Genomic DNA, 55,924 nt, shown 5'->3' with positions numbered 1-55,924 from the left:
CCAAGCCGCGCGCGCGATCCTGCCCAACGCGACCGAAACCAGGTTCGTCGTCACCGGAAACTACCGCGCGTGGCGCGGGTTCATCGCCTCACGGGCGTCCGAGCACGCGGACGTGGAGATCCGCACGCTCGCCGTCGAGTGCCTGGAGCTGCTGCGCGGTCAGGCACCAGTGTTGTTCAGTGACTTTTTGATCAGCGAGCTTGCCGACGGCACGCGGATGGCCACCAGCCCCTACGTGCGGTAGGGGCGGGGTTGCAGAGGGGCGTCGATAAGCACTTGCGTTGACGAAGAGGGTAGTCTGTGTGCTCATGGGCACATCTATGAAAGCTAACCTCGGTGCAGAAGTCTTTGGCACCGTCTGCGTCGCAATGGTCACGCCGTTCGATTCCAACGGAGAACTTGACTGTGACGCGGGCCGAAAGTTGGCAGCCCACCTTGTAGATCATGGAATCGACTCGCTTGTCCTCGCAGGCACAACCGGCGAATCCCCGACCACCACGGTGGAGGAGAAGCTGGCCCTGCTCAAGGCGGTCAAGGAAGAGGTGGGTGACTCCGCAACGCTGATTGCGGGAGCCGGCACAAACAACACGAAAACCTCGATCGCGCTGGCGCAGGCCTCGCGCGATGCCGGGGCGGACGCACTGCTGGTAGTCACCCCGTACTACTCCAAGCCCTCCCAAGCAGGCGTAAAGGCCCACTTCACCGCCGTGGCCAAAGCGACCGACCTGCCGATCTGCCTGTACGACATTCCCGGCCGCTCCGGAATCCCCATTGCTGGGGAGACCATTGCTGAGCTGGCTGAACTCGAGACAGTGCAGGCGGTAAAGGACGCGAAAGGCAACTTCTTTGAGGCCGCTCCGCTCATTCAGAGCACGGGCCTGGCCTGGTACTCCGGGGACGACCCGCTCAACCTGCCCTGGCTGTCCGTTGGCGCGACCGGAATGATCTCCGTCGTGGCGCACGCGGCTCCGCAGGCAATGCGTGACATGGTGACAAGCTTCGAGGAAGGCGACCTCGCCCGCGCGCGGGAAATCAACGCCAACACCCTGACCGTGCTTGCTCGACAGCAAGCAGCGCTCGGCGGTGCAACATTTGCAAAGGCAGCCCTGCGACTGCAGGGCATCAACGTAGGGGCGCCGCGCCTGCCGGTGGTTGACGCAACCCCGGCGCAGCTTGAGGCGCTCCGTGAAGATATGGAAAAGGCTGGAGTTCTCTAAGTATGAACGAACCCCGTAATCGCTCCCGCAAGGTGACCCGCAAGGCGGGCCCGCCGGAGCCTGCTGAGCAGCAGCCCGCGTTCAAGGCGCCGTCCCAGCAGACCCCCAACAACGAGTCCCACGGCGACGGCCACAACGACGCCGACCACGGAAGCGGCAACGGCAAGAACGGCGGTGGCCGCAACGGTGGCCACGCCAAGAACGGCGGCAATGGCAACGGCAATGGCAACCAGGGCAACGGCCGTGGCGGCAACGGCCGCGGCAGGCGCCGTCGCGGCCGCGGTGGTGGCGGTGGCGGTGGCCGCCGCAACCCGGTGAAGTCCATGCAGGGCGCGGACCTGACGAAGCGTCTGCCCGCCCCGCCGAAGCCGGCGAAGGATACGCTGCGCATCTACGCGCTTGGCGGCATTTCTGAGATCGGCCGCAACATGACGGTCTTTGAGTACAACGGCAAGCTGCTCATCGTGGACTGTGGCGTGCTCTTCCCCAATTCCGGCGAACCGGGTGTGGACCTGGTCCTGCCGGACTTCGGCCCCATTGAGAACAAGCTGGACAAGGTTGAGGGCCTCGTGGTCACGCACGGGCACGAGGACCACATCGGCGCCATCCCGTGGCTGCTCAAACTGCGCCCGGACATCCCGATCTACTCCTCGCGCTTTACCAACGCGCTCATCGCCGCGAAGACGAAGGAGCACCGCCAGCGCCCGAAGCTGCACGAGGTGAACAAGGACTCCGAGGTGACCCTCGGCCAGTTCCGCCTCCGGTTCTGGCACGTCGGCCACTCCATCCCGGAGTGCCTGGGCGTGTCCATCAAGACCGGCGCCGGCCACGTCGTCATGACCGGCGACGTCAAAGTGGACCAGACCCCGTACGACGGCAAGCCCACCGACATCCCCGCGCTGTCGAGGCTTGGCGACGAAGGCGTGGACCTCTTCCTCTGCGACTCCACCAACGCCACGATCCCGGGTATCTCCGCTTCGGAGGCCGGCATCGAGGACACCCTGACCCGCCTCGTTGCGCAGGCGAAGCAGCGCGTGGTCATCGCGTCTTTCGCGTCCAACGTGTCGCGCGTGCAGATGGCGGTCAATGCCGCCGTGGCGAACAACCGCAAGGTCGCGTTCAACGGCCGCTCCATGCTGCGCAACATGGAGATCGCGGAGAAGATGAGCCTGCTCAAGGCCCCGAAGGGGACCATCATCCCGATCGAAGAGGCCGCCAAGATGGCGCCGCACAAGACGGTGCTCATCACCACCGGCACGCAGGGCGAACCGATGGCTGCCCTGTCGCGCATGTCGCGCCGCGAGCACCGCCAGATCACGGTTCGCGACGGCGACACAATTATCCTGTCCTCCTCTCTGATCCCGGGCAACGAGGAAGCCGTGTTTGCCGTGATCAACAACCTTGCGCAGATTGGCGCGAAGGTGATCACCAACAGCGAGGCGCACGTCCACGCGTCCGGTCACGGCTACGCCGGTGAGCTCCTGCAGCTCTACAATGCGGCGCGGCCGAAGAACGCGATGCCGGTGCACGGCGAGTGGCGCCACATGCGCGCAAACAAGGAACTCGCGATCTCCACCGGTGTCCGCCCGGAGCACACCGCGCTCGCGCAGAACGGCGTGGTGGTGGACATGCACGCTGGCAAGATCAAGGTGGTCGGCCAGTACCAGGTCGGTCAGCTCTACGTTGACGGCGAGACCATGGGCGACGTCGACCCGGACGTGCTGGCAGACCGCAGCTCGCTCGCATCCGGCGGCGTTGTGTCCATCACCTGTGTCATCGACGACCGCACCGGCCAGCTGCTGGAGGCCCCGCGCGTGTCCACCACCGGTTTCTCCGACGACGACCGAGACTTCAACAAGAAGCTCGTCGAGCGCGTCGAGGGCGTGATGGGCGACCTCGCCGCAGAGGGCGAGAACGACCCGTACCGCATGGTGCAGCAGCTGCGTCGCAAGGTCTCCCGCGCGATTGAGCAGAAGTACAAGCGCGAGCCGGTCATTCTGCCGACGGTCGTGCCGATGGCTGCGGATAACCTGCCGGTTGAGGACGACGACATCGAGCTCACCCGCGAATCGCTGTAGCCGCATTTCGCTTGGCGACGCCAACCCCCTCGGCCTACAAGTTTCGGACCGAGGGGGTTGCGACGTTCATGACAGGTGTGTATAAAAATGGTCTATGATGGACTGCACAAAGACCACCGCCTCAATGATCGCCGCCACAATTCTGCTCGCGCCCGCTGCCCACGCCGATGACGCTGACGCCGACACCGACTGGACCGGCGGACACCCGCTGCCCGAGGGCACTGAGGTGCCGCACGAGCCGGGGTATGGCTCGGCCTGGAGGATGTACGACGTGATCAAGTTCGGGGACCCGAATTTCCGCAACAGCGAGGTCCGAGGAGTGCGCGTCATCGGTGACTTTGATGCGGACCAGCTGCTGTGCTCTATGAACTTCAAAGGTGGTGTGGGTACCTGCTACGTCGACGGCCAGCAGGTGACCGACCTGGGCTGGGCCAAGGGTGGCAAGCTCGTCACCGCTGACGCTAAAGTCGCGCCGTTCGCACCCATCATTCGGGCGTTCTTCAGCCTGGAACACAGGCTCTCCAGTTCTGCGAGCTAAAAGAACGCTAGGGTGGGCACCATGTCTTTAGCTTCTCGTGAACGTGAAAATCTTGGTGCCCTCCTTCTGCAGTTGGGGCCAGACGCCCCGACGCTGCTCGATGGCTGGACCACCCGCGACCTTGCTGCGCACCTGTACGTGCGTGAGCACCGCCTTCCGTGGGGGCTTGGCAACTTCTTCTCGCCGTTGGCCAAGAGGCTGGGCAAGGAGATGGACAAGGCTCGGAACCGTCCGTACGAGGACAACATTCAGGATTGGCTCGCCGGTCCGAGCAAATTCGCCGCGCCCCTTTTTGCGCCGCTGAACACGGGCGAAAACTTTGTCCACCACGAGGACGTCCGCCGCGCGCAGGGCACCGATGTGCAACCGAGGGAGCTCAGCGCCGCCGCGCAGGAGCGCCTGCTCAAGTCCGCGACCAGCTACGGCAAGGTGACGCTGCGCAAGGCGCCGGTCCCGGTGATTCTCACGCCGGAGCACCTGCCGCCCGTCACGCTTGGCGACAAGTCCGGTGTCTCGGACCAGGGCGATCGTGTCGTCCGCGTCTTCGGTGACCCGAGCGAGCTACTGCTGTGGGTCGTCGGCCGTGCCGCAGTGGCAAAGGTGCGGGTGGACAACGAGGAACTGCTCGAGGGCTACGAGATGTCCGTCGGATAGTCGGTTTCTTAAGGGGCCAATGGGGGAGTGGCTCCCCTCGATGCGGCGAGGTTTTTCCGCGCCACCCCGAGTTGCCTATGGGAAGTATGTGACTCGAGGTATTAGAGTGACAGCCATGTCTGTCAAAAATTCCGCACCACGCTCAACGCGTCCCCGCTCGAGCGGGTCGTCGACGCGGCGCAATGGCCCCGTGTCGCTGACGCACCCGCCGACATCATCAATGGTGGCCGCGGAAACTGCCGACGAGCGCGTCGGCTCGGCCACCAGCGTGGTCGGTCGCTCCATCGGCGCGGCAGCAAGCTCTGCGGCGCGCGGGGTGAGGGGCGTGTTCGGGGGCCTGTCCCGTCGCGTCAGCGGTGGCCGTGATGGTCGCGGTGGCCGCGGTGGCCGGTACGCCACCGACGAAGAACTCGACGACAGCTTTGACCCGTTTGATGATGAAGAGGAGCACGTGCAACAACGCACCCGTACGAGGAGCGCAAAGCGATCCGCCCGCCGCGGCGACGACCATAACAACTACGCCGACCACAACGACTACGACGATTATGACGATCGTGGCGAGCAGGCCGAACTCGGCGACGACGGCAGGGGCCTCCCGCGGCGCGGTCGTGACAGCATAGCCGAGCACGCGGATGCGTGGGGACTACTCCTTATTGGCCTCGCCGCAGTCATCGGTGCATCGGTGTGGCTGGACATTGCCGGTCCGATCGGCGAGCTCATCGCCACAGTGACCCACTGGGTAATCGGCGCTGGCGCGCTCATCCTGCCGGTCCTCCTCGTCGGGATCGCCATCGCGTTGATGCTCAATGTGCGCACGCCGCGGGACGTCCGCAACCGGGTCTCGCTGGGCCTGGGCATTATCGCGGTGGCCATGCTCGGACTCGTCCACGTCTTCGCCGGCAACCCCGCAGATTGGGAGACGCGCCGCATCGCCGGAGGTGTCATCGGCGCATACACCGGCGGCCTTTTGGCCAAGGGCTTCTCCTCGTACGTTGCGATCCCGCTCCTCGCACTCGTGATCGTGTACGGCGCGCTGAAAACCACCGGTATTACCGTGCGCCAGGCGTACGACTACGTCGTCGCGCGCATTTCCGAGCTTTTCGACGCCACCAGAAACCCAAGCGATGACGACGTTGACGATGAGGACGCTGACGGCTTGGACGACGATTTGTACGGCCACGTCGAACGGGACCTGGACGACATCGCCGAAGGACGCGAGCGCCGCTACAACCGTCGGCCCGCGCAGCGACGGGAACGCCCCGCCCGATCTGACCGCGCTGACCGGTCCGACCGCGAGGAGGCGCGCCGAGAGCGTCTGCGCCGAACCCGCCCGCGCCGCCGCACGCCGATGGACAACTACCCGACGGACGAGCAGCACTCCGATCCGACCGAGGCGTTCGACCGACAGCGGGTGGACGACTTCGGCGAACCGGTCACGGAGGCCTTCGACGCTCCTGCCGAGCCCGAGGTGCACGACGATCCTTCCCCGGCGTCTTCGAAGCGTGGCACCACCCGCGCACGCAAACACAGTGACGACGGGGAGACCAAGGTCCTGAAGCGCACCGCGGAAGCTGCGGGCAGCGTTGCAGGCGCTGCAGCCGGGGCCGCAGGCGCGGCGAAGGCTGCAGGGGCCGCAGGTTCCACTGCGGCGGCGGGCGCTGCTGCTGGCGCGGGCGCTTCCGTGGCGGGTGCCGCCGCTGAGGCAGCCGGTGACGCAGTGAGCAACTCCCGCGAAGCCGTGCGCAAGGCGATCGTCGCCCGCTCCGGTGTCGACGCGTCCGCAGTTCCGGCCTCGACCCCGAAGTCCGAGGTGGAGGTAGCAAGCGTCGACCCGGCGCAGCAGCGTGCGCGCAAGATTCAGCGCAACTCGGACTATGCGCTGCCGTCGACAGACTTGCTCATCCAGGGCAGCGCTCCGAAGACGCGGACCGAGGCGAATGACCGCATGATTGAGGCGATTACGGACGTCTTCGAGGAGTTCAAGGTCAACGCCCAGGTCACCGGATTTTCGCGCGGCCCGACAGTGACGCGCTACGAGGTCGAGCTCGGCCCAGGCGTGAAGGTGTCAAAGATTACCAACCTGCAGTCCAACCTTGCGTACGCCGTGGCCACGGACAACGTACGCCTCCTCACCCCGATCCCGGGCAAGTCCGCCGTGGGCATCGAGGTGCCGAACCGCGACCGCGAGATGGTCCGATTGCGCGACGTGCTCGACGCGCCGAAGGTGGCTACCGACGAGGACCCGATGCTTATCGGCCTGGGCAAGGACATCGAGGGCGACTTCATCGCGTCCTCGGTGCAGAAGATGCCGCACCTGCTGGTGGCCGGCTCGACCGGTTCCGGTAAGTCCGCCTTCGTCAACTCGATGCTGGTGTCGCTGCTCACCCGCGCGACCCCGGAGGACGTCCGCCTGATCCTCGTGGATCCCAAGATGGTCGAGCTGACTCCGTACGAGGGCATCCCGCACCTGATCACCCCGATCATTACGCAGCCGAAGAAGGCCGCGGCCGCCCTCCAGTGGCTGGTCGAGGAGATGGAGCAGCGCTACCTGGACATGAAGCAGGCGCGCGTGCGCCACATCAAGGACTTCAACCGGAAGGTCCGCAGCGGCGACATCCAGGCACCGCCCGGATCGGAGCGCGAGATGCGCCCGTACCCGTTCATCGTGTGCGTGGTCGACGAGCTCGCCGACCTGATGATGACCGCACCGAAGGAGATCGAGGAGTCGATCGTGCGCATCACGCAGAAGGCGCGTGCAGCCGGCATCCACCTGGTGCTCGCGACGCAGCGCCCCTCCGTGGACGTCGTCACCGGCCTGATCAAGACCAACGTGCCTTCGCGCCTCGCGTTCGCTACCTCCTCGCTGACTGACTCCCGCGTCATCCTGGATCAGGGCGGCGCCGAGAAACTCATCGGTATGGGCGACGGCCTGTTCATCCCGCAGGGTGCCGGCAAGCCGCAGCGCATGCAGGGCGCCTTCGTCACCGACGAGGAAATTCAGGCTGTGGTCGACGCCGCCAAGTCTCAGGACGAGCCCGACTACGTCGAGGGTGTCACCGAGGAGAAGCAGGCAGAGAAGAAGGTCATCGACGACGACATCGGCAAGGATCTCGATGACCTCCTGGAGGCCGTCGAACTAGTCGTCACCTCCCAGCTCGGCTCGACGTCAATGCTGCAGCGCAAGCTGCGCATCGGCTTCGCCAAGGCGGGCCGACTCATGGACCTCATGGAGTCCCGCGGCGTCGTCGGCCCGTCCGAGGGCTCGAAGGCCCGCGAAGTGTTGGTCAAGCCCGAGGAATTGGAGACCATCATCTGGATGATCAAGGGTGCGGACCCCGCGGAGGCGCCCAAGGAGCAGTCGCTTGACGACGCCGCGTCGTCGCCAAGCGACGCCCCGGACGCATCGGGTGACGACACCCGCACGGTGGAGGCGACCTACAACCCGACTGGCGGGGCGTTCTAGATGTCGCACCGTAGCTCGAGGAGATTCTCGATCGTCCTGTTTGAGGAATTCGAACTCCTCGACGTGGCTGGGCCGTTGGAGATATTGTCCAAGGTTGAAGGGTGGGACACCGAGCTACTCTCGCCGGATGGGAGACCGGTGGGCGCGTCCCAGGGTGTGCGATTCGAGGTCGATGGCTCCTACGCGCAGAAAAGCGGCGACGTGCTCCTTATCCCCGGAGGGCTCGGGACGCGAACGCTTGCCCGTGACGAGGAATTTCTTCGAAATCTCACCTCGATGGCGAACGGCGCGAGCGTCGTCATGTCGGTGTGTACGGGCTCGGCCTTGCTCGCCGCAGCGGGACTCCTTGAGGGATATGCGGCAACCAGCAACAAGCGGGCATTTGCATGGGCCACTGGCTTCGGGCACGAAATCGACTGGCGCAAATCTGCCCGGTGGGTGCATGACCGCGACCGATGGACGTCTTCTGGAGTGTCGGCCGGGACGGATATGGCGGCGGCATTCGTCGCAGCCGAGTGTGGAGTGGATGTGGCGCGCGAGGTTGCTTCCGCTATCGAGCTCCGCCTGAACCTTGACGCTGACGAGGACCCGTTCGCGGTGTAGCCGTGACTCGCGCGGCGCACAGGGTGGTGTATTGTTGGACGAGCTTGGAGGGGAGTACCCCGTAAGCGCCTGGACCGTCAACACGGAAGCGTCGGTAAGCGATTGCCCCGGTCTGGGCCGCCCCGCGCTGGGTGGGGGAGACCTCCGGTCATCTTTGTTCGAACTCTGACCGGAGGATATGTCTATGCATGTGCCCCTGTATATCTGGCTCATCACCTCAGCGGTGATTCTCGGCTTCTTCGTCTTTGACTTCGTCTCGCACGTGCGAAATGCGCACGAGCCCACGATGAAAGAGTCCGGAGGTTGGGCCGCCTTCTACATGACGATGGCCGCAATCTTTGGCGGCATCGTTTGGTGGCTCTGGGACGCCGAGCACGGCGTACAGTTCTTCACGGGCTACATCACCGAGCTTTCACTGTCGGTGGATAACCTGTTCGTGTTCGCCTTGATTATGGGCGCGTTTAAAATCCCTCGGGCCTACCAGCAAAAGGTGCTGCTGATCGGCATCGTCATGGCGCTGGTCTTCCGCCTCCTGTTCATCCTGCTGGGCGCGGTGATCATCGAGGCCTGGTCGGACGTGTTCTACCTGTTCGCAGCTTTCCTGATCTACACGGCGATCAAGCTCGTTTACGACGAGGCGACAGACCAGCCCGACGAAGACCCGAATGACATGTTCGTGGTGAAGACGCTGCGCAAGGTCATTCCGGTGACCAAGTCCTACCACCGTGACCGACTCGTGTCGAAGACTGAGGCGGGGAAGAAGGCAGTGACCCCACTGTTTGTGGCGCTGCTGTCCATCGGTTTTATCGACGTGATGTTCGCGTTCGACTCCATTCCGGCTATCTTCGGTATCACTCAGGAGTCGTTCCTGGTCTTCACCGCAAACGCCTTCGCGCTGCTGGGCCTGCGTCAGCTGTACTTCCTGCTCAACGGCTTGCTGGACAAGCTCGTGTACCTGCCGTACGGGCTCGCGATCATCCTGGGCTTCATCGGTGCAAAGCTGCTCCTGCATGCACTGCACGAGAACAACCTGCCGTTCATTAACGGGGGCGAGGGCCTGGCCGTACCGGAGGTTGGCACTGTGGCCTCGCTGGTGGTGATTGTGGGCGTGCTCGCGGTCACTGCGGTGGCTTCAATCCTCAAAGATCGGGCCGACGTAAAGGCCGGCAAGGTGGATCCGAACGAGATGAGCTACCACATCGACTACGATGACCACGGCAACCGCCGCAAGGTGGACAAGCACGGTCACCACATCGAGTGGGTCGATGATCCGGCTACCTCCGGCAAGGGCGATCACACCGCCACCGGTTCGCGGGAGACGGATCACCTGCACGTCGCCCGCGGCGGTAAGAAGTAGGGACGAGGGCGTCCCGAGCGGAAACGCCGGCTTACTTCCCGGCGAAGATATTGCTCACCGGGTTCCACTCGTGGACCTCGCGGGACGCGAGCGCGGACTTCTCGGTGTAGGGGTCCGCGTCCATAATTTCCTCGGCGTCCGCGACCGTGGCGGTGTCCGGCAGCTGCAGGATGATGAGTGCCTGCTCGTCGCCCGCGTACGGGCCGGAGCCGACGATCCGCCCCAGCGACAGCTGGCTGGCGATGAATTCTCGGTGGGCGGGGCGGGTGGCGTCGACAAGCGCCGTGTCCTCGCCGTAGGTATAGGTAAACGCAAAATACTTCATGGGTGGCAGTCTAGGCCACGGCGAATGGGTAGGTAGGCTGGTTTTTGTGAAGACTCAGTCCAATTGGAATCTGCCGAACGCTCTGACGTCGCTGCGAATTCTGTTTATCCCCGTGTTTGCGTGGCTTGTGCTCACGCAGCACTGGTGGTGGGCCTTTTGCCTGTTCGTGGCGCTCATGATCACGGACAAGCTCGACGGTGACATCGCCCGCGCGCGCAATATTGTCACCGACTTTGGCAAGATCGCGGACCCGATCGCGGACAAGGCGCTGATGATCACCGCGCTGGTGACGCTCAACATCGCCAGCTCCTTGCCCGTCTGGATCACGGTGGTCATCATCGTCCGCGAGCTTGGCATCACGTTCTGGCGCATGTGGATGCTGCGCCAGGGCCACGTCGTTCCAGCTTCCAAGGGCGGCAAGCTCAAGACGGTGCTGCAGACCGTCGGCGTGGGCATGTACCTGTGCCCGCTGCCCGGATGGATGGACATCCCGACGCTTACGGTCATGCTCATCGCCGTTGTGGTTACCGTGGTCACGGGCGTGCAGTACCTCGTGGACGCGCGAAAGGCCAACAATGGAGCGTGAGCTCGTCGCATTGCTTATCGACGCCCCCGCCACCCTCGCCTTCTGCGAATCCCTCACCGCAGGCCTCGCGGCCGCGACCGTGGCGCAGGTGCCGGGCGCTTCCGCAGTGCTGCGGGGTGGCCTGGTCACCTACGCGACGGACCTGAAGGAGTCGCTGGCTGGGGTACCGCACGCGGTGCTGGAAGCGAACGGCCCCGTTAGCCCCGTCACGGCGCGCGCCATGGCCGAAGGCGCGCGCCGAGTCTGTGGTTCGGACTACGGCGTCGCGCTGACTGGCGTTGCCGGACCCAACCCGCAGGACGGGCACCCGGTTGGCGAGGTGTGGGTCGGCATCGCGGGTCCGCGTCGGAGCTTCGCCCTGGCCGCGGGTGGCACCGAGCAGCTTCGCGGTTCACGCCAGGAAATCCGCGAGGCGGCGGTGGGCGCGGCGCTGTCGGCCCTGTACAACGAAGTCCGGGAACAAACACAAGGGGAGGACCGTTAGTACTCGTGATGGCAACTACAACTCTCGTACATGAATCACCGATGATCCGGCCCGCCGCGCTCGACGGCGCGGCTGGGCGCTCCCTCGCCCCGGAGGTGCAGGAGCGCGAGCCGCTGCTGCGCGAGGCCCTCGGCATGTCGCTGCGCGCCTACCGCGCCGATAAGGGCGTGACGCTGCGCGAGCTGGCAAAGCAGGCGCGTGTGTCCTCTGGCTACCTCTCCGAGCTGGAGCGCGGCCGCAAGGAGGTCTCTTCTGAGCTGCTCGCGGCCATCTGCACCGCGCTGGATACATCGGTGGCGGAGCTGCTGATGGAGGTCGTGGCGAACATGTCGCTGCACTCCATTCAGGAGGAATTGGCAACAACTTCACCGGCCGCAGCGGAAGCATAACTCGGCCCAGCGCACTAGAGTGTTGGATTATTAGTGTGAATGACTGGTAACGAAAGGTTCTTTAAGTATCATGGCTAACCCGTTTGCGAAGTTCTGGAACTACCTCATGGCGCTCTTTGACAACAAGATCGAGGAGAACGCCGATCCGAAGGTGCAGATCGAGCAGGCCATCGGTGAGGCACAGCGCCAGCACCAGGCGCTTTCGCAGCAGGCTGCGGCGGTGATTGGTAACCAGCGCCAGATCGAGATGCAGCTGAACCGCCGCCTGGAAGAGGTGGAGAAGCTGCAGGCGAACACCAAGCAGGCGCTGCAGCTGGCGGACAAGGCCCGCGAGGGCGGAGACGCCCAGAAGGCGCAGGAGTACGAGAACGCCGCCGAGGCCTTCGCAGCCCAGCTGGTCACCGCTGAGCAGAGCATTGAGGAGACGAAGCAGCTGCACGACCAGGCGCTGCAGCAGGCCACCCAGGCCAAGCAGGCCGTTGAGCGCAACGCTGCGCACCTGCAGCAGCAGGTGGCAGAGCGCTCCAAACTGCTCAGCCAGCTGGAGCAGGCGAAGATGCAGGAGAAGGTCTCGGAGACCATGCAGTCCATGAACTCCATCACCGCCTCCGGCCCGAACCTGGATCAGGTGCGCGACAAGATCGAGCGCCGCTATGCAAAGGCACTCGGCTCCGCCGAGCTGGCAGAGAACTCCGTCCAGGGCCGTATGGCCGAGGTCGAGCGCGCCGGCATCCAGATGGCGGGTCACGGCCGCCTCGAGCAGATCCGCGCGGAGATGTCCGGCGAACTGTCTTCCGGCTCCAAGCCTGCCATCGAGCAGAACGCGCAGGGGGCAGCCGGCAATGCGCAGGGCGGAGCAGGCAACGGCGCGAACGTCAGCGACGACGCTGTCGCGCAGCGCATGCGTGAGCTTCGCGGCGAGAACTAAGGAGGGCGCCGGCGCGAGAGCGTGGCGCAAACGTCCCCATTGATGGCCCGGGCGCGGTTAATCTACCGCGCCGCGGGCCATCAGTGCTTCTCCGATCATGCGCGCTCGCAAGACGGCACGAATCACCAGAGGAATGCCAAACGCGGTGACGGAGAGCCCGAGCCCACGCGCCTTGCGCGCTTCCAGAACCTCATTGGCTGTTGCCAGCATGAGTGGGACGAGCCTGATCGTCAAGGCGATGGCGAGGCTGATTGTGTTTACGGGAACCCCGAAACGCTGGAGTGGCGCAAGGTTGCGATCAAGCGCGTCTAAAAGCGCCTCCACCGTGGTGGTGAGCGTGAGTAGATTCGCTGCGGCGATTGTGGACAAGAGCCCGAAGAACGTGGCGGCAGCTGAGGCGAGACCGTTTTGCCACCAGAGAAACGCGGAGAGGAACGCCAACAGGGGGAGCACTGGCAGCGCCTGCTCCGCTGCAATGCGCGGCGGGATGGCCGCCACGGCGTAGAGGGCGACCACAAGCCCGAGCGCGGCGAGTGCGTGCCACGGGCGCGTGGGGAGCAATGTGACGGAGATGATGAAGACCAGCAGCGTGACGAACTTCGCCGTCGGATGCGCGCGGTGCAGCACCGAGTCGCCGGGGACGTAGACGCCGAGGGGGAGCGTACGGATCACGATGTCTGCTCCATGAGCTCGGTGTAGAAAGCGATCGCTTCGTCGGGGTTCCCGTCGTACGCCAGCTCGCCGTCATTTATGCAGATGACTCGGTCGAAGCCGCGCAGCATGTCCAGGTCGTGGGTGATGACGATCAGCTGCTGGTCCAGCGCGTCAAGCTCCCTGATGATGCGGCGTCGGTTCCGCAGGTCCAGGAGGGTCGTTGGCTCGTCGGCGATGATCGTCTCCGGGTGGATTACCAAGACCGAGGCCAGTGCGAGAAGCTGTTTTTCGCCGCCGGAAAGTGTGTGCGGGGACGACTCAGCCTTGTCACTTAGACCGAATCGTTTGAGCGCTGCGTCGACGCGGTCGCGCACTTCTTGCCGGGGAAGTTTGAAGCGGCGAAGGGAAAATGCGACGTCGTCGCGCACACGAGGCATGACGATCTGCGACTCCGCGTCGGAGAACACAAAGCCCACGCGTTTGCGAATGGTTTTGCCGTCGGTGGAGGGTGACATGGCGTCGAAAAGCACCTGCCCCTCGGACGGCGTGATAAGGCCGTTGATGAGGCGGACGGTAGTGGATTTGCCGGATCCGTTGGAGCCAATGATGCCGATGCGGCGTTCCGTGAGCGTGAGGTTGAGGGGCGCGAGCACTGTGCGGCCGTCGTAGGAGACGGCGGCGCCGCGGAATTCGATGGTGGGCATTAGCGGCGGCGCATGTCGGGGAAGGCGGCGTGGACGGCGAGCGCGATGATGACCATGACGGCGATCTTCGCGGCATCGGCGGGCAAGAAGGGGACCTGGGCGAGCCATGCGGCACCGAAGGAAAGGTCGGCGCGGAGCATGAGTCCGAAGACGCCGAAGAGGTACTGCAGGGCGAGCCCGAGGTAGCCGGCGACGAGGAAGAGGATGACTCGTCCGGCTTTGGACGAGCGGAGCGCGGAGTAGGCGATCGCCCCGGCGACGGCCGCGGAGATGATGTAGCCGACGAGGTAGCCTGCGGTGGGGGATCCGAGCGCGTAGAGGGTGGTGCGACCTCCCGCGAGGACCGGGAACGCGAGCCCGATGAGCAGGATGAGGACGACGGAGGCGGTGCCGCGGCGAGCGCCGAGGACCAGGCCGGTGAGGATTGCGGCGGCGTTTTGCAAGACGATTGGCACGCCTGCGGTGCCGACGGGAATGGAGACAAAACCGAGGATCCAGAAAATGGCCGCGAACACGGCGATGTAGGCAATGTCGACGGCGGTGATACCGGGCTTGGACCCCGCAGTTGCTGCAGGGGTGGTGTGTGTACTCATGGGTGAAATCTTAGTGAACGCTGTTCAACTCGTTCGATGCGGGGAGAAAGCGGTGCGCGTGTAGGTTAGACGGCATGCGCTTGACGGAATTTCGGCAGTTGGTGGAAGACGAATTCGGCTCGGATCGCGCGGGTTGGATTATCCAATCCCAGGTGCTTTCCGCGGAGGGTGAGACGGCTGCAGAGATGATCGAAAGCGGGGTCGATCCCAAGGTGGCGTGGGAACGACTGTGTGACTCCTTTGACGTGCCGCAGGAGCGCCGCCTGGGCGTGGACCGGCCTGGGACGTAGCGCGTGGCCCGTTGTCGGCGGTGCGCCGTGGAGGGGGTGGACCCACTTGGGCGTCGCGACGTGTGCTCGAACACCTATGCGTGTATAGTCGTTGCGTGTCCGCGCCCTGCCGTAGAGTGCCAATCAGCGCCACAGGAGAAAAAGATTGGTGGCAGAGGGAACCGCACCCCTATGGTCGTGCGTCTAATAGATAAAGGGCGGCCACGGTGCCGCGTGCGAACCTACGAAAGACATAAAGGAGAACAACATGGCTGCGAAGAAGAAGGCTGCCGCGAATAGCGGCAACGAACGTCAAAACGCGCTCGATGCGGCGATGGCTCGGATTGAGAAGGACTTTGGCAAGGGCGCGATTATGCGTCTTGGAGACGATAACCGTCCGCCAATCCAGTCCATTTCTTCGGGCAATACTGCGATTGACGTCGCCCTCGGCATCGGAGGCTGGCCCCGCGGCCGTGTCGTAGAGATCTACGGGCCGGAATCCTCCGGTAAGACGACGGTGGCGCTGCACGCAATCGCGTCCGCCCAGCGCGCCGGCGGTATTGCCGCGTTCATTGACGCGGAGCACGCGCTCGACCCGGAGTACGCGCGCAAGCTCGGCGTGGACACCGATAACCTGCTGGTGTCCCAACCGGATACCGGTGAGCAGGCCCTGGAGATTGCGGACATGCTGGTGCGCTCCGGCGCCATCGACATCATCGTGATAGACTCCGTCGCGGCGCTGACGCCGAAGGCGGAAATCGAGGGCGAGATGGGCGACTCCCACGTCGGCCTCCAGGCCCGCCTGATGTCACAGGCGCTGCGTAAGATGACCGGTGCGCTGTACAACTCCGGCACCACCGCGATCTTTATTAACCAGCTGCGCGAGAAGATCGGTGTGATGTTCGGCTCGCCGGAGACCACTACCGGCGGTAAGGCGCTGAAGTTCTACGCCTCCGTGCGTTGTGACGTGCGTCGAATCCAGACCCTGAAGGACGGCCAGGATTCCATTGGTAACCGCACCAAGATGAAGATTGTGAAGAACAAGGTCTCGCCGCCGTTCAAGATCGCCGAGTTCGACATCATGTACGGCGAGGGCATCTCCCGCGAGTCCTCCATCATTGACCTCGGCGTGGACAACGGTATCGTCAAGAAGTCCGGCTCCTGGTTTACCTATGAGGGCGACCAGCTCGGCCAGGGCAAGGAGAAGGCCCGCAACTTCCTCAAGGACAACCCGGACCTGGCCAATGAGATCGAGGACAAGATCTTCCAGGCCCTCGGCGTCGGCGCGTACGCCAAGTCCAACAACAGCGAGGGCGATGAGCTTAGCGACGATCCCGTGGATATGGTCCCCAACGTCGACTTTGACGACGACGAGGTCGGCGACGGTGCCCCGGCCGGTGCGTCCGCCGCTGACGCGAAGTAGTGGCGGGCCCACGCGATCGGGGGCCGGCCCAGCCTGACCCGGAAAAACTTGAGCAGCTCAAGGAGGCCGTCGAGGCCTACGAACGCGGCGAGGGGAGCAACCAGCTCTTCGACCGTACCCGGGAGGAGGCCCTGGCCCCAGTGCGAAAGCGGGCGCTGGGGCTGCTCGACCAGCGGGCGCGCTCCCGCGACGAGCTGCGCTCCCGCCTCCTGCGCGCGGAGTTCGAGTCAGAGCTCGTTGAGGACGTTCTTGACCAGTTACAGGGTTCCGGGCTGCTCAACGACGCCGCGTTCGCCCACGAGTGGGTGCGGCAGCGCGCGAAACGGCGCGGGAAGTCATCGCGGTTCCTGGACAGGGAGCTGCAGCAAAAGGGCGTGGCTCAGGCCGATCGTGCCGAAGCCCTAGCGCAGCTCAGTGAAGCAGACGAGGAGGCCACCGCGCGGGCGGTGGCAGAGAAGAAGGCCCGCCAGGTGAGGCACCGCCCCGACGAGCGGGCCGAGTACGACAAGGTGTTGCGACGCATCGTCGGCGCGATGGCGCGCCGTGGCTTCCCCGAGGGGATGGCGCTGCGCCTGGGCCGCGAGGTGCTTGAGCAGCGCCTCGCGGAGCTCGAGGGGGAGTGAGTGACTTGGGGCGTGGCGTCGAGAGGCGATGCCCCGCGTCTACTCGTCGGGGTTGGCAACCTTGGTGTAGTTGGGGTTGTGCCAGTCCACGTTGACGTTGTCTTTGGTTTCCAGGCCCTGATTGTGCTCCTCGGGAACCTTGGCAAAGGGGTTGCGGCGCGCGCGACCTGCGCGAAGCTGGTGCTCAACGCGTGACGCCAAGCGGGTGAGCAGGAAGTTGATGGCGATCATGATGATTGCCACGACGATGAGCGCAGGGATGTAGTTCTTGTTCGCGGACGCGACCTGGGTGCCCGAACGGACAACTTCGATGTAGCCGATCTGGTAGCCCAGTGCCGAGTCCTTCAGCGCAATGACCATCTGAGAGATGAGCGCCGGCAGCATTGCGGCGACGGACTGGGGGAGCAGGATCTGCCACATGGTCTGCCAGTGCGACATGCCCAAGGCCTGCGCTGCCTCCGACTGCCCGCGCGGGAGCGACTTGATGCCGGCGCGAAGGATCTCGGCGATGACGGCGCCGTTGTAGAGCGTCAGCGCGATGACGACGGCCCAGAACGCGAGCCCTTTCGGAGGAACGATCTTGAATACCGCGAAGAGCTGGTACAGGAAGATCATGAGCATGAGCACTGGGATGGCGCGGAAGAACTCAATGATCACGCCGCACAACCAGCGCACCACCTTGGTTTGGGCGAGTCGGCCGAGGCCGAAGATCACGCCGAAGACGATGGCGAAGACGATGGAGAGCGCAGCTGCTTTCAGTGTGCCGAGGATTCCAGGCAAGATGTAGGTGGTCCAGGTGTTGGCCTGGACAAAGGGGGTCCACTTTGCGGCCTCGAGCTGGCCGTTGCTGGCGAGCGTGCTCATCACCCACCACGCGGCCGCAGCGAGGACGGCGATGGTGACAGCGGTGTAGATGTAGTTGCGTTTGACGGCGTTGGGGCCGGGGGCGTCGTAAAGAACTGTTGCGCGTACGGACATTAGCGCTTCACCGCCAATCGGTCAGAAAGCCAGCCCAGGGCGAGGCCCATCGGCAGGGTGAGGATGAGGAACCCGGCGGCGAAGACGCCGAAGACGACGAAGAGCTCGTTGGCGTGGAACTCGATCGTGGACTTCATCAGCAGCGATGCCTCGGCGACACCAATGACTGACGCGATGGTCGTATTCTTGGTCAGCGCGATCAGCGTGTTGCCCAGTGGCACGATCGCCGCGCGGACGGCCTGCGGGAAAATAATGAGCGAGAATATTTGCCCGAAGCTCAAGCCCAATGAGCGGGCAGCTTCGGCCTGGCCGAAGTGGACGGTGTTGATGCCGCTTCGGAGCGACTCGGCGACGAAACAGCTGGTGTACAGGATGAAGCCGAGCACCGCCAGGCGGAAGTTCTGGTCCGCGATGAACGTCGAGGAGTCCCTGCTGGCCAGTTCAAGCCCGAGGTTTTGGTACAGACCGAACGAGCAGAAGAGCACAACCAGGGTGAGTGGGGTGTTTCGCACCGTTTCGATGTAGGTGGTGGCGAGCCCGCGCAACACACCGACCGGCGAGACGCGCATTGCCGTCAGCAGCGTGCCTAAGAGCATCGCGCCGATGGCCGAATAGACGGTGAGCCGGATTGTGGTGAAAAATGCGGGCCAAAGCTTTGGCAGCAGGTCGGCCCATAGGGCGTCCATAGTTGACTCCTCGGTGCAGTGCGGTGAGTAGATTGGGGGCTGGCGCGGGGCGCGCGGGCGCGTGGGAGCGCCTACTGCTCCAGGAAGGACAGGTCGCCCGGCTTGTCCTGCTCGACACCTACGCCGCCCTCGAGGTTTTCGTTGACGAACGTGTCAAAGGAGCCGTCCTCGTACATAGCCTCGAGCGCGGTATTGATGGCGTCGACGGTTTCGGTGTCGTCCTTGGTCACGCCGATGCCGTAGTGCTCGTTGGTAAACGGCTCGCCGTCCTTTTCCAGCTCCACGACCTTGAAGTCGCCCGGGGACTGGGCCGCGTAGCCGCCCAAAATAGTGTTGTCTGTGGTCAGCGCGTCGACGTTGCCGTTGCGCAGCGCCTCGACGCACGAGGAGTAAGTGTCGTACTCCTGGAGCTGCACTCCGGGGAGCGCGTCCTTGACCTTCTGCGCCGGGGTGGAGCCGGTGACGGAGCACAGGATGCGGCCGTCAAGGTCATCCAGGCTGTTGATGTCATTACCCTCGCTGCGCACGAGCAGCCCCTGGTGGGTGAGCAGGTAGGGGCCGCCGAAGCTCACGGCCTCTGCGCGAGAAGAGTTAATGGAGTAGGTTGCGCCGATGGCGGCGACCTCGCCGTTTTGGATCAGGGTTTCGCGCTGCGCTGATGGGGTTTCGCGCCAGGTGATTTCAGGGTGCTCCCAGCCGTTCGCATCGGCGATGGAATTGACCACGTAGGTCATGATTTCCACGTCCAGGCCGGTCATGGAGCCGTCTGCTTCGCGCAGGCCGAGGCCCGGCTGGTCATACTTGGTGCCCAGGGTGACGTTGCCCGCCTCAATTTGGGCGAGTAGGCCGTCGCCGCTCTCGCTCGAGGTGCCGCCGCACGCGACGAGCATGGTGGCGGTGAGCGCTGCGATGGACGTGGTTGCCAGGGCGCGGAAGATGCGGTTCATAAGTGGTCTCCTTTGGGATTGGGATGAGGGGAAGGGAAGGGCGTAGGGGGTTAATGCGGAAGGATTTTGGCCAGGAAGTCCTTGGCACGATCCGACTGCGGGTTGGTAAAGAAGGATTCTGGGTCGGAGTCCTCCACAATCTCGCCGTCAGCCATGAAGAGGATCCGGTCCGCCACTTTGCGGGCGAAGCCCATTTCGTGTGTGACTACGACCATGGTCATGCCGGATGCAGCGAGTTCGCTCATGACGTCCAGGACTTCTCCCACCATCTCGGGGTCGAGGGCGGACGTGGGTTCGTCGAAAAGCATGACCTTCGGGTCCATGGCCAGGGCACGCGCGATAGCGACGCGCTGCTGCTGACCGCCGGAAAGCTGCGCCGGGTACTTGCCTGACTGGTTGCCAATGCCAACCCGGTCGAGCAGCTCGTTCGCGCGGTTGACTGCGTCCGATTTGCTGTGCTTGCGCACCTTGATGGGGCCGAGCGTGACGTTGTCACGGATGGTCAGGTGCGGGAACAGGTTGAACTGTTGGAACACCATGCCCACGTCGGCGCGCAGCTTGGCAAGGTCTTTCCCTTCCTCAGGAAGGAGCTTGCCGTCGATGTGGATCGAGCCTTCCTCGATGGTTTCGAGGCGGTTGATCGTGCGACACAGGGTTGACTTGCCGGACCCGGATGGGCCAAGCACGACGACAACCTCGCCTCTGGGAACGGTGAGATTGATGTCAGTCAGGGCGTGGAAGTCACCGAAATACTTCTGCACGCCCTCCATGAGAATCATGGGTTCAATAGCCTGTGTCATGCATATAACATTTAGCCGATGTGAGTGATCTGTGACATGCTTTTGTGAAACTTTGAGTAAACCTCCCCCAAACTGTGGGTAACTCGAGCGGCGCGGGTGGTGGAATTCCCGGTTATGCTGCGGGCGTTGGCGGCGATACACTGTGCAACCGTGACGCAGCAACAGAATCTTCAGGGGCAAGAAGTGACCAGCGGTGGAGCCGGTCGCACCTACGAGGTGCGCACCTTCGGCTGCCAGATGAACGTGCATGACTCGGAGCGGCTTTCCGGCATGCTTGAACGCGCCGGATACGTCGCCGCGGAGCAGGAGACCGAAGCCGACCTCGTGGTCTTTAACACGTGCGCGGTGCGCGAAAACGCGGACAAGCGCCTCTATGGCACGCTCGGCCAGTTGAAGAAGACCAAGGAAGCGCACCCCGGCATGCAGATCGCCGTCGGTGGCTGCCTGGCGCAAAAGGACCGGGACACGGTCCTGGAAAAGGCCCCCTGGGTCGATGCAGTGTTTGGCACCCACAACCTGTCGGCGCTGCCCGCGCTGCTGGACCGCGCTCGTGTGGAAGACGAGGCGCAGGTGGAGATCGTCGAGTCCCTCGAGGTCTTCCCGTCCGTACTGCCGGCGAAGCGCGAGTCCTCTTACGCGGGCTGGGTGTCCGTGTCCGTCGGCTGTAACAACACGTGCACCTTCTGCATCGTGCCGAGCCTGCGTGGCAAGGAAGCGGACCGCCGGCCCGGCGACATCCTGGCAGAGGTCCAGGCGCTGGTGGACCAGGGGGTGTCCGAGATTACGCTCCTGGGCCAGAACGTGAATGCGTACGGAGTGAACTTTGTCGACCAGGACCTGGAGCGCGACCGTTCCGCGTTTTCCAAGCTCCTGCGCGCCTGCGGCGACATCGAGGGGCTCGAGCGGGTGCGCTTCACCTCTCCGCACCCAGCCGAGTTCACCTCTGATGTCATCGACGCGATGGCGGAGACGCCGAACGTGTGCCCGCAGCTGCACATGCCGCTGCAGTCCGGCTCGGACAAGGTGCTCAAGGACATGCGCCGCTCCTACCGCACCAAGAAGTTCCTCGGAATTCTCGACGAGGTGCGTGAAAAGCTCCCGCACGCGGCGATCACCACCGACATCATCGTCGGCTTCCCCGGCGAGACCGAAGAGGACTTCCAAGGCACCCTCGACGTGGTGGAGCAGGCGCGCTTCAGCTCGGCGTTTACCTTCCAGTACTCGCCGCGCCCCGGGACCCCGGCCGCGGAGATGGAGGACCAGGTGCCGAAGGAGGTCGTGCAGGACAGGTTCGAGCGCCTCGTCGCCCTGCAGGAGCGTATTAGCGAGGAGGAGAACGCGAAGCTGGTGGGCACCGACCAGGAGCTGCTCGTCCAGGCCGACGGGGGCCGCAAGAACGACCGGACCCACCGCATGTCCGGCTGTGCCCGTGACGGCCGACTCGTGCACTTCACACCCGAGGGCAACATCAATGGCGAGATCCGCCCGGGAGACATCGTCCACGTGACCGTGACTGACTCCAAGCCCCACTTCCTCATCGCGGATTCGGGTGTGCGCTCGCACCGCCGCACCAAGGCGGGCGATAACTCGGCCGCAGGTGAGGTGCCCACCACGGCGCCGGTCGGGGTGGGCTTGGGCTTGCCGACGATCGGCCGCCCCGCCACTAACGCGGACCCCGCAACCGGCACCGCCGCAGCGGGCGGCGCGTGCGGCTGCAACTAGACTCACTGCCCGAACCACTTCCACGCACACTCATTGGAGGCCACTATGGCGCAGGCACCACACCCCGAGGACAATCGGCTCGCCGAGCAGAGCGCGGCCGCCCACACCTACAAGGGCGGCGATGCCAAGCAGGCCGCACGCGCCGAGAAGGCGGCGGGCGCGACCATCCCGGTCAACGCGGGGTTCTGGGTGCTTGCTGGCTGCGTCGTGGTGTACCTCATTGCACTCTTCCTCCCGTTTGCGGGCGGGGTGAGCGGCTGGCAGTTCGTGGGGGTTACGGAGGCGTCGGCAAGCGTTCAGGCGAAGCTCACGGAGACCGTGTTCCTGTGGCTGTCGCTGGCCGGGCTGGGCGTGCTCACGACGGTGGCGCTGGCCACCCGCCGCTTCGTCTTCGCCGCGCCCGCGTGGATGCTCACGACGGTCGCACTGTTTGCGTCTGTGCTCGCGCTGTGGCTTCGCCGCACAAGCGATGCGTTTGACCAGGGATTTCACCACGGCCCGGGCAGCTACCTGGCCATCCTCGCGGTTGCAGTGGCCACGTTCGCCTTCAGCCCGGTGATCACCCGCCGCGACGCAGCCCAGCGGGCGGCCGGTGAGCGCCGCGCGCTGCTCGACGACACCGACGACGTGGCCAAGGCCCAGCAGGAAGCCACCCGCCAGGCCCAGGGATACAGCGAGAACCCGCTGCTTATCGACGATCGCCGCGCCCGGGCCGCCGAACGCCACCGCAAACACCCCACGGACTAGGTGCACTGACCGGGGCCGACCCGCGCGGAGCGGAGAATCGGTATGGTGGAGAGCCGGACTTTACCTGTTCCACGCACGGAAGGACTTGTGTATGCGTTGGGTTGTTTCGATCGGCGGCGCCGTTGTCGGTGCCCTCTTTTTCGGGTGGCTGCTGCAGATGCTGGGCATCACCGGCATCCTCTACACCATTCTGGTGCTGGTCGGCTCGGCGGCAACGTCGTCCGCCGCGAACGCACTCTACCGGCCGCGCAGCTAATCCGTCTCCTCGAGCTTTTGCCACGCTGTCGTGGCGGAGGCAGACTCGGCGGAGAGCGCCCGCATGATGGATCCCGCAGCTGCGGAACCGGCGGGGTACGAGCAGTAGGCGGTCTCCAGGTCCTCCCACACATCCCGCGCGTGCTCGAGCGTGGCGCGAATGAGCCCCGCGCCGAGGCCGCGACCGCGATGCTCGGGCAGCACGTAGACGAGCCCAAGCTCGCAGACCTTCGGGTCATCCGAAAGGTAGCGGACAACCTCGCATAGTCCGGCGATCTCGCCCGCGGCACGAACGATCCCAGTGAGCTGCACACCGCCGCGGTCGGTCAGCCTGGCACCCGCGTCAGTGATGCGCTGGAGGTCCCACTCGATGGTTTCCAGGCGCAGGTCGCCGCGCGGGTAGTCGCGTGAGGCTGCGGTAAGCAACCGGCCGAATTGCTGCGCCTCGCCCGGCGCGCCGGTGCGGTTCGTGCGGAACCCGGGGCCTTCCACGACATGGATGTCACCGGCGGGAGTGGGGAGTGCCGAGATGTGCTCGACCGGGAACGTCGCCTGATCCTCGCGGAACGCGGGCGCGTAGCCGAATTCCTCGGCGGCCGGTGGGGTAAATTCGCCCGGCGCATGGGTTACCCAGATGTGTCTGGTGGGGCGCTCGAGTTGGGTCGACAGGGCGTCGACAAGCGAGAGTGCGGCACGCCATGGTTCGTCCGGGATGGGTTCTCCTGGCAGGGGTGCGATCGCGGCGTCAAGGGTGATGTTTGCCTCGATGACGGTGAGGTCCTCGAGGAGCGGCAGGGAGACGAAGACCCACGCCTGGACGTGCTCGAGGTCGTCTGCGAACAACTCGGGGTATCCGAGGTCGGTGACGGGGCGCGGTGCACGCGCATCTGTGAGCGCGAAGAGGTACGCAGCGGACTCAGCGGACGGCTCGAGGCGTTTCGCAATGTGCGACGCGGTGACGCCTGAGGTGGCCATGCCGGTGATGTCCTGGATGGCAAGGGTGGCGGAGAACGCGTACGCCCCGACGACGGCGGCCGCCGCGTCGTGTGCCGCGTTGTCTGCGGCAGCGTGCGGAGTGTGGGCGTCGGGGCGGGGCGCGAAGAGTTGCGGGGCGAGCACTAGTTGTCGTTGACCGCCTTGGACGCCACGTCGGCGAACTCCTGCCATTGGGCGGCCTGCTCGCGCAGCTCTGTGGCCTTGTTCGCGTCACCCTGCTGCTCTGCAGCCTCAGCCTGCTTGGTCAGGTCATCTGCCTTGACCTGGAACTGGTTTGCCTTGGCCTGTGCTGCCGGGTCGGTCTTGCGCCAGCGGGATTCCTCTGCATCTGCGACGCGCTGCTCGAGCGCGCCGATCTTGTCCTCGTACTCGCGGACCTTTCCGCGGGGGACGTAGCCAATCTCATCCCACTTGTCCTGCAGCTCGCGCAGCTTCGCCTTGGCGCCGCCGAGGCCCTTCGACGGGTCAATGAGCGGCTCGTATTCTGCGATGAGCGCGTCCTTGGCCTGGGCGTTCGCTGCAAACTCGCGGTCTCGTTCGGCGTTGACGGCGTCGCGGGCGCCGAAGAACTTGTCTTGTGCCGCCCGGAACTTGGCCCACAGCTTGTCGTCGGCGTCGCGTGGGGCGCGTCCGGCCGCCTTCCACTCCTTCATGAGGTCGCGGTACGCGCGCGCGGTCTCGTTCCAATCGGTGGAGTCCTGCAGGGCCTCGGCGCGCACGACCAGCTCCTCCTTGGCGCGCTTGGCGGCGGCGCGGTTGCGGTCCAGCTCGGCGAAGTGGGAGCCGCGGCGACGGTTGAACGCGTCGCGGGCGCGCGAGTAGCGCTTCCACAGCTGGTCGTCCGTCTTGTGGTCGATGCCGCGAATGGTGCGCCACTCTTCGAGGATGGCGCGAATGCGATCGCCCGCGGCCTTCCACTCATTGGAGTTTTCGGCGAGCTCCTCCGCCTCCGCCGCGAGCGCCTCCTTCCTGGCGATGGCGTCGGCGCGGCGCTGCGCCTTCGCCTCCTGGGCCTGTTGGCCGGCGACGTACGATGCCGCGATGACCGCGTCCAGTCGCGCGTCCAGGGCGTCCAGGTCGCCGATGACCGCCTGCTCGTCCAGCGTCGACTTCAGCGCCTCGGCCCGCTGGCGAAGCTGCGCGGCGTCGTCCGGGTGGGCTGCCAGGCGGGATTCGATCAGCTCGACCTCGGTGACCAGGTCGTCGAAGCGCTGGCCGTAGTGCGCCAGGCCTTCCTCCGGTGTCCCTGCCTGCCAGGAGCCGATTTGGCGCTCCGTGCCACCGCGCGTGACAAAGACCGCGCCGTGCTCATCGATGCGACCAAACTTGGACGGGTCAGCGGTGGGCACCGCGGGCGCCTTCGGCGGGACGGGGGACGGGGTGGCAGCCTGCGGGTTTGCGGAACCAGGCACGGGACCGGGCTTGGGCGAGCGGTTCGGCATCGCGGCCGGTGAAGGTTTCACGCCCGGCTTCGGAGCGGGGGTCGCCCCGGGCTTCGGAGCTGGCTTCGGTGTCTGGTCCGAGGTGGTCATTGCAGGTCCTTTCCCTACGTTCAAAGTGCCGCGCGACGCGGCTGCCAGTGCCACGCGGCGTCCGTTGTAGGGCGCCGCGTGGCGAGTGCTTCCTCAAACTTTACAGGGGTACCGGCAGCTGCGCGGCCAAACCTTGCTCCGGGAGCGGACCTCCCACCCGGTTGCGCGCCGAGCACGCCAACTAGAGTGGTGCGGGTGAAACACAGCGCACAGGTCCTCATCATGCCGGGGTCGCCGGCCCTGGTTGACGCCCTCGCCGGGGCCCACGAACCCTCCCGGCGGGTGCTCGGCGCGATCGGCACGGCGGTTGGGCAGGCGGTAGACGCCCTCGGCGCCTCAGGTGCCCGAGAAACAGCGGCGACCATTGACATTGTCTGCCCGCGCAACCAGAAGCACTACACCGCCCATACTGGCTCCTTCGCCGCGTGGGGCGCACCACAGGTCAGCGTCGGCGAGGGAAACTACCTGCCGGAGCTCGTCGCCCGCTACGCGCTCGCGCAACCCTCGCTGGCCGGCCGGAGCACCCGCGTGCGTGAGGTGCGCAGCCACGTGGGAGCACCTGACCCAGGCGTGCTCACCATCGTCGTGGCGGACGGGTCGGCGGGCCTGACCGAGCGCGCGCCGCTCGCGCTCATCTACGGAGCTCCGGAACTGCACCGCGCAATGGAGCGTTTCGCCGACGGCGAGGACGTCGCGCTGCCCGAAAACTTGGAGGAGCTTGGCGTGCTCGAGCCGGGGCTGTGGTTCGAACTCGCCCGGCTCAACCGGGTGAGCAGCCAGTTAGTTGATTCGGACGCGTCGCTCGGCGTCGGCCGCTACGTCGCGCTGTGGGAGGTCGCATGACTCACGCACCCGAGAGCTCGGTCAGCCCGATCGCTGTCGTTGGCCCCACGGCGTCCGGAAAGTCCGACCTGGGCATCGCGCTCGCCTCGCACGTCGGCGGGGAAGTGGTCAACGTCGACTCCATGCAGCTCTACCGGGGTATGGACATCGGCACCGCCAAGCTCGGCCCCGACGAGCGCGGCGGCATCCCACACCACTTGCTGGACATCTGGCCCGTCACCAAGACCGCGTCCGTGGCCGAGTATCAGGCACTCGCCGTCGCCACCGTTGAGGAGATCATGGCGCGCGGCAAGGTCCCCGTCCTCGTCGGCGGTTCGATGCTGTACGTGCAGTCGCTTATCGACGCCTGGACGTTCCCGCCCACCGACCCCGCAGTTCGCCAAAAGTACGAGGACCGCAGGCTCGCCATCGGCACCGACGCGCTGCACGACGAGCTCGCCGCGATCGACCCCGAAGCCGCCCGCGTCATCGAGGACAAGGACCCGCGACGCACGGTGCGCGCGCTCGAGGTCATCGAGCTGACCGGGAAGCCCTTCCAGGCGTCCCAGCCGCCAAAGGACGCGCCGCCGCGCTGGGGGACACGCATCGTGGGGCTGCGCACGAACGCCGAGTGGCTCAACCCGCGTGTGGAACAACGCGCGCACCTCATGTTCGAGCGCGGCCTCATCGACGAGGTCGAATCGCTCATCGGTGACGGGCTCGTCCGCGACTCCACCGCCGGGCGCGCCATCGGCTACGCCCAGGTCCTCGACATGATGGCAGGCAAGCTTTCCCACGACGAGGCCGTCGAGCGCACGGTGACCGGCACGCGCCGCTACGTGCGCCGCCAGCGTTCGTGGTTCAACCGGGACCACCGCATCGCGTGGCTCGACGCCGCGTCGGGAGAGACGCTTGACCAGGCGCTGGGCGCGCTGCGTCTAGACTCGCAACCATGACTCAGCCGCAACAGTTCATCAAAGCCCACGCGACAGAAAATGACTTTGTCGTACTCGTAGACGTCGACAATCAGCTCGACCTCGCCCCCGAACAGGTTGCCTGGCTGTGCAACCGCCGCGCCGGGATCGGCGGCGACGGCCTGCTGCGCGTCGTGCGTATCGACGGCACCTGGTTCATGGACTACCGCAACGCCGACGGCTCGATCGCTGAGATGTGCGGCAACGGCATCCGCGCATTCGCCCACGTGCTCAAGGCCGAGGGCCTCGAACCCGCCGACGACTTTGACGTGCACACCCGCGCAGGAGTGAAGCACATCCACGTCGTGCGCTTCGACGAGCGCGACGCCGTCGTTGCCGTCGGCATGGGCACCGTGCGCGCTGGGGCTGACTCGTGGGCGACCATCGGATCGCGCACCTTCGAAGGCGTCGCCGTCGATGTGGGAAACCCGCACCTCGCTGCGGTCGTACCCGGCATGACCCCTGAGGAACTCGCAGCCATGGAGCTGTCCGCTCCCGAGTTTGACGCTGCCGTGTTCCCGGAGGGCGTCAACGTGGAGCTCCTCACCGAAGCGCGCGACGGACAATGTTCCATGCGCGTCTGGGAGCGTGGCGTAGGAGAGACCCGCTCCTGCGGGACCGGCACCGTCGCCGCCGCAACCGCCGCGCTGCGTGCCGCGGGCGAGACGGCTGGGACCGTCACCGTGCGCGTCCCCGGCGGTGCGGTGGAAGTTGCAATCAGTGAAGACTCAGCAAATTCGGAGCAAACCGCGCGCATGACGGGCCCCTCGCGTATCGTGGCACACGGAGACCTCATCCTTCCCGGTCCCGCTGCGGACGCCGTTTCTCCCTCCGGCGCGCAGTAGAAGCTCGTTGAAAGTAGCCGCAATGCACCCAGCCTCGTTCGCACGTCCGCTTCACGACGATCACCGGGACACCAAGCGACCCAGCTCCCGGCGGCTTGCCAGCGCGGCGGTCGCGCTGAGCGCAGCGGCCCCGATGGCCGCAGTGGTTGCAGTGGCCGCAGTGGCGCCACCCGCGAACGCCGCCGATGTCGGCCCGCTGGAGGACTCGGGGCTGCTGGGCGCGCAGTCTTGCTTTGTCAGCCTCACCGAAGACGAGGCCAAGGCGTATGCGTTGTATGACACCGTGGCGTTGGAGCGGCTCTTCATCGTTGCGAGTAAAACCACGCTCACGCCCGAACAACTCAAGCGCCTCGATGCGTTAGCAGCAAACGAGTCCGTGGTAGAGACCTTGATCAGCTACGAAAACTTTACCGACGTCGCCCCGGACGTCGAAGCAGCATACGAACGCGCAGTTGCGTCGCTCGAGGACGCATACGGCCCCGATACGGCTGGAACAATCACGGACATCGTCGCGGCGCAAGCCCGAACCGACGCGTACTTGCAGCGCGTGGAGTCCGGGAGGGCAAATTCGTGGGAGTTCGAGCTCTTCCCGGGAGAGACCGCAAACGCAGCGTGGGCCGAAATGGGCTACGAAGGATGGGATGAGTTCGCCCAGAACCCGGGCAAGGTTTTCTCCGCTAATGAACAGCTGGACCTGACGCAGGACCAGATCAGGAGGTTTAACGAGGAAGCACCGCGCGTCGTCGACCTCCCCGCAGCCATCGCCTACGAGCGCGCAAACGTCGCCGCGACGAAGCAGGCAGACAAGGCGTGCGCGCAGGGCGGCAACGTGACGGTCCGCTTCCCCACGGAAGCGGACGTGAACCAGCAAGGAGGCGTCGGCACGCGTCACGGCGACGGTCCTGCACCCGCAGGTGAGCCCCAGGTCGACACCGCGGCGCCCCCAGCGGCCCCGGCGAGAGCAGGAAACACGGAGCAGGCCAGCTCGGCGGGCAAGGCAGTTGCCATTGCACTTGGGGTGCTCGCCGCGCTCGGGCTCCTCGCCGGCGGCGCAGTCGCAGTCGCGCCTCGGCTGGGCATTACACTGCCGCCGCAGCTGCAGCAGTTGCTGTAGGCGGGGGAGTGCGCTCGCGGCGCTACGCGGGCCCGATCTGGCGTGCGACGCGCCGGGCGTCGTCCCACGCTTCGGAAAGCTCGAGCGCGCGCTCGTCGGCAATGCCAATGAGCTTTTCTAGCTGGAAGCGGTCAATGTCCGGGGATTCCAGGTAGCCGTCAATGCGCGCGATGAAGCGGCGCGCCGAGGAGGTGCGCAGCAGGAACTCGCTGATGGCGTGCTGCGAGACGTCGCCGTTGGCCAGCGCCGGGTAGTGCAGCGTGCGATCTGCGACGGACTGCGTGGACGTGCCGTACTTGAGGTCGTCGTAGCTTTGGAGGATCTCCTCCATGTCGTCGCGCGCGATGCGCAGCGACGCCTTCAGCGACGCGATCTCCGGATTCGTGTCGTACCGGCGGTGTATCGCGAGCGCGAGCGGGATGAGGAGCAGCGTGAGCATGAGCCCTGGGAGCCGGAGGAAGATCACCAGCAGGACCGCCACTGCGAACAACAGAGCGCCCCACAAGGCGCGGAGTAAGTCTTTTCGTGATGGATCCATGTGCGGTCACCTCCTCGATCGGCGTGTGGGGACCATGTCAACGGGGTCACCGGGGTCAACGGGGTCAACGGGGTCGCCGGGGTCAACGGGGTCGCCGGGACCGAATGTCTGTATTCCTAGTGCCCACCGCAGCCACAGGAACCGCCACAGCCGCCACACCCGCCGCCGCTCGGAGCGGGGATGGAGCCGGCGAGCACCGCGGTACCGGCGATGACGGAGTCGCGTTGCGGGAGCTCGCCGTCCGGCAGGCACACGTCGAAGGGGAAGGCGCCATCCACGGACGCGTGGATGAAGCGCTGGCCGGTCAGCTCGGAGGTGCGGTATTCCGCGTCGAGGACGCGTGCGGAAAGCTGCGCCGCTGCGTCGGGGGTGGTGGCCGCGCCGTTGCCCACGGCTTCCGCACCAGGGGAGGTCACGGCGCCGAGGACTGCACCCGGGTTGGCCGCCAGGTACGCGTCGGTGGAATCGAAACGCTGCTGGTCCAGCATCAGTGCGGTGATGCCCAGCTCCTGCCACTGGAGCGTCGGCTCGTCGACGATCAGCGGGCCCTGCGCCAGATTCACGGTAACGGAGGAAATGGTGTTACCGTGCGGATCAACAACGTCGGCCAGTGCGACGACGTCATTGAGCGGGGTGATGTGCGCAAACGTGCGCGTTTGCGACGCAAAGCCAGCGAAGGTGGCAAACGGCTCAACAGCCAGGATGTTGAGCTGCGCGCCCGACGGGTCGCCGTACTGAATCAGCTGCCCGCCACGGACCTCGCCCGTGACTTCGAGGCGGTTGGTGGCGATTGCCTGCTCGACTGCTTCCTGCCACTTGGAAAAACCGAGGCCGATCGCAGCAAGGTCCTGGTGGGCGCCGTTGCTCGCGGTGGCCGCTTGGGCTCGGGTACTCAGAGTTTCGCTCATGGAGCACAGCCTAGTCGGCGAATGCACCGGGGTGAGAACTGCGGGGTCGCGGTGGCGTCGCAAAGCACTGTGCGCACGGAATGATCCGCATGCACACGGTGTTGGAAGAAACACGTAAACTACAACGTAAGCATTCTTCGGAATGCGCTGGGCGCGCGAACCCACGCGGCCCGGAAGTTCTGACCAGAAGGACTGAATGACCTCAACGTTCTACACCCAGGGTGCTCAGGGAGCACAGGACGACCAGAGCGACCAGGATGCGGCGCGTGATGCGCTGCTCGAGCGGGCGTTCCGGCACAACTCGCCGCAGCCCGGGGCTGACGCCCCGACGACTGGCGCGCTCGACTTGGAGGAGCGCAACTCGTTCCGCAGGGTGACACAACACACCGAGATTCGGACTGACGAGCTCGAAGACGACTACGAAGTTGAGTACCGCAAGCTGCGCCTTGAGCGAGTGATCCTCGTTGGCGCGTGGCTCGAGGGCACGACTGCGGAGATGGAAGCGAACATGCGTGAGCTCGCTGCGCTGTCGGAGACGGCGGGCGCGGAAGTCGTGGAGATGATCTACCAAAAGCGCGACAAGCCCGACCCGGGCACCTACATCGGTGCCGGCAAGGTCGGGGAGCTGCGCGAGATCGTGCAGGCATCCGGCGCGGACACGGTGGTTTTTGACGGTGAGCTCTCGCCCTCGCAGATCGTGGCGCTGGAGGAGGCGCTGAAGACCAAGGTCATCGACCGCACCATGCTCATCCTGGACATCTTCGCCCAGCACGCGAAGAGCCGAGAGGGTAAGGCACAGGTCTCGCTGGCGCAGATGGAATACCTGTTCTCGCGCACCCGTGGTTGGGGCGGCAACCTGTCCCGCCAGGCGGGCGGTCGCGCCGGCTCCAACGGGGGCGTGGGCCTCCGCGGCCCTGGTGAGACTCGTATTGAGGCAGACCGTCGCCGCCTACGCGCGGACATGGCGCGCCTGCGCCACGAGCTGAAGGGGATGAAGACGGCGCGCGAGGTGAAACGCGCGCGGCGCCAGCGTTCCACCACGCCCAAGATTGCCATCGCTGGCTACACCAACGCGGGCAAGTCCTCGCTGATTAACGCGATGACGGACGCGGGCGTGCTGGTGGAGGACGCGCTGTTTGCCACCCTGGACCCCTCGACGCGGCGTGCCCAGCTGGCGGACGGCCGCAATGTTGTCCTCACCGATACCGTCGGTTTCGTGCGCCACCTGCCCACGCAACTGGTCGAGGCGTTCAAGTCCACGCTGGAAGAGGTCACGAACGCGGATCTCTTGCTGCACGTGGTGGACGGCTCGGACCCGTTCCCGCTGAAGCAGATCAAGGCGGTCAACGAGGTCCTGGCAGAGATTACGCGCGAATCCGGCGAGGAAATCCCGCCGGAGATCGTCGTGGTGAACAAGATCGACGAGGCTGATCCGCTTGTGCTTGCAGAGCTGCGCCACGCCTTCGATTCCTCCGGCCACGATGTTGTCTTCGTCTCCGCCCTTACCGGCGAAGGCATCCCCGAGCTGGAAGGCAAAGTCGAGTTGTTCCTCAACACCCTCGACGCCCACGTGGAGATGCTCGTCCCGTACACCCGCGGCGACGTCGTCTCGCACGTCCACGAGGAGGGCACCGTGCGCCGCGAGGAGTACGAGGAGCAGGGCACGCGTATCGACGTCCGTCTGCCCCAGGTGCTCGCCGACCAGTACGCGGAATTCGTAGTCGCGTAAGCGGGCGAGTGCCTGCGTAAACGATTGGGACCAGCTAGGTACACCTGCCTAGACTGCCAGGCGTGAATACTTCGTATGGTTGGTCCCTGCACGGCGACGGCCGCACCGTGAAACCCGGTGCGGTCGTCGCACCCGACGAACGGCTGAGCTGGCCGCGCACCATCGGCATCGGCATGCAACACGTCGTGGCCATGTTCGGTGCGACCCTGCTCGTGCCGACCCTGACTGGGTTCCCCGTCAACACGACACTGCTCTTTTCAGGTTTGGGCACGATCCTCTTCCTGCTGATCACCCAGAACAGGCTGCCCAGCTACCTTGGCTCCTCGTTCGCCTTCATCGCGCCGCTGTCCGCCTCCCAGCAGTACGGCATCGGCGCGCAGCTGGGCGGGGTGCTGGTGACAGGCATGCTCCTCATCGCCGTCGGCGCGGTCGTGCACGTGGCCGGCAAGCGCGTGATCGACGCGGTCATGCCGCCCACCGTCACCGGCGCTATCGTCGCCCTCATCGGCTTCAACCTCGCGCCGACCGCGGTGAGCAACGTCCAAGCACAGCCGGCCGTCGCTGGCGTGACCCTCGCGGCGATCGTGCTGATCACCGTGGCGACCCGCGGGATGATCTCGCGCCTGAGCATCCTGATCGGCGTGATCGTGGGCTGGGCCTACGCCGCAGCCACGGGCGGGCTTGCCGACGACGCCCTGGACACCATCGCCGACGCGCCCCTTATCGGCCTGCCGCAGTTCCACTCGCCGGAATTCCACCTTTCTGCCATCCTGGTCACGCTGCCCGTGATGGTGGTGCTCATCGCCGAAAACGTCGGGCACGTCAAGGCGGTCTCCGAGATGACCCACCGAAACCTGGATGACCTGCAGGGCAGGGCGCTTATCGGCGACGGCATTGCCACCACCCTCGCCGGCGGTTTCGGCGGCTCCGGAACGACCACGTACGCCGAAAACATCGGCGTGATGGCGGCGACGAAGGTGTACTCCACGGCGGCGTACTGGGTGGCAGCGTGCTTTGCCATCGCGCTGGCGTTCGTGCCCAAGTTCGGCGCCATCATCTTCACGATTCCCGTCGGCGTTCTCGGCGGCGCGTGCCTGGTCCTGTATGGGCTCATCGGCATGCTGGGCGTGCGCATCTGGCAGGACAACAACGTGGACTTCACCAACCCGGTCAATCTCACTGCCGCCGCGGTCGCGCTGATCGTGGGCATTGGCAACCTGTCCTTCACCGTCGGCTCCGTGACGCTCGAGGGGATCGCCATCGGGTCTGTGGGCATCATCGTCGGCTACCCACTCATGCGGTGGCTGTACAACGCGGTCGGGGAGGGCCAGTACCGGTAAGGAGGGGATTACGGGGGCGTCGATAAGCACGAAAGAGCCCCTGGGCCTTTACGGGGAAGGTGCCAGGGGCCTGAAGTTGTGCGATCGCGCGGAGGCTACTCCTCGTCGAGGTTCTGCTCGATCAGCGCGGCGATCTTCTCAACGGCGTCGGCGTTGTCGGAGGTGATGGTGACCTCGTCGCCGTGCTCCGCGCCCATCGCCATAATCATGAGGGAGGACGCGGCGTCAGTCTCGTCGTCCTCGTCGCCACCGACGAGGGTCAGGATGATCTCGTCATCAAACTCGCCTGCGGCGTCGGAGATGACCGTTGCCGGGCGTGCGTGCAGTCCGACGGTGGAGCCAACCTTGACGGTCTTGGAAGCCATAATGAGGTCCTTTCGAAATACTTTGGTTGAGTGCTGATTTACTGGGTACCAGTGTAGGCACCGGGTTGGTTATGCCGCTACCTGCTGCACGCCCGCCGAAGCGGTGTTTTCCTGCGTAGCCTTGTCAGCGGCGGCCTTCTGGATTTCCTTGTTGGGCCAGAAGCGCTTGATGGCGATCACGGCTAACGTGGCCACGAGTACGCCCGCGGCCAGCGCGATCACCATGCCCCACCACGGGTCGTAGGCGAAGATGACAAACACGCCACCGTGCGGTGCCTGGCATCCCACGCCCAGGCCCATGGAGACTGCGCCCGCGGTAGCGCCACCCAGCATCATCGCGGGGATGACGCGGAACGGGTCTGCGGCCGCGAACGGGATCGCGCCCTCCGAGACGAAGGACAGGCCCAGGAGCCACGCGGACTTGCCGTTCTCCTGCTCGGCCGGGGTGAACAGCTCCTTGCGCAGGAAGGTCGCGATGGACAGCGCGATTGGCGGCACCATGCCGGCGATCATGACGGTCGCCATGATCTCGAAGCTGGCGTCCGTGCCCGCGGACAGGCCCGCGGTACCGAACAGGTACGCCGCCTTGTTCACCGGGCCACCAAGGTCAAAGCACATCATCAGGCCGATGATGATGCCAAGCAGTACTGCCGACGACCCCGTCATGGACGACAGCCAGTCGGTCAGCCCCAGCATGAGCGCCTCGAGCGGGCGACCCAGCAGGAGGAACATCAACAGGCCGACGATGAGGGAGGTCAGCAGCGGGATGATCACCACCGGCATGAGCGAGCCGAGCCAGCGCGGCACCTTCCAGGTCTGGATCCAGTACGCGATTACGCCGGCGAGCAGGCCGGTGACCAGGCCGCCGATGAATCCGGCACCAACCATGACGGAGATGGCGCCGCCGATGAAGCCCGGTGCGATGCCGGGGCGCCCGGCCAAGCCGTAGCCGATGTAGCCGGAGAGGGCCGACACGACGAATTGCATGCCCATCTGTCCCGTGGCAAAGAGGACGGCGCCGAGGTAGAGGGCCCACCCGGAGCGCTCAAAGGTTGCCGTGACTCCGTCAACCGTCACCTCGTGGCCCGGCAGATCCCACGGCGTGAACTGGGTGACCAGCGCCTGCCAGCCGTTGGCCATGTCGTAGCCGCCGAGCAGGAAGCCGAGCGCGAGCAGGAGACCACCCGCGGCGACGAACGGCACCATGTAGGACACGCCGGTCATGATCGCCTGCTGCAGGCGCTTCGGCCAGCTTTCGCCGGAGGAACCGGTTGCGGAGTCCTCGCCGGCTGACTCGGAGGCAGCCGCGACGCGAGGGGCCTTCGGGTCCTTCACCGCGGCGATGGCCTCGTCGATCATCGCGTCCGGTTCGTTCACGCCGCGCTTGACCGGGGAGTCCACGACCGGCTTGCCGGCAAAGCGGCCCTTGTTTCGCACGGCCACGTCGTGGGCGAAGATGACTGCGTCGGCGCTATCAATGAAGGACTGCTCGAGCGGGTCGCCGCCGGACGACCCCTGCGGCTCCACAATGAGCTCGACGTTATCGCGCTTTTCGGCTGCCTGGGTGAGCGCGTCAGCCGCCATGTAGGTGTGGGCAATGCCGGTCGCACACGAGGTGACCGCAGCGATGCGGATGACGTCCTGCTTCGCGCCGGAAGTGCCCGCGGTACCTGCAGCGCCCGCGGTGACGGCCGTGCTGCCGGCGGCTGCGGCGCCATCGGTCGTGGCCGGTTTCGGCTTCTTCTTTTTCGGTTCGGCGTTGACGACCTCCAGCACGGCGTCGACAAGCTCCTGCTCGGTGCTGGCGTTGCGAAGCTTCTCCACAAAGTCACCGCGGACCAGCGCGCGGGCCAGCTTGGACAGGATTTTCAGGTGTTCCTTGCCGCCGCCCTCGGGGGCGCCGATGAGGAAGACCAGCTCGGCATCGCCGTCGGGGCCGGAGAAATCAACCGGATTGGACAGGCGCGCGAAGGCAAGGGTTGGCTCGTTGACCGTAGCGACGCGGCAGTGCGGGATGGCCACACGGCCGTTGACACCGGTGCCGGCCTTCGCTTCGCGGGCAGTCGCCGCTTCAGCGATGGGGCCTGCGTCGGTCGCGCGCCCGGTGGCTTCTATGAGCCCGGCAAGGTGTTGGATGACGTCCGCGGGCGAGGAGCCGAAGTCCACGTCCAGCCTGACCAGGTCAGGTGTGATGAGTGGGGAGTTCATAGGAGTTCCTACTCTGTAGCGAAGGATATGGGTATTGAATTAGTTGGAAAGACTGAAGACTTTGGTGCGCTCGACGTCCAGGTCGGACGGGGAGGGAATCCCGGTGCCTGGCATGGAGGCAGCGGCGGAGCCGTAGGCCACGGCCCGGCGGAGGCAATCCGCGGGCTCGAGGCCCTCGACTCGCGCCATCACGTAGCCGGCGAGCGAGCTGTCGCCCGCGCCGACGGTGGAGCGCACGGTGATCGGGGGAGCGGAGGCCGCCCACGCGCCGTTGGCCGTGACCAGGCACGCGCCGGCGCCACCGAGCGTGACCAGCACCTCCTGCACACCTCGTTTCACGAGGGCGCGCGCTGCGGCGATGATGGCATCGAACTCGCCGCGCTCGGCGGCGGCCTCGAGCTCGTGCCCGTCCGCGCCGGTGAGCTGGGCCAGCTCGAACGAATTCGGTTTCATGATGGTCGGTGCCGCACCGTCGAGCTTGCGCCCGAGCGCCTGCAGCGGCGCATCCGACGTGTCCACAGCAATGACAAGATCCGGCGAAGCCTTGCGCAGGGAAGCGACAAGCTCGGCGTACCAGTCCGGCGCCGCACCAGGCGGCAGCGAACCAGCCAGCACTGCAGCGTCGGCGTTTCGTGCGTGGTTGAGCAGTTGCTTTTCGACGCCACGCTGCTCCTCGCCCGACAACTCGGCACCACGCTCGTTGATCTTGGTGGTGGTGCCGTCCGGCTCGGTGAGCGCCGTGTTCGTGCGCACGTTGCCCTGGATGGGCACTGGTGCGAACGGGATGCGCGCGCGCTCGACAGCGCTGATGAATGGGTCGCGTGGTCCACACGGCGCGATCGCGAGGGCGTCCTTGCCAGCCAGCGCGACAGCGTTGGCGACGTTGATGCCTTTACCCCCGGCTTCGCGTCTGGCATCGGTGGCGCGGACCACTTCGCCGCGCGCCACGGCATCGACGTTGAGTGTGGCGTCGATGCTCGGGTTCGGCGTTAACGTGATGATCATGGATTCGCTCCCTACTGTTGATGTAGTGGGGTGAGGCACGAGAGCGCCCCTACGCAGCGAGTCTGTTGGCGATGCCGGGCACTAAGCGCCACCCCCCAAGTATGTCCGAATAGGTGTGATTTTTCAACCATTCGGAAGCGATCTCACACGAGTGAGCGGGAAAACGGGCTTACTCGGACGCGGTAATGACGTCGACGCCGTGTGCGACGAGTTCATCGATGAAGGACTTTGGCGCCTCCGAGTCGGTCACCAGCACATCGACTTCGCTCAGGCGGGCGAAGCTCACCAGGTAGTCGTTTCCGAGCTTGGTCGAGTCGCACATCGCCACCACCTTGTGCGCGTTTGTGACCATCGCCTTCTTGATCGCGGCCTCTTGGGGGTCGGCCGTGGAGAGCCCGTGATCAATGGTCAATGCGTTGGTGCCAATGAAGGCGACGTCGGCGCGCAGAATGGCGATGGAGCGAAGCGCGATGTCTCCGACGACCGCTTGGGTGATCGCACGAACGGTTCCACCCAGTAGCTGCACACTTTCCAAACCCGCGCTTGCCAGGTCGAGGGAGGTGGGCAGCGAGTTGGTCACGATGTGCCAATCTTTGGCCGAGGGGTGCTTGGCAATAATCTCGGCCAGACCATTGATGGTTGTGCCAGAGTCGAGGAAGAGAGATCGGTCCGGCCGGTCCGGGAGGAATTGGAGCGCTGCACGGGCGATCGCCATCTTGGCCGTGGACGCGGCGCGATAGCGGGCTTCAAGCGGAAACTCGGTGGTGAGAAAGGATTGGCTCGCTACGGCGCCACCGTGCACGCGGTGGACAATGCCCTCGTCATTGAGCACAGCCAGGTCGCGACGGATCGTCTCCGCGGTGACTCCAAACTTTTCGGCCAGCTCAGTGACATTGACTCGACCTTCAACCGCGGTGAGGGAGGCAATTTGTCGCCGGCGTTCTTCTGCGTACACGGCGCTCCTTCAGTATGTCGGGATGTAAGACGGGAAAACGTATACCTGTCATTGTCGCATTGATTGGTGCCCGATTGGTTGTTGTTGTGCCCGACTCCCCCGAAGCGGGGGCAGCACCCGCCACATATCCGGAAATCGTCACAGTGGTTGAAGGTGATAAGCGGAGGTGAGCTACAAACAAGAAAAACGCCCGCGCGAGGGATCGCTGCGGGCGTGTGTTCAGGGTGGAGGTGCTACATGGTGCGGAACACGGAGACGACGCGTCCCATGATTTCCGCATTGGTGCCGTCAATAGGCGAGTAGGCATCGTTGTGGGGGAGGAGCCACACGCCGCTGGAATCCTTGTGGAACTCCTTCACCGTCGCCTCGCCGTCGAGCAGGGCTGCGACGAACTCTCCCTCCTCTGCCACGGGCTGGGAGCGAACGACGACCCAGTCGCCGGGGAGGATGCCGGCATCGCGCATCGACTCGCCGACGACCTGCAACATGAACAGGTCGCCGTCGCCGAGAAGATCCTCCGGCATCGGGTAGTAGCTCGTCACGTTCTCCTCTGCGAGGATCGGCGACCCGGCGGCAATCTGGCCGACCACTGGGATGTAGCGCGGAGTCGACGCATCCTCCGGCACGTTTGTGTCCGTGCTCGGCTTCGGCTTCTTGCCGGGTGCGTCGGGGAGATGGCGCAAGTCGACCGCGCGAGGCTTGTTCGGGTCGCGGCGCAGGAAGCCCTTCTTTTCAAGCTCTTTGAGCTGGTAGGCGACGGACGAGGTGGACTGCAACCCAGCTGCGTCGCCAATCTCGCGAATGCTTGGCGGGTAGCCGCGAAGGACGACGGCGTCCCGAATTACTTCCAAAATTCGCCGCTGACGATCAGACAGCGTCGAGATGTCCAAATCCTTGGCATCAGCCTTTTTGCGGGCCATGAGGTGCTCCTTTGATGGTGACTGTGTGTGAGTTTATTCGCGCTAACTACGCACTGCACAACCTACCAGATCGGGCAAACATGTTCGAGTTCTCAACCCGCCCGCTAGACAAGCTCTGACGTGCCTGCTATAAATCGAACATGCAACCGACATCGAACGCCTGAACGGTATTCCGTTCGACAGTGTTGGTTCGGTTCGTAAGATTGCGGTGAACGTGAAAGGAATGAACTTATGACGATGATGCAAAATGGTAGTTACGGTGCTTCTACTACTCGCTTCGAGGTGGCTTCCATGCCGGCTCGTGCTGACGAGTGGGACATTGAAACCCGTGGTGTTCGGCGGTGTGGGGCTGAGCATGTTCGAACGCTCAGTAATTCGATAATGGCCGTTGATGTGGGGAGGGGTGATCCGGCGCAGTGGCCAGACCGAGCGGACGATCGGTTCGAATCCCACCGCGAAAAGCGCGAGAGCGTGCTCGTGGGACTGGGCTTGAGCGCCGCGCTGGTGATCGGGTCGATCGTGGGCGGTGCGTTCTCGGACGACACCGCGTCGATGAGCCACCAAGTCTCCGCCCAATACGTCGCTGGCGCCCGCTAGGGAAGCGGCGCGGGGGACGGTACATTGAGGAGGCAAGCCCGGGCGCACGTCCCCGGGGCGTACCCAGAACAGCGAGGAGCGGGAGCCTGCAATGTACTGTCCGTTTTGCCACAACGATCATTCGCGTGTGATGGACTCCCGCATCATTGAAGGAGGATCAGCAATCCGCCGGCGTCGTGAGTGCACCGAATGTGGGGGGCGATTCACCACCGTGGAAAAGGCAGTGCTGACGGTGGTGAAGCGCAACGGGATCAGCGAGCCGTTTGACCGTGACAAGCTCATCGTCGGCGTGCGGCGTGCCTGCCAGGGGCGCGACGTGTCGGACGACGCGCTCAAACGACTCGCGCAACAGGTCGAGGAGATCGTGCGCTCCCACGGCAGCTCACAGATCCCCGCGCACGAAATCGGCCTCGCGGTGCTCGAACCGCTCCGCGCGCTTGACGAGGTCGCCTACCTGCGCTTCGCGTCCGTGTACAAGTCGTTCGAGAGCGCCGACGACTTCGAATCAGAGATTCGTCTGATGCGGCGGCGCGACAAAGAGGACTTCTGAGCCGGTTGAGTCTGTAGCTCACGCCGCTAGGTCAGCTTGTCTACCATCTTCTCAATGCGCCGGGCGCTGACCGGCTTCGGCGTGCCAAGGCGCTGCGCGAAGACGCTCACGCGCAGTTCCTCAATCCTCCACAACACGTCCTTGTAGGCGCGAGTCTTTTCCCGCCCGGCGGGGAGCTTGGCCAACCTGGCGGCAAGGTACGACTTCGCGCCGTCGACAATTGCCTGCCGGTCCGCATCGCGGTCGGGATCCACGCGCATGTCCTCAAGGCGAATCCGGATAGCCTCGATGTAGCGCGGCATGTGCTGGAGGTGGGTCAGTCCGTGCCTGGTCAACGCGTTGCGGGGGAGGTAAAACTCGAGCTGCGAACGCATGTCATCAATCGCGGGACCTTCCCATTGCGACAGCTCCTGCGCCATGTTCGTGTACGCGACGAGCCCAGGGGCGATGCCCACCACCATGCGCCGCACCGCGCCAGGAACTTCTGGCGACACCTTGGCCACGAGCGCCGAAAACTCCTCCGGAGTACGCACGGGGCCGCCGTGCTGCATCATCAGGTCGCGAATCGCGGCCACCCGCGCATCCTCCACGAGCCCCTTCGCGCCACCGTGCGGGTACTGGTCCACCGCCACCTTCTGTCGCAGCGGCAACCCCTTGGTCATCTGCTGCGCAGACACCGAAATCTCGCGGATCAGCAGCGTGAGGGTCGCGGTGATCATCGACGCGTCCGCGGCAGCCTTCGTTGGGAAGACCGTGACGCGCACGCCGTCGCGGGTAGCCTCCAGCGCGGGGAACGCGTCGACGCTATTGCCATCAATGGTGGTTTGCACCGTCGCCGGCACCTCGCCCAGGGAGTCCGCCGTCCACTTCGCCACGGCCTTGGACTCCGCTGCCCGGCTCGCCTTTGACACCGACGAGCGGATCTTGCCCGCCTGCCGCTTCTTCAGCGCGGCAAGGTCCTTGTCGTGGTCGACAACCTTCCCGCGCTTGTCAATTGCGGCGTACGTCATGGTCAGGTGCGCCGGGAGTCGAGTCGGTGAGAAGTCTGACCCGTTGACCCCGGAGGCCCCCAGTGACTGGAGGGCGGACGCGAGGGCGTCGACAAGCGGCTGCCCGTCTTCGAGGAGGGGCAGGGCGCGCTGCGCGAAGTCGGGCGCGGGGACGACGGTGGTGCGAATGGCCTTGGGGAGCGAGCGGATGAGCTCGGTGATGAGCTCCTCGCGCAGCCCCGGTACAAGCCAGTCGAAGCCATCCGGGCTTAGGCCTGCGAGCAGCGGGACCGGGACCTCGACCGTGACGCCGTCGAACGGGTCGCCGGGCTCGAATTTGTAGCGCAGGTCGTAGTTGATCGATCCCTGTCGCCAAGTCTCGGGGAAGGCGGTGGCTGAGGTGTCGGTGCCGGTGTCGTCAAGCAGCGATTCCGGGTCGAAGTCGAGGAAGCGCTTGTCGGTGCGGCGCTGCTTCTTCCACCAGGAGTCGAAGTGCCGCGCGGTGGTCACGTCGGCGGGCAGCTTGGCGTCGTAGAACTCGAACAGCGTGTCCTCGTCGACCACGAGGCCGCGGCGTCGGACCTTTTCCTCCACCTCGGAGGCCTCCGCGAGCAGGGCGTCATTGTGCTCGATGAACGTGTGGTGGCGGTTCCAATCGCCCTCCAGCAGCGCGTGTCGGATGAACATGCTGCGCGCTGCCTCCGGATCCACCTTGTGGTACGGAACGAGCCGGTCGCGCACAATCGTGACGCCATAAAGCATTGACTTCTGGTGCACCATCGCCGCGGAGCGCTTGCGCGACCACACCGGTTCGGAATAGCTGTGTTTGAGCAGGTCTTTCGCGGCGCGTTCCACCCACTGCGGCTCGATCTTGGCCACGTCGCGCGCCCACAGCCGCGAGGTCTCCACCAGTTCCGCGGCCATGAGGAACTCCGGCGGCTTCTTGCTCAGGCTCGAGCCGGGGAAGACGAGGAAGCGGGTGCCGCGCGCGCCCTGGAACTCCTTCGAGTTGCCGTCGCGCGCGCCGATGTTAGACAGCAGGCCGGTGAGCAGCGATTTGTGCACGGCGTCGGCGTCTGCTGCGCCGTCGCCTTGAGTGCTTTGCGACGCCCGCACAATCCACCCCAACTGCTTTTCCACATCCCGCAGCTGCCGCACCAGGTCGTACCACTCGCGGATACGCATGTAGTGCAGGAACTCGCGCTTCATCCGTTTGCGGAACGCGTTGCCCGACAGCTCGTCGCGGGACTCGTTGATGTAGTCCCAGAGCTTGAGCACGGAGAGGAAGTCGGACGTCTTATCCTTGAAGCGTGCGTGCGCCTGATCCGCCTGTGCCTGGTACTCCAGGGGGCGTTCGCGCACGTCCTGGATGGTCATGCCGGCGACGATCACGGTGACGCGATCGAGCACGCCAAGGGTGTTGGCCTCGACGAGCATGCGCGCCATGCGCGGGTCGACGGGGATGCGCGCGAGGTCGCGGCCGATGTCCGTCAAGACGGGGGCGCCGCCGCGCTCCTTGTCGGTGAGCGCGCCCAGCTCGTGGAGGAGCAGGAGACCGTCGCGGACTGCCTTGTGGTCCGGCGGCTGGATAAACGGGAACTCGGAAATGTCGCCGAGGCGCAGCGAAATCATTTGCAGAATGACGCTGGCCAGGTTGGTGCGCAGGATTTCCGGGTCGGTGAACTCGGGCCGCGCCTCGAAGTTTTCCTCCGAGTACAGGCGGATGGCAATGCCGTCGGCGGTACGTCCGGAGCGGCCCGATCGCTGGTTCGCGCTGGCCTGCGAAACCTCCTCGATGGGCAGGCGCTGTACCTTCGTGCGGGTGGAGTAGCGAGAGATACGGGCCAGCCCGGTATCCACCACGTAGTGGATCCCCGGCACGGTCAGCGAGGTCTCCGCGATGTTGGTGGCCAGCACGATGCGGCGGCCGGAGTGCGGGGAAAACACGCGGTGTTGTTCCGCGTTGGAGAGGCGCCCGAACAGCGGCACGACCTCCACGCCGCGCCAGTGCTGCTTCTCCAGCGCCTCCATGCAGTCGCGGATGTCGCGCTCTGATGAGAAGAAGCAGAGGATGTCGCCCTTGCCCTCGCCCATGAGCTCCTTGCAGGCATCGACGACGCCGTCAATCATGTCGATGTCCACGTCTTTCGTGCCCGACTTCGTCTCCACTTGCTCGACGAGCGGCCGGTAACGGATCTCCACCGGGTAGGTGCGGCCCGAGACCTCGATGATTGGCGCGGGCGTGCCGTCTGCGGCCGCGAAGTGCGCGGCGAAGCGCTCCGGGTCGATCGTCGCCGAGGTGACAATGACTTTGAGGTCCGGCCGCTTCGGCAGGAGCCGCTTGAGGTATCCGAGGAGGAAATCGATGTTCAGGCTGCGCTCGTGGGCCTCATCGATGATGATCGTGTCGTAGGCGTTGAGAAAACGGTCGCGCTGCATCTCCGTGAGGAGGATGCCGTCCGTCATCAGCTTCACGGCGGTAGAGTCCGACACCTTGTCGTCGAAGCGGATGGCGTAGCCGACGGTTTGACCAATTTTTTGCCCCAGCTCGTCGGCGATGCGCTCGGCCACCGTGCGCGCGGCGATCCTGCGCGGCTGCGTGTGTCCGATCAGCCCGCGTCGCCCGCGCCCCATCTCCAGCAGCATTTTCGGGATCTGCGTGGTCTTGCCCGAGCCCGTCTCGCCAGCGATGATCACGACCTGGTTGTCGCGGATCAGCTCCATGATGTCGTCGCGCCGCGCGGAAACGGGCAGCTGCTCAGGGTACTCGATGGCGGGCACGAGGGCATTTCGCTTCTCGACGCCACGCGCCGCCTCCGCAATGTCCGCCCCGATCGCGGCGAGCGCCTGCGGCGCCTTGGCCTTGGAAAGCCGCCGCCGGAACCGGCGCTCCTGGTTGATCGGCACCGAGTCGAGCTGGCGGTACAGCTCGTCCTTGCTCAGTGGGCTCGGCGCGTCCGTATTGTCTGGATCCTTCTTCATCACTGCTGGACCAGCTTAGTAGCTCAATGCGTGAGCGCTGCATCTCCGCGCGCGGCGGCCTCCGCGTACGCGGCCTTCACCAGTTCGCCCAGGGCCTCGAACTCTTCAGCGCGGCTTGACGACGCCCGGTACGCAAGCCCAATGGTGCGCTGCGCCCCAACGCCGGTGGCGAAGGTCGCCAGCCCGATCCCGGGGCGGGTGCATTCGCTGGCCACGGCGGACTTGGGCACCAGCGTTGAGCCGAAACCAGCGCCGACGAGCTGCATGATCGTGGTGAGCGACGCTGCCCGCGTCACCGACTGGTTGGCGGCGGGGTGAGACACATTCGCCAGCTTGCACAGGTCGACGATTTGTTCGCGGAGGCAGTGGCCGTCGTCAAGCAACAGCAGGTCGAGCTCCTCGAGGGCGGCGAGCGGCAGGTCGCGACGCCCCGCGAGCGCGTCATCCTCGTGGGTGACGGCGACGAATTCCTCGTCGTAGAGTGGCAGTTCGGTGAGTGTGGGCGTCTCGGTGGGGAGGGCGAGGACGGCGAGGTCGATGCGGCCGTCGCGAAGCTGCTCGAGCAAACGCTCGGTCTGTTCCTCCACGATGCGCGGCTGCAGGTTCTCGTACTCGGACCGCAGACGCGGCAGGAGATCCGCCAGAAGGTACGGGGCGACCGTGGGGATCATCCCGATGGTCAACGGGCCGTTGAGTACGCCGTGGGCGCCCTGCGCGTGGGCGACGAAGGAATCGGCGGCCTCGAGGGTCGTTGTGGCGTAGGGGAGGAGCTCCTCGCCGGCGGCGGTGACGATGACCTTGCGCGTCGAACGCTCGATGAGCTGGATACCCAGCCCGCCCTCGAGCGCGACGAGGGCCTGCGACAACGACGGCTGCGAGATACCGAGCTTGGCCGCGGCGGTGCCGAAGTGCTTGTTCTCCGCGATCGTAACAAAGGTGCGCAGCTGCGCGAGCGTCGGTTTATATTCCTTATTGCTCATGCCTATCACCATACCGCACCTTTATAGGTTTTGTTGTTGAGCTTCCGGGTGGGCTGTGGCATACTCGGGTGGCAGAAGACGTGAGAACGTGTTCGTGACTAACTGCGTCACAGTACGCAAATTCACCCTATGTATATGGAGGAATCACTATGCCGATCATGACTGTTGGGGAGCGTTTCCCGGAGTTCAACCTGACCGCGCTCAAGGGCGGCAACCTCAAGGAAGCAGACGCGTCCTCCCCGGACGACTACTTCGAGCAGGTCTCCCTGGACAAGTACGAGGGCAAGTGGAAGATCGTCTTCTTCTACCCCAAAGACTTCACCTTCGTATGCCCGACCGAGATTGCCGCCTTTGGCAAGCTCAACGAGGAGTTTGAGGACCGCGACACCCAGGTGCTCGGCGGCTCCACGGACAACGAGTTCTCCCACTTCAACTGGCGCGCAACGCACGAGGACCTGCTGGACATCCCGTTCCCGATGTTCGCCGACGTCCGCCACGACCTGATCCGTGCTCTCGGCGTCGAGAACGCTGACGGCGTGTGCGACCGCGCGACCTTCATCATCGACCCGGACGGCATCGTCCAGTTCGTGTCCGTCACCCCGGACGCCGTCGGCCGCAACGTCGACGAGGTCCTGCGCGTCCTCGACGCACTGCAGTCCGAGGAGGTTTGCGCCTGCGACTGGCAGAAGAACGATCCGACCAAGAACATCGACAAGATGGCCGTGGTTCAGGACGCCCTGAAGTAGCGCGATTCTTCGCCCGAAGCCGCCCCGCGCTCCGCACCGCTGGAGTGGCGGGGCGCTTGTCTACTTACCACCAATCACACGAAAGGACACCCAATGTCTATTGATAACCTGCGCGGCGCTCTGCCGGAGTACGCCAAGGACCAGAAGCTGAACCTCGGTTCGCTGACCCGCTCGACCGAGCTGAGCGAGCAGCAGCTGTGGGGCGCGCTCGTCGCCGCTGCCGCCGCGACCCGCAACGCGACCGTCATCTCCGAAATTACCGACGAGGCGAAGGAGCACCTCTCCGAGGAGGCCCTCAACGCTGCGTTCGGCGCCGCCACCGTGATGGCGATGAACAACGTCGGCTACCGCGCCAAGGGCTGGCTTGGCGACGACTACGCGCAGGTCAAGTTCGGCCTCCGCATGAACATCATCTCCAAGCCGGGTGTGGAGAAGGCCGACTTCGAGCTGTGGTCCCTCACCGTTTCCGCGATCAACGGCTGCGAGCACTGCAGCGTCGCCCACGCGAACACGCTGCGCGAGGAGGGCCTGACCAAGGAGCAGATCTGGGAGGGCGTCAAGGTCGGCGCCGTCGTGCAGGCCGTCGCCCAGGCCATCGAGATCGAGGCAGCGCGCTAGCAGCTCGCTTATCGACGCCACGCAAACCCCTAACCCTATTTAGACGCACCAAACCGGCCCGCGGTTCCCTCCCGGGCCGAAAATGGGTGAATCCTCACAACCCATTGTTTCCCCAGCTCAGAGCCGGTAACGTGGCTGCCATGAACGCACTGGCAGACCTCGTATCCATCGACCGCCGCGGCATGCAACTTGTCGCGGCGGCCGCTGGCATGACCCTCGAGGACCTCACCGGACTCGGCCTGCCACGCGACCGCGCCCGCCAACTCCACACCGCCGCAACCGTACTGTGCGGCACAACCAGCCACACCGCCTACCAACGCCGCGCCCACACCGGCGCCGCAACCAACCAGCACCGCCTGGACACCCTCGCCTACATCGCCCGCAGCGCCCGCACCATCACCGACACCACCGCCCGCTGGACCTACATCGACACCCTGTGCAACACCCCCGGCGACCTAACCCACATCACCCGCGTTGCCAACGAACTGAAAGCCGAGCTCCAGCCTGCGCCCCCGCGTACCGAAAAAGCCCGCGTGACCCACCACGGCGACGGCATGGCCACTCTGCGCATCACCGGGCCCGCCCTGGCCATCCAAGGCGTCTACGACGCGGCGAACAACAACATCACCGGCTGGCTGGCAAACGACTGCCCCAAAGCCGACTACCTCGTACGCGTTACCGCCAACCTGGACCTCGGCGACTACCAGCGCATCATCACCGGCACCGGCGACGACGTAGAAGTCCACTTCGCCAACGGGGTGATCACCACCGGCGAAGAATTCGTGCGCATGCAACTCGATGAGCTTGGCAGCATCATCCTCATCGGCACAATGGACGGGCCAGTCAACGCCTACAACGCGCGTTTTGCCTCGGCGAAACACCGCGAGATCATGCTTGCCGACGCCACCACGTGCACCTGGAAAGACTGCACCGTACCAGCCACACGCTGCCAGGCGCACCACATGAGCGAACACCGCCACGGCGGCGATACCACGCCCGCGAACCTTGGTTGGTTGTGCCAGTACCACAACTCGCAGGCCGCGACCGGCGCCCGGGGCCACACCGAACGGCGGGACGGACAGATCTATTACGTCTCGCCATACGGAAACGCCACCCCCACCGGCACCGACCACACCGCCCGCGCGCCCAGCCGCACACCGCCCGACTAACTCCCCCCAACGCAAAAGCCCGCGCGCCAGCAACCCCGGCGCGCGGGCAAGCATGCCCGAAAGGCGGCGGCCTACAGGCCGGCGAACGGGCTGCGCAGCGGGTCGAACGGCTCGATGGTGCGGTCCACCTCGCCGGTGGCGATCTGCTTGGCCAGCATCTTGCCCGACACCGGGCCAAGGACGATGCCCCACATGCCGTGGCCGCCGTTGGTGTACACGTTGGGCACCTTGGTCGCACCGACGAGCGGCAGGCCGTCCGGGGTCACGGGGCGCGAGCCGACCCACTCGTCCTGGCGGTCGTCCCAGTCGATGCCGCGGAACATCGGCTTCGTCGCATGGATCATGGAGGCGACGCGGCCCGGCTGGAACGCCTCGTCGGGGCCGCGGAACTCCATCGTGCCCGCCACGCGCAGGCGGCCCTGGTACGGCGTGCAGGCGATCTTCTGCTCCGGCAGGTAGACGGGGCACTCGGGCACGGTCTCCGTCTCCACGCTGAACGAGTAGCCGCGACCCGCCTGCACCATGGTGGTGACGCCCAGCTCGCGCGCCAGAGCGGGCATCCACGCGCCGGTGGCGATCACGACGACGTCGGCAGGCTTCCATTCGCCCGTGGACAGCTGCACGGCCGGTTTGCGGGTGGAGGTCACCTTGGTCACTTCGGCACCGGTGGTGATGGTGCCGCCGCGCGCGGTGAACGAGTCGGCGATGGCCTGGCAGTAAGGACCGGGCTCGATGAAGCGTTGGCCTTGCATGCGGTAGATCGCCTTGACATTGTCGGTGAGCATGGGGGCGTGCTCGCGGGCGTCGTCAAGCGAAATCGGCTCGAACGGGATCTCCTGGCCGTGGCGGATGGCCCCGTCGACCTCCTTGAGGAAGCCCTTGGCCTGCGACTGTGACTCGAAGCCGATGATGTACGGCGAGCGGTAGGACTTTGAGGTCACGCCGCCCGCTTCGAGGTCGTCGAAGGCGGCGAGCGAGGCCATGTCGGCAGGGGTCAGGCCGGCCATGGTCTTGTCCCACGCGCGCTGCGTGGCGTGCGCCATGAACTGCGCGCAGAACGCCCACAGCTTCGGGTCGACGCGCACGGGGACGGAGAGCGCGGCGTTGCGATCGAAGAGCGCGGTCGGCCCGTAGGCCCAGAGGCTGGAGTTGGACAACGGGATCGTCTTGCCGGGCGCGAGCCAGCCGGCGTTGCCCCACGAGGAGCCGCCCGCGACGCCAATTTTGTCTACGACCTCAACGTCGTACCCGTATTCCTGCAGGAACCATGCGGTGGACAGGCCTGTCATGCCTGCGCCGATCACGAGCGCACGAGTCAATTGTGTTACTCCTCACAAATTGTCGGATTGTGTTTGGAACAACAATGTACCGCACGCCAGTGAGGTGAATGTCACGTTCGCTGGGTGAATTTTACGCACTGCATATTGTGCAAGTTATGCAGCTGCGCGCATGAAAAGCCCAGCTCACGTACCTGTCTATCCACAGAAAAGGGGCATGCTTATCGACGCCACGCCACCCCCAAAAGAGCTACCCCTCCCGCAATTCCAAAGATCGGAGCCGGACTTCTCCCGCCTCGTCGGAGGCGTCCAAGTCCACAACGCCGTGGAATTGGAACGCGTTGTCGCCCTCCGGGTCCTTGAGGATCTGGGTGACCTCCCAGGTGCGCCCGGTGGTGTCGCCAAGCCGGAAGTACTCAGGTCCACGAGCGTCGGGACCGGTGTCGACGTCGTCGTACTCGGCGAAGTAGTCGTCCATCCCGGCGGGGAAGTCGGGGCGCGCGTCCGGGTCAAGGTAGTCGAACATCTCGTCCAGCTCGCGCTCCTTCTCCAGCGCGAAGAGCTCTGCCAGACGGAAGAAGGTGTTGCGGACCATGATGGTGAAGGCGCGCCGGTTGGCGGTGAGGGCGTTCGGGTCCTCGACGCCGAACGCCAGCTCGCGGTCCAGCGTCGCCTGGTCGATGGGGGAGTCTTCGTCGGCCATGTGCGCCCATTCGTCGATGAGCGACGAGTCCACCTGGCGGATCAACTCCCCGAGCCACACGATGATGTCCTCGAGCTCCTCGTTCATGTTGGCTTCTGGGATGGAATGGGACAGCGTGCGCCACGCGTCGGTGAGGTAGCGCAGCACCACGCCCTCGCTGCGCGCGAGGCCGTACGTGGCGATGAGATCGGAAAACGTCATGGCGTGTTCGATCATGTCGCGCACGACGGACTTCGGCGCGAGCTCGAACTCTTTCGCCCACGGGTTGCCCTGGCAAAAGGTATCGAAGGCCTCGTCGAGTTCGTCAGCAAGCGGCTTCGGGTAGGTGACGTCCTCGATGAGCGCCATGCGCTCGGTGTAGTCCACGCCGTCCGCCTTAAGCGCGGCGATTTCCTCGCCGCGGGCGGCGGATTGCTGTGCCTGGAGGAGCTGGCGGGGGTCGTCGAGAATTGCTTCAAACGTCGAGATGACGTCGAGCGCGTAGGTGTCGGACTCGGGGTCCAAGATGGTGAGGAACGCGAGCGCGAACGGTGACAACGGCTGGTTGAGCGCAAAGTCGCGGTCCAGTTCCCGGGTGAGCGTGTAGGGGCGGAATGCGGGCGAGTCGGGCGTGCGCTCGACGACGCCCGCGTTGATCAGCCCGCGGAACAGGCCGACCGCGGTGAGGATGTCTCGGTTCTGCTTCGCCCGCGAGTCGTGGTTGGTGCGCAGCAGGTGGCGCATGTGCTCGTAGCCGTCGCCCGGGCGGGCCACCACGTTGAGCAGCATCGAGTTGGACACGCTGAACTGGCTGGTCAGCTCCTCCGGCTCCGCGGTGGTGAGCCGGTTAAACGTGTCTTCGGACCAGGAGACCTCGCCGTCGCGGGCGGACTTCTTCCGCAGTTTCTTGCGCTTCTTCGGGTCGTCGCCGGCCTTCCTGCGCAGCTTCACGTTCTCAATCTCGTGCTCCGGCGCCTCTACGACGACAGTGCCCTCCGTGTCGTAGCCGGCGCGCCCGGCCCGGCCGGCAATCTGGTGGAACTCGCGGGATTTGAGGATGCGTTGGCGCGTCCCGTCGTACTTGGCCAGGCCGGTCATCACCACGGTGCGGATCGGCACGTTAATGCCCACGCCCAGCGTGTCGGTACCGCAGATCACTTTGAGCAGGCCGGTTTGTGAGAGCCGCTCCACCAAGCGGCGGTACTTGGGCAGCATGCCGGCGTGGTGGATACCGATGCCGCGGCGCACCAGTTTGGACAGCGTCTTGCCAAAGGTGGTGGTGAAGCGGAACGAGCCGATCTCTTCGGCGATGCGCCGCTTCTCCTCGTCGGTGATGATCTTCAGGCTGGTCAGCGCCTGGGCGCGCTCGGTAGCTTCGCGCTGGGAGAAGTGGACGACGTAGATGGGGGCTTTGCCATCGTCGAGAAGCTGCTCGATCGTCTCGTGGACCGGGGTGAACACGTAGTGGAAATCGAGCGGCACGGGGCGCTCGGACCCGCCGACGTAGGTGGTTTGGCGGCCCGTGCGTGAGGTGAGGTCTTTCTCCAGCCAGGCGGTGTCGCCGAGCGTTGCAGACATGAGCAGGAACTGGGCCTTCGGCAGCTCGAGGAGCGGCACCTGCCAGGCCCAGCCGCGGTCGGGCTCGGAATAATAGTGGAACTCGTCCATGACCACCTGGTCGATCTTCGCGTCCTTGCCCTCGCGCAGGGCAATATTTGCGACGATCTCCGCCGTCGCCGCGATAATCGGCGCAGACCCGTTCACTGTCGCGTCGCCGGTCATCATGCCGACGTTTTCGGCGCCGAAGATCTCGCACAGGGCGAAGAACTTCTCGCTGACCAGCGCCTTGATCGGCGCGGTGTAGAACGTGCGCTGCCCGCGGGTCAGGGCGATGAAGTGCGCCGCGTTGGCCACCATGGACTTGCCGGACCCGGTGGGGGTGGCGAGGATGACGTTGTCACCGGCGAGCAGCGCAAGCGACGCTTCCTCTTGCGCCGGGTACAGCGAGATGCCGCGGGACGAGGTCCAGGAGAGGAAGGAGTCCCACGCGGCTTCGTCGAGAAGCGGTGCGGGGACGTCGGCGAGATCGGCGAGCAAGTCAGATAAAGTCACGCTCACCACCGTAGCCGAGGGGCGAAACTTACTCGTCGTCGTCCGGTTTTTCCGGGTCTGCCGGGTCTTCAGGGTCGATGAGGAAGTGGTCCATCAGCAAATTGTTCTCGTCGTCGCCGAACGGCAGGCTCAGCTGCTGTTCGTCCTGGCCGAGCACGCGGTCGCGGTCCTCGATGGCGGTGAGATAGTTCTCAAACGCGTCGCTGATCTCCTCGCCGCTCGGCACCTGCGCCTCGCCCGGCATCATGGCCTGCGGGTGGCGCTCGCGGTAGTCACTGATCTCCTTGTCGTAGTGCTCCTCCAGCGCGTGGACTACGTGGGCGATCTCGTCGGAACCGGCCATCTGCTCGGCCAGCTGCTGCGACACCCGCGTGATGTCCGACTCCAGCGCGCGCAGCGGGAACTTCAGCTTGGTCGCGTCCTCGATGGACTGGAGCAGCTGGAACGTCGCGTGCGGGTACGGGGACGACGCCACGTAGTGGGGCACGTGCGCTGTGAACCCGGCGACGGGCTTGCCGCGCTTGTGCAGGGCGCGCTCGATGAGGATCGATGCAGAGCCGGGTACCGTGACCATGCCGTCGAAGGTGTACATGTTGCCCACCAGCTCGCTGCTGTTGCCGTGCGCCGAGACGACCAGCGGGCGGGTGTGCGGGGCGCCCATCGGCGCCGCGTAGAGGCAAATCGTCTGCGCGACGCCGAAGCGCTGCGCCAGGTCGCTCACGGCCTCGCTGAACGCCTCCCACCGCAGGTCGGGCTCGGGGCCGGACAGGAGGAGGAAGGAGCGCCCTGCTTCGTCACGAAGCACGCGCAGGTCCAGCTGCAGGTCATCGATGTCCGTGATCTCGTGCTGCGCGATGGTCACCGCGGGGCGGCGCGAGCGGTAGTCAATGAGCTCATCGTTGCTAAACGTGGCGAGCGTGCGGGAGTCCAGCGCCGCCTTGAGGTGCTCGGCGGCTCCCTCGACGGCGTGGCCGGCGTCGGCGTAACCCTGCATTGCCACCACGAGCGCCGGGCCGTTCGCGGATTCCTCGCCGACGGAGGGCGCCGGGTATTCCAGTTCATACATGCGAGACGTATCAGACATGTGCTTCCTCCCAAATGATCTCGCGGTACGCCACATTGCCCGGACAAATGCCGGGTGGCGTACCTTTTCGCATTATCAAAGACAACTACGCCAGGGGTGAAACTATTCCACGCGTCCCGCGCCAAGGTGGCAACAATGATACCGCAGCAAAGAAGTTTCCCGGACGAGGGAACCGAGGCGGTGCTTTTTGCGTCCAATATGTATGAAGCAATCACGAAACTTTGACGCCAATGACCACCGCCCCAACAACCCGCCGTACGGCCCCGCCGAACTCATCGCCTGCATCCCAGGCGCGCTCGGCTTCTACCCGCAAGAATCCCTCGTCCTCATTGGCCTGAGCCACGCCGGCGAGGACTCCACCTCGTACACGGTCGGCCCGATCGTGCGCGCTGATCTGGCGAGTGAGGAGCAGATCGCGTTCGGGCTGCGGGCGCTTTTCGACGCCCACCAGGACCTCCACCTCGCCGTCATCATCACCCGCATCCCGAACTCGGATTTGGCGATGGAAACCGCCTACTTCCTCCAGTCCCTGGATACCCAGCTCGACCTCCCGCCGCTCGCCGCGTGCTGGCACGTCTCCGAGATCGCCGCGGGCACGCCCTACACCCTGCTTTTCGACGCCACCAGCCCCCAACTCTTCCCCGCACACCACGAGCGCACCGCCGCCCCCGCCTCGTACTTCTCCGGCACCGTGCCGTCGATCGTGCACGCGCCAACCATGCGCGGATTGCTCGACAACGGCATGCTTCCAGAGCTTCGTCGCGAGGACATGCACCTCTTCTTCGAATCCGACAATTCCGGTGACCTGCGCCGATGCCGCGCGCTTTACGACGCCGCGTATCACTCCGGCCGCCGTCTCGTCCAACAACTCGCGCCGCACCCGGCAGGCGCCGGCGAGGGCTGCGGCGACAGGTGGGACGCCATCAACCAGATCGAGGACGGCTGCGTGACCCTCATCCATGGCGGCGCGGGCAACCCGGAGTTTCCGGCGGGGACGTCACGCCGGCCGCTGCAATTGAGCGACTGCTTCCGCGACGACGATGAGATCGTCCTGCTGGCCTCGCTGCTGTCCCGCAGCAAGCTGCGCGATTGTCTCGTCGAGGACGTCCTCGAGCACTCCGCGACGGCCGCTCAGGCGCTGCTGCTCATCGCGCGAAACTTTACGGGCGTCATCCGTGCGAACGCGCTGAGCTTGTGGGCGCTCGCAGCGGCGGCGTCGGACCTGGAGCCGTGGGCGTTCGCGGCGCTGCGGGCGGCCCAGGACGAGGTGCCAGGGCATTCGCTGTCCGCGGTGCAGCGCCAGCTGATGGCGATCGGCGAGTGGCAAGGGATGGTCAACACCGCACTCGCCGGGTGCCGCGAGTCGTGGGACGACCTGCTCCGCGAGCAGGCGGCGTGACTCAAGCACCCCCGTGGCGGGCGGAGGTGAAGTCCCACGCGTCTTGGACGATGGTGCGCAGGTCGGTGCGCGTGGGGTTCCAGCCCAGCTGGCGCTTGATCTTGTCCGAAGAGGCGATGAGCACGGCCGGGTCGCCGGCGCGGCGGGGTGCGACCTCGGCCGGGATCTCGTGGCCGGTGACCTCGCGGCACATCTCGACGACCTGGCGGACGGAGTAGCCGTCGCCGGAGCCAAGGTTGTAGATCTCGTGGGTGCCTGGGGTATTCGCCTCGAGTGCGAGCACGTGGGCGTCGGCAAGATCCCTCACGTGGATGTAATCGCGAACGCAGGTGCCGTCGGTGGTGGGCCAGTCGTCGCCGAACATCTTGATGGCGTCGCGCTGGCCGAGGGCAACCTGCAGCACGATGGGGATGAGGTGCGTCTCGGTGCGGTGACGCTCGCCATAGTCGCCGTACGCGCCGGCAACGTTGAAGTACCGCAGACTCGTCGCGCCGATGCCGTAGGCCTGGCAGTAGGAGGTGATGGCGTAATCGATGGACAGCTTCGTCGCCCCGTAGGTGTTGGTGGGGCGGGTTGGGGCGTCCTCGGTGATGGGCACTGCCTCCGGCTCGCCATAGGTGGCGGCGGTGGAGGAGAACACGAGCGAGTGCACGCCGTGTGCGCGCATCGCGTTGAGCAAGGTGAGTGAGACCTCGAGGTTGTCGCGCCAGTACTCGGCGGGAACCTCCATGGATTCGCCGACCAGCGAGCGCGCGGCGAAGTGGAGCACGCCGTCGACGTCGCCGGCGGACAGGACGCGGTCGATGACGTCGGAAATATGGCCCTCGACCAACGTTGCCTCGTTGGGGACGGCGTCGCGGTTGCCGGTGCTGAAGTCGTCGATGACGATGACGTCGTGGCCAGCCTCGACGAGCACAGCAGCGCATACGCTGCCCACGTAGCCGGCACCGCCGGTGACTACAAGCTTCACGGGTTAATCCTCCACTGGGGTGACGCGCAGTGCGTGCGCGAGTTCGGGTGAGAGTTCGACGCGTTCGCCGTCCTTGGTGGTGAGCATGATCGCGCCACCGTCGTGCTGCTCGAGGGTGACCTGCGAGCCGACGAAGGACGCGACGCCGACAGTCGGGGAGACGGTTGCGGAGAGCTGCTGCAAGATCTCGCTCACTTGCACCACCGTGACCTCGGTCGGGCCGTCGAGCTCGAGGTCGCTCGCGCGGGTGCCGTACGCGGTTTCGGAGCTCGGCGTGGCGTCGAGCTCTTCCAACGCCGGGATCGGGTTGCCAAACGGGGAGCGGGTCGGGTTGCCCAGCACGGCGACGACGCGGCGCTCCACGTCCTCGCTCATGACGTGCTCCCATCGGCACGCTTCGTCGTGGACCTGCGCGATGTTGAGCTGTAGGACGTCGGTCAGCAGCAGCTCGGCCAGGCGGTGCTTGCGCATCACTGCGGTGGCGCGCTGGCGCCC

The 55,924-nt window shown here is 65.4% G+C and carries 54 protein-coding genes (2 of these 54 cut by a window edge); 30 read left to right on the top strand and 24 right to left on the bottom strand.

Annotated features, from left to right (window positions below):
• The 8 genes from thyX to CKJ82_RS01350 all read left to right on the top strand — a co-directional run.
• Window positions 1–244: the final stretch of an FAD-dependent thymidylate synthase gene (gene thyX, locus CKJ82_RS01385; protein ID WP_095277330.1), read on the top strand. Its footprint begins 509 nt before the window's first position; only the last 244 of its 753 coding nucleotides appear in the window; its start codon lies off the left edge, out of view; its stop codon occupies window positions 242–244.
• Between the two features lie 64 nt (window positions 245–308).
• Window positions 309–1,217, top strand: coding sequence for a 4-hydroxy-tetrahydrodipicolinate synthase (gene dapA / locus CKJ82_RS01380; RefSeq protein ID WP_095536845.1), 909 nt, complete (start codon window positions 309–311; stop codon window positions 1,215–1,217).
• A gap of 2 nt (window positions 1,218–1,219) precedes the next feature.
• On the top strand, window positions 1,220–3,295 hold the full coding sequence (locus CKJ82_RS01375; protein ID WP_095536720.1) for a ribonuclease J: 2,076 nt from the start codon (window positions 1,220–1,222) through the stop codon (window positions 3,293–3,295).
• Between the two features lie 97 nt (window positions 3,296–3,392).
• Window positions 3,393–3,833, top strand: a complete 441-nt coding sequence (locus CKJ82_RS01370; protein ID WP_133063990.1) for a hypothetical protein — start codon at window positions 3,393–3,395, stop codon at window positions 3,831–3,833.
• Window positions 3,834–3,854: 21 nt separating this feature from the next.
• Window positions 3,855–4,487 carry a TIGR03085 family metal-binding protein gene (locus tag CKJ82_RS01365; protein WP_095536844.1) on the top strand — a complete coding sequence of 211 codons (633 nt, stop codon included), beginning with the start codon at window positions 3,855–3,857 and terminating at the stop codon, window positions 4,485–4,487.
• 115 nt (window positions 4,488–4,602) lie between these two features.
• Window positions 4,603–7,950: an FtsK/SpoIIIE family DNA translocase gene (locus CKJ82_RS01360; protein WP_095536718.1), complete on the top strand. Its 3,348-nt coding sequence runs from the start codon at window positions 4,603–4,605 to the stop codon at window positions 7,948–7,950.
• Window positions 7,951–8,553 carry a DJ-1/PfpI family protein gene (locus tag CKJ82_RS01355; protein WP_095536717.1) on the top strand — a complete coding sequence of 201 codons (603 nt, stop codon included), beginning with the start codon at window positions 7,951–7,953 and terminating at the stop codon, window positions 8,551–8,553. It begins immediately after the preceding gene.
• Between the two features lie 184 nt (window positions 8,554–8,737).
• On the top strand, window positions 8,738–9,910 hold the full coding sequence (locus CKJ82_RS01350; protein ID WP_095536716.1) for a TerC family protein: 1,173 nt from the start codon (window positions 8,738–8,740) through the stop codon (window positions 9,908–9,910).
• 31 nt (window positions 9,911–9,941) lie between these two features.
• Here CKJ82_RS01350 and CKJ82_RS01345 read toward each other — a convergent pair whose 3' ends face one another.
• Window positions 9,942–10,235, bottom strand: coding sequence for a YciI family protein (locus CKJ82_RS01345; RefSeq protein ID WP_095536715.1), 294 nt, complete (start codon window positions 10,233–10,235; stop codon window positions 9,942–9,944).
• Window positions 10,236–10,281: 46 nt separating this feature from the next.
• Between CKJ82_RS01345 and pgsA the strand changes: the two genes are divergently transcribed.
• From pgsA to CKJ82_RS01325, 4 genes are all read left to right on the top strand, one after another.
• Entirely contained in the window at window positions 10,282–10,821 is a 540-nt protein-coding gene (gene pgsA, locus CKJ82_RS01340; RefSeq protein ID WP_233127046.1) for a CDP-diacylglycerol--glycerol-3-phosphate 3-phosphatidyltransferase, read from the top strand.
• Window positions 10,811–11,305, top strand: coding sequence for a CinA family protein (locus tag CKJ82_RS01335; RefSeq protein WP_095536713.1), 495 nt, complete (start codon window positions 10,811–10,813; stop codon window positions 11,303–11,305). Before pgsA ends, CKJ82_RS01335 begins: the two co-directional genes overlap by 11 nt.
• An 8-nt stretch (window positions 11,306–11,313) precedes the next feature.
• Entirely contained in the window at window positions 11,314–11,694 is a 381-nt protein-coding gene (locus CKJ82_RS01330; RefSeq protein WP_095536712.1) for a helix-turn-helix domain-containing protein, read from the top strand.
• Between the two features lie 70 nt (window positions 11,695–11,764).
• The gene (locus CKJ82_RS01325; RefSeq protein ID WP_095536711.1) at window positions 11,765–12,622 is read left to right on the top strand and encodes a PspA/IM30 family protein; all 858 of its coding nucleotides are present in this window, start codon (window positions 11,765–11,767) and stop codon (window positions 12,620–12,622) included.
• 57 nt (window positions 12,623–12,679) lie between these two features.
• Here CKJ82_RS01325 and CKJ82_RS01320 read toward each other — a convergent pair whose 3' ends face one another.
• From CKJ82_RS01320 to CKJ82_RS01310, 3 genes are read right to left on the bottom strand one after another with little or no spacing between them, the layout of a single operon-like run.
• Complete coding sequence (locus CKJ82_RS01320) at window positions 12,680–13,291, bottom strand: energy-coupling factor transporter transmembrane component T family protein (RefSeq protein ID WP_205691348.1); 612 nt, start codon at window positions 13,289–13,291, stop codon at window positions 12,680–12,682.
• The gene (locus CKJ82_RS01315) at window positions 13,291–13,980 is read right to left on the bottom strand and encodes an energy-coupling factor ABC transporter ATP-binding protein (RefSeq protein WP_095536709.1); all 690 of its coding nucleotides are present in this window, start codon (window positions 13,978–13,980) and stop codon (window positions 13,291–13,293) included. The genes CKJ82_RS01320 and CKJ82_RS01315 overlap by 1 nt, the downstream gene beginning before the upstream one ends.
• A complete protein-coding gene (locus CKJ82_RS01310) occupies window positions 13,980–14,573 on the bottom strand; it encodes a biotin transporter BioY (protein WP_095534759.1) in 594 nt (197 codons plus the stop codon). The genes CKJ82_RS01315 and CKJ82_RS01310 overlap by 1 nt, the downstream gene beginning before the upstream one ends.
• Before the next feature lie 74 nt (window positions 14,574–14,647).
• On the opposite strand from CKJ82_RS01310, the gene CKJ82_RS01305 reads away from it, so the two are divergent.
• The 3 genes from CKJ82_RS01305 to recX all read left to right on the top strand — a co-directional run bounded on the left by CKJ82_RS01305 (window position 14,648) and on the right by recX (window position 16,888).
• Window positions 14,648–14,863, top strand: a complete 216-nt coding sequence (locus CKJ82_RS01305) for a DUF3046 domain-containing protein (protein WP_095536708.1) — start codon at window positions 14,648–14,650, stop codon at window positions 14,861–14,863.
• A 247-nt stretch (window positions 14,864–15,110) separates the two neighbouring features.
• Complete coding sequence (gene recA, locus CKJ82_RS01300; protein WP_095277290.1) at window positions 15,111–16,265, top strand: recombinase RecA; 1,155 nt, start codon at window positions 15,111–15,113, stop codon at window positions 16,263–16,265.
• The gene (gene recX / locus CKJ82_RS01295) at window positions 16,265–16,888 is read left to right on the top strand and encodes a recombination regulator RecX (RefSeq protein WP_095536707.1); all 624 of its coding nucleotides are present in this window, start codon (window positions 16,265–16,267) and stop codon (window positions 16,886–16,888) included. Before recA ends, recX begins: the two co-directional genes overlap by 1 nt.
• A gap of 39 nt (window positions 16,889–16,927) precedes the next feature.
• On the opposite strand, the gene CKJ82_RS01290 is transcribed toward recX, so the two are convergent.
• The 4 genes from CKJ82_RS01290 to gluA form a co-directional block, all read right to left on the bottom strand.
• A complete protein-coding gene (locus CKJ82_RS01290) occupies window positions 16,928–17,866 on the bottom strand; it encodes an amino acid ABC transporter permease (RefSeq protein WP_095536706.1) in 939 nt (312 codons plus the stop codon).
• Window positions 17,866–18,552: a glutamate ABC transporter permease GluC gene (gene gluC, locus CKJ82_RS01285; protein ID WP_095534755.1), complete on the bottom strand. Its 687-nt coding sequence runs from the start codon at window positions 18,550–18,552 to the stop codon at window positions 17,866–17,868. Before gluC ends, CKJ82_RS01290 begins: the two co-directional genes overlap by 1 nt.
• A gap of 71 nt (window positions 18,553–18,623) precedes the next feature.
• Window positions 18,624–19,499: a glutamate ABC transporter substrate-binding protein gene (locus CKJ82_RS01280; RefSeq protein WP_095536705.1), complete on the bottom strand. Its 876-nt coding sequence runs from the start codon at window positions 19,497–19,499 to the stop codon at window positions 18,624–18,626.
• A gap of 50 nt (window positions 19,500–19,549) precedes the next feature.
• On the bottom strand, window positions 19,550–20,278 hold the full coding sequence (gene gluA, locus CKJ82_RS01275) for a glutamate ABC transporter ATP-binding protein GluA (protein WP_165765357.1): 729 nt from the start codon (window positions 20,276–20,278) through the stop codon (window positions 19,550–19,552).
• 156 nt (window positions 20,279–20,434) lie between these two features.
• Between gluA and miaB the strand changes: the two genes are divergently transcribed.
• The 3 genes from miaB to CKJ82_RS01260 all read left to right on the top strand — a co-directional run bounded on the left by miaB (window position 20,435) and on the right by CKJ82_RS01260 (window position 23,024).
• Window positions 20,435–22,021 carry a tRNA (N6-isopentenyl adenosine(37)-C2)-methylthiotransferase MiaB gene (gene miaB, locus CKJ82_RS01270; RefSeq protein WP_420838540.1) on the top strand — a complete coding sequence of 529 codons (1,587 nt, stop codon included), beginning with the start codon at window positions 20,435–20,437 and terminating at the stop codon, window positions 22,019–22,021.
• A 45-nt stretch (window positions 22,022–22,066) separates the two neighbouring features.
• Window positions 22,067–22,768 carry an Rv2732c family membrane protein gene (locus tag CKJ82_RS01265; RefSeq protein ID WP_240510638.1) on the top strand — a complete coding sequence of 234 codons (702 nt, stop codon included), beginning with the start codon at window positions 22,067–22,069 and terminating at the stop codon, window positions 22,766–22,768.
• Window positions 22,769–22,859: 91 nt separating this feature from the next.
• Window positions 22,860–23,024 (top strand): glycerol dehydrogenase, encoded by a 165-nt coding sequence (locus CKJ82_RS01260; protein WP_095277275.1) that lies wholly within the window; start codon window positions 22,860–22,862, stop codon window positions 23,022–23,024.
• Here CKJ82_RS01260 and CKJ82_RS01255 read toward each other — a convergent pair.
• The gene (locus tag CKJ82_RS01255) at window positions 23,021–24,142 is read right to left on the bottom strand and encodes a GNAT family N-acetyltransferase (protein ID WP_240510637.1); all 1,122 of its coding nucleotides are present in this window, start codon (window positions 24,140–24,142) and stop codon (window positions 23,021–23,023) included. The genes CKJ82_RS01260 and CKJ82_RS01255 overlap by 4 nt on opposite strands.
• Window positions 24,142–25,551: a DUF349 domain-containing protein gene (locus CKJ82_RS01250; protein WP_165765351.1), complete on the bottom strand. Its 1,410-nt coding sequence runs from the start codon at window positions 25,549–25,551 to the stop codon at window positions 24,142–24,144. Before CKJ82_RS01250 ends, CKJ82_RS01255 begins: the two co-directional genes overlap by 1 nt.
• A 195-nt stretch (window positions 25,552–25,746) precedes the next feature.
• Here CKJ82_RS01250 and CKJ82_RS01245 point away from each other — a divergent pair, with 195 nt between their 5' ends.
• The 4 genes from CKJ82_RS01245 to CKJ82_RS01230 are packed head-to-tail and all read left to right on the top strand — an operon-like array spanning window position 25,747 to window position 29,306.
• Window positions 25,747–26,394, top strand: coding sequence for a hypothetical protein (locus CKJ82_RS01245; RefSeq protein ID WP_240510636.1), 648 nt, complete (start codon window positions 25,747–25,749; stop codon window positions 26,392–26,394).
• On the top strand, window positions 26,391–27,329 hold the full coding sequence (gene miaA / locus CKJ82_RS01240) for a tRNA (adenosine(37)-N6)-dimethylallyltransferase MiaA (RefSeq protein WP_095536701.1): 939 nt from the start codon (window positions 26,391–26,393) through the stop codon (window positions 27,327–27,329). The genes CKJ82_RS01245 and miaA overlap by 4 nt, the downstream gene beginning before the upstream one ends.
• Window positions 27,326–28,192 (top strand): diaminopimelate epimerase, encoded by an 867-nt coding sequence (dapF, locus tag CKJ82_RS01235; RefSeq protein ID WP_095536700.1) that lies wholly within the window; start codon window positions 27,326–27,328, stop codon window positions 28,190–28,192. Before miaA ends, dapF begins: the two co-directional genes overlap by 4 nt.
• Before the next feature lie 22 nt (window positions 28,193–28,214).
• Window positions 28,215–29,306: a hypothetical protein gene (locus CKJ82_RS01230; protein WP_133063989.1), complete on the top strand. Its 1,092-nt coding sequence runs from the start codon at window positions 28,215–28,217 to the stop codon at window positions 29,304–29,306.
• 22 nt (window positions 29,307–29,328) lie between these two features.
• Here the strand turns inward: CKJ82_RS01230 and CKJ82_RS01225 are convergent, their stop codons facing one another.
• Both CKJ82_RS01225 and CKJ82_RS01220 read right to left on the bottom strand, forming a co-directional pair.
• On the bottom strand, window positions 29,329–29,844 hold the full coding sequence (locus tag CKJ82_RS01225; protein ID WP_095277264.1) for a hypothetical protein: 516 nt from the start codon (window positions 29,842–29,844) through the stop codon (window positions 29,329–29,331).
• A gap of 116 nt (window positions 29,845–29,960) precedes the next feature.
• Window positions 29,961–30,752: a hypothetical protein gene (locus CKJ82_RS01220; RefSeq protein ID WP_095536698.1), complete on the bottom strand. Its 792-nt coding sequence runs from the start codon at window positions 30,750–30,752 to the stop codon at window positions 29,961–29,963.
• A gap of 196 nt (window positions 30,753–30,948) precedes the next feature.
• Between CKJ82_RS01220 and hflX the strand changes: the two genes are divergently transcribed.
• Both hflX and CKJ82_RS01210 read left to right on the top strand, forming a co-directional pair.
• Window positions 30,949–32,481 carry a GTPase HflX gene (hflX, locus tag CKJ82_RS01215; RefSeq protein WP_095277259.1) on the top strand — a complete coding sequence of 511 codons (1,533 nt, stop codon included), beginning with the start codon at window positions 30,949–30,951 and terminating at the stop codon, window positions 32,479–32,481.
• 62 nt (window positions 32,482–32,543) lie between these two features.
• Window positions 32,544–33,821: a uracil-xanthine permease family protein gene (locus CKJ82_RS01210; protein WP_095536697.1), complete on the top strand. Its 1,278-nt coding sequence runs from the start codon at window positions 32,544–32,546 to the stop codon at window positions 33,819–33,821.
• A gap of 95 nt (window positions 33,822–33,916) precedes the next feature.
• Here CKJ82_RS01210 and CKJ82_RS01205 read toward each other — a convergent pair whose 3' ends face one another.
• From CKJ82_RS01205 to lexA, 5 genes are all read right to left on the bottom strand, one after another.
• Window positions 33,917–34,186, bottom strand: a complete 270-nt coding sequence (locus CKJ82_RS01205; protein ID WP_095277256.1) for an HPr family phosphocarrier protein — start codon at window positions 34,184–34,186, stop codon at window positions 33,917–33,919.
• Window positions 34,187–34,255: 69 nt separating this feature from the next.
• Window positions 34,256–36,394: a PTS fructose transporter subunit IIABC gene (locus tag CKJ82_RS01200; RefSeq protein WP_095536696.1), complete on the bottom strand. Its 2,139-nt coding sequence runs from the start codon at window positions 36,392–36,394 to the stop codon at window positions 34,256–34,258.
• 39 nt (window positions 36,395–36,433) lie between these two features.
• Window positions 36,434–37,399: a 1-phosphofructokinase family hexose kinase gene (locus CKJ82_RS01195; protein WP_095536695.1), complete on the bottom strand. Its 966-nt coding sequence runs from the start codon at window positions 37,397–37,399 to the stop codon at window positions 36,434–36,436.
• Between the two features lie 169 nt (window positions 37,400–37,568).
• Entirely contained in the window at window positions 37,569–38,354 is a 786-nt protein-coding gene (locus CKJ82_RS01190; protein WP_095536694.1) for a transcriptional regulator SugR, read from the bottom strand.
• A 233-nt stretch (window positions 38,355–38,587) separates the two neighbouring features.
• On the bottom strand, window positions 38,588–39,274 hold the full coding sequence (gene lexA / locus CKJ82_RS01185) for a transcriptional repressor LexA (protein WP_095277243.1): 687 nt from the start codon (window positions 39,272–39,274) through the stop codon (window positions 38,588–38,590).
• Between the two features lie 381 nt (window positions 39,275–39,655).
• Here lexA and CKJ82_RS11575 point away from each other — a divergent pair, with 381 nt between their 5' ends.
• On the top strand, window positions 39,656–39,871 hold the full coding sequence (locus tag CKJ82_RS11575) for a hypothetical protein (protein WP_133063988.1): 216 nt from the start codon (window positions 39,656–39,658) through the stop codon (window positions 39,869–39,871).
• 91 nt (window positions 39,872–39,962) lie between these two features.
• Window positions 39,963–40,421 (top strand): transcriptional regulator NrdR, encoded by a 459-nt coding sequence (gene nrdR / locus CKJ82_RS01175; RefSeq protein WP_095277238.1) that lies wholly within the window; start codon window positions 39,963–39,965, stop codon window positions 40,419–40,421.
• 26 nt (window positions 40,422–40,447) lie between these two features.
• On the opposite strand, the gene hrpA is transcribed toward nrdR, so the two are convergent.
• A complete protein-coding gene (gene hrpA, locus CKJ82_RS01170; RefSeq protein ID WP_095536692.1) occupies window positions 40,448–44,392 on the bottom strand; it encodes an ATP-dependent RNA helicase HrpA in 3,945 nt (1,314 codons plus the stop codon).
• A gap of 23 nt (window positions 44,393–44,415) precedes the next feature.
• Entirely contained in the window at window positions 44,416–45,372 is a 957-nt protein-coding gene (locus CKJ82_RS01165) for a hydrogen peroxide-inducible genes activator (protein ID WP_095536691.1), read from the bottom strand.
• A 149-nt stretch (window positions 45,373–45,521) separates the two neighbouring features.
• On the opposite strand from CKJ82_RS01165, the gene CKJ82_RS01160 reads away from it, so the two are divergent.
• The 3 genes from CKJ82_RS01160 (at window position 45,522) to CKJ82_RS01150 (ending at window position 47,905) form a co-directional block, all read left to right on the top strand.
• Entirely contained in the window at window positions 45,522–46,118 is a 597-nt protein-coding gene (locus CKJ82_RS01160) for a peroxiredoxin (RefSeq protein ID WP_095277230.1), read from the top strand.
• A 93-nt stretch (window positions 46,119–46,211) separates the two neighbouring features.
• Window positions 46,212–46,736: an alkylhydroperoxidase, AhpD family gene (gene ahpD, locus CKJ82_RS01155; protein WP_095277227.1), complete on the top strand. Its 525-nt coding sequence runs from the start codon at window positions 46,212–46,214 to the stop codon at window positions 46,734–46,736.
• A 140-nt stretch (window positions 46,737–46,876) separates the two neighbouring features.
• Window positions 46,877–47,905: an HNH endonuclease signature motif containing protein gene (locus tag CKJ82_RS01150; protein WP_095536690.1), complete on the top strand. Its 1,029-nt coding sequence runs from the start codon at window positions 46,877–46,879 to the stop codon at window positions 47,903–47,905.
• A gap of 71 nt (window positions 47,906–47,976) precedes the next feature.
• Here the strand turns inward: CKJ82_RS01150 and CKJ82_RS01145 are convergent, their stop codons facing one another.
• From CKJ82_RS01145 to CKJ82_RS01135, 3 genes are all read right to left on the bottom strand, one after another.
• Window positions 47,977–49,194: an NAD(P)/FAD-dependent oxidoreductase gene (locus CKJ82_RS01145; RefSeq protein WP_165765356.1), complete on the bottom strand. Its 1,218-nt coding sequence runs from the start codon at window positions 49,192–49,194 to the stop codon at window positions 47,977–47,979.
• 238 nt (window positions 49,195–49,432) lie between these two features.
• Window positions 49,433–51,976 carry a DEAD/DEAH box helicase gene (locus CKJ82_RS01140; protein WP_240510635.1) on the bottom strand — a complete coding sequence of 848 codons (2,544 nt, stop codon included), beginning with the start codon at window positions 51,974–51,976 and terminating at the stop codon, window positions 49,433–49,435.
• 28 nt (window positions 51,977–52,004) lie between these two features.
• Window positions 52,005–53,060, bottom strand: a complete 1,056-nt coding sequence (locus tag CKJ82_RS01135; protein ID WP_095534735.1) for a PAC2 family protein — start codon at window positions 53,058–53,060, stop codon at window positions 52,005–52,007.
• A 202-nt stretch (window positions 53,061–53,262) separates the two neighbouring features.
• Between CKJ82_RS01135 and CKJ82_RS01130 the strand changes: the two genes are divergently transcribed.
• A complete protein-coding gene (locus CKJ82_RS01130) occupies window positions 53,263–54,459 on the top strand; it encodes a DUF4192 domain-containing protein (protein WP_095536688.1) in 1,197 nt (398 codons plus the stop codon).
• Window position 54,460: 1 nt separating this feature from the next.
• Here CKJ82_RS01130 and galE read toward each other — a convergent pair whose 3' ends face one another.
• Window positions 54,461–55,429 carry a UDP-glucose 4-epimerase GalE gene (galE, locus tag CKJ82_RS01125; RefSeq protein WP_095536687.1) on the bottom strand — a complete coding sequence of 323 codons (969 nt, stop codon included), beginning with the start codon at window positions 55,427–55,429 and terminating at the stop codon, window positions 54,461–54,463.
• 3 nt (window positions 55,430–55,432) lie between these two features.
• Window positions 55,433–55,924, bottom strand: partial view of a metal-dependent transcriptional regulator gene (locus CKJ82_RS01120; RefSeq protein ID WP_095536686.1) — the 3' portion only. It continues 201 nt past the right edge of the window; only the last 492 of its 693 coding nucleotides appear in the window; the start codon falls outside the window, past its right edge — the gene reads right to left on this strand; its stop codon occupies window positions 55,433–55,435.

Origin of the sequence: Corynebacterium gottingense (assembly GCF_002285125.1) — a bacterium.
GTDB classification, from domain to species: Bacteria; Actinomycetota; Actinomycetes; order Mycobacteriales; family Mycobacteriaceae; genus Corynebacterium; species Corynebacterium gottingense.
This window is presented reverse-complemented; position numbering and strand designations above follow the sequence as displayed.

What these genes read in the sequence shown, in the direction of transcription:
- gluA (WP_165765357.1), bottom strand. Translation starts at nt 20,278, where the DNA reads ATGATTCTCATGGAGGGCGTGCAGAAGTATTTCGGTGACTTCCACGCC.
- CKJ82_RS01165 (WP_095536691.1), bottom strand. Translation starts at nt 45,372, where the DNA reads ATGAGCAATAAGGAATATAAACCGACGCTCGCGCAGCTGCGCACCTTT.
- CKJ82_RS01305 (WP_095536708.1), top strand. Translation starts at nt 14,648, where the DNA reads ATGCGCTTGACGGAATTTCGGCAGTTGGTGGAAGACGAATTCGGCTCG.
- CKJ82_RS01365 (WP_095536844.1), top strand. Translation starts at nt 3,855, where the DNA reads ATGTCTTTAGCTTCTCGTGAACGTGAAAATCTTGGTGCCCTCCTTCTG.
- ahpD (WP_095277227.1), top strand. Translation starts at nt 46,212, where the DNA reads ATGTCTATTGATAACCTGCGCGGCGCTCTGCCGGAGTACGCCAAGGAC.
- CKJ82_RS01260 (WP_095277275.1), top strand. Translation starts at nt 22,860, where the DNA reads ATGCGTTGGGTTGTTTCGATCGGCGGCGCCGTTGTCGGTGCCCTCTTT.
- CKJ82_RS01135 (WP_095534735.1), bottom strand. Translation starts at nt 53,060, where the DNA reads ATGTCTGATACGTCTCGCATGTATGAACTGGAATACCCGGCGCCCTCC.
- CKJ82_RS01335 (WP_095536713.1), top strand. Translation starts at nt 10,811, where the DNA reads ATGGAGCGTGAGCTCGTCGCATTGCTTATCGACGCCCCCGCCACCCTC.
- CKJ82_RS01355 (WP_095536717.1), top strand. Translation starts at nt 7,951, where the DNA reads ATGTCGCACCGTAGCTCGAGGAGATTCTCGATCGTCCTGTTTGAGGAA.
- CKJ82_RS01350 (WP_095536716.1), top strand. Translation starts at nt 8,738, where the DNA reads ATGCATGTGCCCCTGTATATCTGGCTCATCACCTCAGCGGTGATTCTC.
- CKJ82_RS01145 (WP_165765356.1), bottom strand. Translation starts at nt 49,194, where the DNA reads ATGACAGGCCTGTCCACCGCATGGTTCCTGCAGGAATACGGGTACGAC.
- CKJ82_RS01330 (WP_095536712.1), top strand. Translation starts at nt 11,314, where the DNA reads ATGGCAACTACAACTCTCGTACATGAATCACCGATGATCCGGCCCGCC.
- CKJ82_RS01220 (WP_095536698.1), bottom strand. Translation starts at nt 30,752, where the DNA reads ATGAGCGAAACTCTGAGTACCCGAGCCCAAGCGGCCACCGCGAGCAAC.
- CKJ82_RS01195 (WP_095536695.1), bottom strand. Translation starts at nt 37,399, where the DNA reads ATGATCATCACGTTAACGCCGAACCCGAGCATCGACGCCACACTCAAC.
- CKJ82_RS01315 (WP_095536709.1), bottom strand. Translation starts at nt 13,980, where the DNA reads ATGCCCACCATCGAATTCCGCGGCGCCGCCGTCTCCTACGACGGCCGC.
- CKJ82_RS01225 (WP_095277264.1), bottom strand. Translation starts at nt 29,844, where the DNA reads ATGGATCCATCACGAAAAGACTTACTCCGCGCCTTGTGGGGCGCTCTG.
- gluC (WP_095534755.1), bottom strand. Translation starts at nt 18,552, where the DNA reads ATGGACGCCCTATGGGCCGACCTGCTGCCAAAGCTTTGGCCCGCATTT.
- CKJ82_RS01310 (WP_095534759.1), bottom strand. Translation starts at nt 14,573, where the DNA reads ATGAGTACACACACCACCCCTGCAGCAACTGCGGGGTCCAAGCCCGGT.
- CKJ82_RS01290 (WP_095536706.1), bottom strand. Translation starts at nt 17,866, where the DNA reads ATGTCCGTACGCGCAACAGTTCTTTACGACGCCCCCGGCCCCAACGCC.
- CKJ82_RS11575 (WP_133063988.1), top strand. Translation starts at nt 39,656, where the DNA reads ATGGCCGTTGATGTGGGGAGGGGTGATCCGGCGCAGTGGCCAGACCGA.
- CKJ82_RS01150 (WP_095536690.1), top strand. Translation starts at nt 46,877, where the DNA reads ATGAACGCACTGGCAGACCTCGTATCCATCGACCGCCGCGGCATGCAA.
- CKJ82_RS01325 (WP_095536711.1), top strand. Translation starts at nt 11,765, where the DNA reads ATGGCTAACCCGTTTGCGAAGTTCTGGAACTACCTCATGGCGCTCTTT.
- lexA (WP_095277243.1), bottom strand. Translation starts at nt 39,274, where the DNA reads ATGGCCCGCAAAAAGGCTGATGCCAAGGATTTGGACATCTCGACGCTG.
- miaA (WP_095536701.1), top strand. Translation starts at nt 26,391, where the DNA reads ATGACTCACGCACCCGAGAGCTCGGTCAGCCCGATCGCTGTCGTTGGC.
- CKJ82_RS01130 (WP_095536688.1), top strand. Translation starts at nt 53,263, where the DNA reads ATGAAGCAATCACGAAACTTTGACGCCAATGACCACCGCCCCAACAAC.
- CKJ82_RS01345 (WP_095536715.1), bottom strand. Translation starts at nt 10,235, where the DNA reads ATGAAGTATTTTGCGTTTACCTATACCTACGGCGAGGACACGGCGCTT.
- CKJ82_RS01265 (WP_240510638.1), top strand. Translation starts at nt 22,067, where the DNA reads ATGGCGCAGGCACCACACCCCGAGGACAATCGGCTCGCCGAGCAGAGC.
- CKJ82_RS01200 (WP_095536696.1), bottom strand. Translation starts at nt 36,394, where the DNA reads ATGAACTCCCCACTCATCACACCTGACCTGGTCAGGCTGGACGTGGAC.
- CKJ82_RS01250 (WP_165765351.1), bottom strand. Translation starts at nt 25,551, where the DNA reads ATGACCACCTCGGACCAGACACCGAAGCCAGCTCCGAAGCCCGGGGCG.
- dapF (WP_095536700.1), top strand. Translation starts at nt 27,326, where the DNA reads ATGACTCAGCCGCAACAGTTCATCAAAGCCCACGCGACAGAAAATGAC.
- dapA (WP_095536845.1), top strand. Translation starts at nt 309, where the DNA reads ATGGGCACATCTATGAAAGCTAACCTCGGTGCAGAAGTCTTTGGCACC.
- CKJ82_RS01230 (WP_133063989.1), top strand. Translation starts at nt 28,215, where the DNA reads ATGCACCCAGCCTCGTTCGCACGTCCGCTTCACGACGATCACCGGGAC.
- CKJ82_RS01205 (WP_095277256.1), bottom strand. Translation starts at nt 34,186, where the DNA reads ATGGCTTCCAAGACCGTCAAGGTTGGCTCCACCGTCGGACTGCACGCA.
- hrpA (WP_095536692.1), bottom strand. Translation starts at nt 44,392, where the DNA reads ATGAAGAAGGATCCAGACAATACGGACGCGCCGAGCCCACTGAGCAAG.
- recA (WP_095277290.1), top strand. Translation starts at nt 15,111, where the DNA reads ATGGCTGCGAAGAAGAAGGCTGCCGCGAATAGCGGCAACGAACGTCAA.
- hflX (WP_095277259.1), top strand. Translation starts at nt 30,949, where the DNA reads ATGACCTCAACGTTCTACACCCAGGGTGCTCAGGGAGCACAGGACGAC.
- CKJ82_RS01375 (WP_095536720.1), top strand. Translation starts at nt 1,220, where the DNA reads ATGAACGAACCCCGTAATCGCTCCCGCAAGGTGACCCGCAAGGCGGGC.
- CKJ82_RS01360 (WP_095536718.1), top strand. Translation starts at nt 4,603, where the DNA reads ATGTCTGTCAAAAATTCCGCACCACGCTCAACGCGTCCCCGCTCGAGC.
- nrdR (WP_095277238.1), top strand. Translation starts at nt 39,963, where the DNA reads ATGTACTGTCCGTTTTGCCACAACGATCATTCGCGTGTGATGGACTCC.
- CKJ82_RS01370 (WP_133063990.1), top strand. Translation starts at nt 3,393, where the DNA reads ATGGACTGCACAAAGACCACCGCCTCAATGATCGCCGCCACAATTCTG.
- CKJ82_RS01160 (WP_095277230.1), top strand. Translation starts at nt 45,522, where the DNA reads ATGCCGATCATGACTGTTGGGGAGCGTTTCCCGGAGTTCAACCTGACC.
- CKJ82_RS01280 (WP_095536705.1), bottom strand. Translation starts at nt 19,499, where the DNA reads ATGAACCGCATCTTCCGCGCCCTGGCAACCACGTCCATCGCAGCGCTC.